Annotated in this window: 40 protein-coding genes and 1 pseudogene; 8 read left to right on the top strand and 33 right to left on the bottom strand. The window is 45.5% G+C overall.

The genetic code is table 11. The features are described 5' to 3' along the window. The coding region (locus tag VM802_RS07055) for a helix-turn-helix transcriptional regulator (protein ID WP_325529116.1) at window positions 1-689 on the top strand (689 nt) is incomplete at its 5' end. A 43-nt stretch (window positions 690-732) separates the two neighbouring features. On the opposite strand, the gene VM802_RS07050 is transcribed toward VM802_RS07055, so the two are convergent. The 5 genes from VM802_RS07050 to VM802_RS07030 all read right to left on the bottom strand — a co-directional run bounded on the left by VM802_RS07050 (window position 733) and on the right by VM802_RS07030 (window position 6628). Next, window positions 733-1671: a hypothetical protein gene (locus VM802_RS07050; RefSeq protein WP_325529115.1), complete on the bottom strand. Its 939-nt coding sequence runs from the start codon at window positions 1669-1671 to the stop codon at window positions 733-735. Window positions 1672-1779: 108 nt separating this feature from the next. After that, window positions 1780-2982 carry a RelA/SpoT domain-containing protein gene (locus tag VM802_RS07045; RefSeq protein WP_325529114.1) on the bottom strand — a complete coding sequence of 401 codons (1203 nt, stop codon included), beginning with the start codon at window positions 2980-2982 and terminating at the stop codon, window positions 1780-1782. A 1197-nt stretch (window positions 2983-4179) separates the two neighbouring features. After that, complete coding sequence (locus VM802_RS07040; protein WP_325529113.1) at window positions 4180-4641, bottom strand: hypothetical protein; 462 nt, start codon at window positions 4639-4641, stop codon at window positions 4180-4182. A gap of 95 nt (window positions 4642-4736) precedes the next feature. Continuing rightward, a complete protein-coding gene (locus VM802_RS07035) occupies window positions 4737-5228 on the bottom strand; it encodes a hypothetical protein (protein ID WP_325529112.1) in 492 nt (163 codons plus the stop codon). Window positions 5229-5275: 47 nt separating this feature from the next. Beyond that, the gene (locus VM802_RS07030) at window positions 5276-6628 is read right to left on the bottom strand and encodes a RagB/SusD family nutrient uptake outer membrane protein (RefSeq protein ID WP_325529111.1); all 1353 of its coding nucleotides are present in this window, start codon (window positions 6626-6628) and stop codon (window positions 5276-5278) included. Window positions 6629-6862: 234 nt separating this feature from the next. Between VM802_RS07030 and VM802_RS07025 the strand changes: the two genes are divergently transcribed. After that, window positions 6863-7180, top strand: coding sequence for a hypothetical protein (locus VM802_RS07025; protein WP_325529110.1), 318 nt, complete (start codon window positions 6863-6865; stop codon window positions 7178-7180). 172 nt (window positions 7181-7352) lie between these two features. Here the strand turns inward: VM802_RS07025 and VM802_RS07020 are convergent, their stop codons facing one another. The 6 genes from VM802_RS07020 to VM802_RS06995 form a co-directional block, all read right to left on the bottom strand. After that, window positions 7353-8711, bottom strand: a complete 1359-nt coding sequence (locus tag VM802_RS07020; protein WP_325529109.1) for a TlpA family protein disulfide reductase — start codon at window positions 8709-8711, stop codon at window positions 7353-7355. A 92-nt stretch (window positions 8712-8803) separates the two neighbouring features. Next, window positions 8804-9394 carry an RNA polymerase sigma-70 factor gene (locus tag VM802_RS07015; RefSeq protein ID WP_325529108.1) on the bottom strand — a complete coding sequence of 197 codons (591 nt, stop codon included), beginning with the start codon at window positions 9392-9394 and terminating at the stop codon, window positions 8804-8806. Window positions 9395-9610: 216 nt separating this feature from the next. Then, on the bottom strand, window positions 9611-9784 hold the full coding sequence (locus VM802_RS07010) for a hypothetical protein (protein WP_325529107.1): 174 nt from the start codon (window positions 9782-9784) through the stop codon (window positions 9611-9613). Window positions 9785-9912: 128 nt separating this feature from the next. Next, window positions 9913-10221 (bottom strand): hypothetical protein, encoded by a 309-nt coding sequence (locus VM802_RS07005; protein ID WP_325529106.1) that lies wholly within the window; start codon window positions 10219-10221, stop codon window positions 9913-9915. Between the two features lie 272 nt (window positions 10222-10493). Further along, window positions 10494-13475 carry an N-6 DNA methylase gene (locus tag VM802_RS07000; protein ID WP_325529105.1) on the bottom strand — a complete coding sequence of 994 codons (2982 nt, stop codon included), beginning with the start codon at window positions 13473-13475 and terminating at the stop codon, window positions 10494-10496. Between the two features lie 21 nt (window positions 13476-13496). Next, window positions 13497-14354: a hypothetical protein gene (locus VM802_RS06995; protein ID WP_325529104.1), complete on the bottom strand. Its 858-nt coding sequence runs from the start codon at window positions 14352-14354 to the stop codon at window positions 13497-13499. A 732-nt stretch (window positions 14355-15086) separates the two neighbouring features. Here VM802_RS06995 and tcmP point away from each other — a divergent pair. The 3 genes and pseudogenes from tcmP to VM802_RS06980 all read left to right on the top strand — a co-directional run bounded on the left by tcmP (window position 15087) and on the right by VM802_RS06980 (window position 18297). Next, complete coding sequence (tcmP, locus tag VM802_RS06990) at window positions 15087-16214, top strand: three-Cys-motif partner protein TcmP (RefSeq protein ID WP_325529103.1); 1128 nt, start codon at window positions 15087-15089, stop codon at window positions 16212-16214. A 5-nt stretch (window positions 16215-16219) separates the two neighbouring features. Continuing rightward, a complete protein-coding gene (locus VM802_RS06985) occupies window positions 16220-16945 on the top strand; it encodes a DUF5131 family protein (RefSeq protein WP_325529102.1) in 726 nt (241 codons plus the stop codon). Window positions 16946-17058: 113 nt separating this feature from the next. Continuing rightward, window positions 17059-18297, top strand: a pseudogene (locus VM802_RS06980) (IS256 family transposase). Between the two features lie 163 nt (window positions 18298-18460). On the opposite strand, the gene VM802_RS06975 reads toward VM802_RS06980, so the two are convergent. The 3 genes from VM802_RS06975 to VM802_RS06965 are packed head-to-tail and all read right to left on the bottom strand — an operon-like array spanning window position 18461 to window position 21214. Continuing rightward, window positions 18461-19381 (bottom strand): hypothetical protein, encoded by a 921-nt coding sequence (locus VM802_RS06975; protein WP_325529101.1) that lies wholly within the window; start codon window positions 19379-19381, stop codon window positions 18461-18463. A 54-nt stretch (window positions 19382-19435) separates the two neighbouring features. After that, window positions 19436-20704 carry a hypothetical protein gene (locus VM802_RS06970; protein ID WP_325529100.1) on the bottom strand — a complete coding sequence of 423 codons (1269 nt, stop codon included), beginning with the start codon at window positions 20702-20704 and terminating at the stop codon, window positions 19436-19438. A 36-nt stretch (window positions 20705-20740) separates the two neighbouring features. Further along, a complete protein-coding gene (locus VM802_RS06965; protein WP_325529099.1) occupies window positions 20741-21214 on the bottom strand; it encodes a hypothetical protein in 474 nt (157 codons plus the stop codon). Window positions 21215-21631: 417 nt separating this feature from the next. On the opposite strand from VM802_RS06965, the gene VM802_RS06960 reads away from it, so the two are divergent. Together VM802_RS06960 and VM802_RS06955 are read left to right on the top strand one after the other, a co-directional pair. Then, a complete protein-coding gene (locus VM802_RS06960; RefSeq protein WP_325529098.1) occupies window positions 21632-22162 on the top strand; it encodes a hypothetical protein in 531 nt (176 codons plus the stop codon). A gap of 6 nt (window positions 22163-22168) precedes the next feature. Then, the gene (locus VM802_RS06955) at window positions 22169-22405 is read left to right on the top strand and encodes a hypothetical protein (protein WP_325529097.1); all 237 of its coding nucleotides are present in this window, start codon (window positions 22169-22171) and stop codon (window positions 22403-22405) included. Between the two features lie 830 nt (window positions 22406-23235). Here the strand turns inward: VM802_RS06955 and VM802_RS06950 are convergent. The 11 genes from VM802_RS06950 to VM802_RS06900 form a co-directional block, all read right to left on the bottom strand. Then, complete coding sequence (locus VM802_RS06950) at window positions 23236-23736, bottom strand: hypothetical protein (protein WP_325529096.1); 501 nt, start codon at window positions 23734-23736, stop codon at window positions 23236-23238. A gap of 36 nt (window positions 23737-23772) precedes the next feature. After that, the gene (locus VM802_RS06945; protein WP_325529095.1) at window positions 23773-24120 is read right to left on the bottom strand and encodes a hypothetical protein; all 348 of its coding nucleotides are present in this window, start codon (window positions 24118-24120) and stop codon (window positions 23773-23775) included. Next, window positions 24121-24591, bottom strand: coding sequence for a hypothetical protein (locus VM802_RS06940; RefSeq protein WP_325529094.1), 471 nt, complete (start codon window positions 24589-24591; stop codon window positions 24121-24123). 148 nt (window positions 24592-24739) lie between these two features. Further along, a complete protein-coding gene (locus tag VM802_RS06935; RefSeq protein WP_325529093.1) occupies window positions 24740-26047 on the bottom strand; it encodes a type IV secretory system conjugative DNA transfer family protein in 1308 nt (435 codons plus the stop codon). Beyond that, entirely contained in the window at window positions 26014-26754 is a 741-nt protein-coding gene (locus VM802_RS06930) for a YWFCY domain-containing protein (protein ID WP_325529092.1), read from the bottom strand. The genes VM802_RS06935 and VM802_RS06930 overlap by 34 nt, the downstream gene beginning before the upstream one ends. A gap of 34 nt (window positions 26755-26788) precedes the next feature. After that, window positions 26789-28321 (bottom strand): relaxase/mobilization nuclease domain-containing protein, encoded by a 1533-nt coding sequence (locus VM802_RS06925; protein WP_325529091.1) that lies wholly within the window; start codon window positions 28319-28321, stop codon window positions 26789-26791. Then, window positions 28306-28713 carry a plasmid mobilization protein gene (locus VM802_RS06920; RefSeq protein ID WP_325529090.1) on the bottom strand — a complete coding sequence of 136 codons (408 nt, stop codon included), beginning with the start codon at window positions 28711-28713 and terminating at the stop codon, window positions 28306-28308. The genes VM802_RS06925 and VM802_RS06920 overlap by 16 nt, the downstream gene beginning before the upstream one ends. A gap of 272 nt (window positions 28714-28985) precedes the next feature. After that, a complete protein-coding gene (locus VM802_RS06915; protein WP_325529089.1) occupies window positions 28986-29282 on the bottom strand; it encodes a hypothetical protein in 297 nt (98 codons plus the stop codon). A 217-nt stretch (window positions 29283-29499) separates the two neighbouring features. After that, window positions 29500-29985, bottom strand: a complete 486-nt coding sequence (locus VM802_RS06910) for a hypothetical protein (RefSeq protein ID WP_325529088.1) — start codon at window positions 29983-29985, stop codon at window positions 29500-29502. Between the two features lie 435 nt (window positions 29986-30420). Beyond that, window positions 30421-30942 carry a hypothetical protein gene (locus tag VM802_RS06905; protein ID WP_325529087.1) on the bottom strand — a complete coding sequence of 174 codons (522 nt, stop codon included), beginning with the start codon at window positions 30940-30942 and terminating at the stop codon, window positions 30421-30423. 96 nt (window positions 30943-31038) lie between these two features. Beyond that, window positions 31039-31497: a JAB domain-containing protein gene (locus VM802_RS06900; RefSeq protein ID WP_325529086.1), complete on the bottom strand. Its 459-nt coding sequence runs from the start codon at window positions 31495-31497 to the stop codon at window positions 31039-31041. Between the two features lie 634 nt (window positions 31498-32131). Here VM802_RS06900 and VM802_RS06895 point away from each other — a divergent pair. Beyond that, window positions 32132-33856, top strand: coding sequence for an ATP-binding response regulator (locus VM802_RS06895; protein ID WP_325529085.1), 1725 nt, complete (start codon window positions 32132-32134; stop codon window positions 33854-33856). A 25-nt stretch (window positions 33857-33881) separates the two neighbouring features. On the opposite strand, the gene VM802_RS06890 is transcribed toward VM802_RS06895, so the two are convergent. The 8 genes from VM802_RS06890 to VM802_RS06855 all read right to left on the bottom strand — a co-directional run bounded on the left by VM802_RS06890 (window position 33882) and on the right by VM802_RS06855 (window position 40089). After that, complete coding sequence (locus tag VM802_RS06890; RefSeq protein WP_325529084.1) at window positions 33882-34985, bottom strand: terpene synthase family protein; 1104 nt, start codon at window positions 34983-34985, stop codon at window positions 33882-33884. Between the two features lie 558 nt (window positions 34986-35543). Beyond that, entirely contained in the window at window positions 35544-35717 is a 174-nt protein-coding gene (locus VM802_RS06885) for a hypothetical protein (RefSeq protein WP_325529083.1), read from the bottom strand. Between the two features lie 347 nt (window positions 35718-36064). After that, window positions 36065-37372 carry a hypothetical protein gene (locus VM802_RS06880; RefSeq protein ID WP_325529082.1) on the bottom strand — a complete coding sequence of 436 codons (1308 nt, stop codon included), beginning with the start codon at window positions 37370-37372 and terminating at the stop codon, window positions 36065-36067. Window positions 37373-37833: 461 nt separating this feature from the next. Then, window positions 37834-38085 carry a hypothetical protein gene (locus VM802_RS06875; RefSeq protein WP_325529081.1) on the bottom strand — a complete coding sequence of 84 codons (252 nt, stop codon included), beginning with the start codon at window positions 38083-38085 and terminating at the stop codon, window positions 37834-37836. A gap of 34 nt (window positions 38086-38119) precedes the next feature. Next, a complete protein-coding gene (locus tag VM802_RS06870) occupies window positions 38120-38821 on the bottom strand; it encodes a hypothetical protein (RefSeq protein WP_325529080.1) in 702 nt (233 codons plus the stop codon). Between the two features lie 8 nt (window positions 38822-38829). Continuing rightward, entirely contained in the window at window positions 38830-39480 is a 651-nt protein-coding gene (locus tag VM802_RS06865) for a hypothetical protein (RefSeq protein WP_325529079.1), read from the bottom strand. Beyond that, window positions 39477-39878, bottom strand: coding sequence for a DUF6915 family protein (locus tag VM802_RS06860; RefSeq protein ID WP_325529078.1), 402 nt, complete (start codon window positions 39876-39878; stop codon window positions 39477-39479). Before VM802_RS06860 ends, VM802_RS06865 begins: the two co-directional genes overlap by 4 nt. Window positions 39879-39888: 10 nt before the next feature. Then, complete coding sequence (locus tag VM802_RS06855; RefSeq protein WP_325529077.1) at window positions 39889-40089, bottom strand: hypothetical protein; 201 nt, start codon at window positions 40087-40089, stop codon at window positions 39889-39891. Window positions 40090-40553: the final 464 nt, after the last annotated feature.

Genomic DNA, 40553 nt, shown 5'->3' with positions numbered 1-40553 from the left:
AGATAATCCTGTTCAGCCAGCAGCAGGCCCAGCGCCAGCAGCAGCTGCAAATGACCTATGAGACAGAGTTGAAAGAAACCAGGATCGCGGAGCTGGAAAAAACAAAGCGCAGTCAAAGAATCATCCTCGTCCTGATTATTTTAATAGCGGCACTGGTAACGGCAGCCCTGATCCTGAGCGTGCTGTTTTCCCGTTTACGGCAACGCCTGAATCGGAGCGAAAGGCAAAAAATGGCCCTGGAAGCCAGTAGGCTGAAAACCGATCTGGCCTACCGGGACCGGGAGCTGGCCAGTATCACGCTTTTCCAAGAAGAAAAGAGTAAGGCGCTGACAGAGGTGAAAGAACAAGTCCGTAAAGCCAGCCTGTCAGCGGATGCGGCCGCCCTGAAAGGCATACTTCGCAGTATCGATAAATTGAGTACAGGGGAAGGGTTATGGGATACTTGGGTGCTGCATTTTAAAAATGTGCACCCTGGATTTTTTACGCAACTATTGAAAGCGGCGCCTAACCTGACCTTGTCGGAACAAAAGCATTGCGCTTACCTCAAGATGGGCCTGGGGCAAAAAGAGGTAGCGCAGCTGATGGGTATCGAGCCGGATAGCGTCAAGGTCGCCCGGTTCCGAATCAAAAAGAAGCTTGGGCTGGACTCTGAAGAGAAACTGACCCAGTTCATTAATGGTATTGGGTAAGTCCGGTATTTTCTCTTATTACGTGCCTTTCAATCGATTATTATCAACTGTGCTCCGTCAAAAATAAGAGTCGGATATTATATTCCACTTTTAGAAATCGGGCAAAAGCATAGATATCTGAGAACGCACGATTACTGTCATATTGTTCTTTCGCAGACAAATCTTCAAAAATGCCGGGGTCTATAAACGTCAGTTCCCGGATAAAGGCTGAGTACTGTCGCAGGGAAAAGCCATAGTCCGGATTAGCATAAAAATGCTCCAGTATCCGGGCAAACTGACTAGATAAGCGGAAATCGTCATTTAACGTTTGTCCGCCATGCCAAGCCACATCACCTCCACTTTTTGAAAAAGAGTAATGATGCTCATGAGTGTCGACATTGACATGGGGAGGAATAGAAATATGGCACCTTAGGAAAGGATTCATGCCCAATTGGATTTTTTGCTGTTGAATAGTGTCATCAATTACGACCATTTTTTGAGGAGGAAAGTTCCAATAGAAAAACCGATAAAACCACTTAGGATTAAAGGCCCGCTCATATTCGGCCAAATCCAATGTCAGCGGGGCAACATACATGGCAAACTGTTTAGGTGGTCGATGTAATTTTCGTAACAAATTATGTTGGAACTCCTTTGCATTTTTGGCTTTCTCTCTCAATTCAAAATAGAGAATGGGATCTCCGGTTAGCCCGTTTTGTTTTCTGTAATTTATAATCTTGGTAAGTGGCTTATTTTGAAAATGTGTCCAAATGTTATTTTTCGGGTTCAATCCTTGTGATACCTTGAATTGCATATAAATCGGGGAGAATCGGTCGAATAATTTATCGGCACCAGTTTGCTGTTCATCAACGGATATCAGCCGGTATCTATTGGACAACAGCGGCGTTATAAAACCCAAGTAATTAGCGACATCTGCCTCTACCTGGTTTTCACTAATCTGGCTTTTTAACTTATACTTATTAGACATCTTATTAATTGAATTCATTCATATTAAATATTCGTTGCCGCCTTGTCTATATCAAGTTACAAGGCCCTTCCGGCTTGTAATATCATTAACTACAGCTAATGGTTGGATCCAATTAATTACAGTTAATTATTCTGTAGAAGGCGTATCCTCAGTATTATTACGAGCGTTCCCAGCTTGTTCAGGCAAGGAATCAGCATTACGGATATTTTTGCGAAGCATTACCCCCCATGGGTCCAGGATCCTGTCAAACCCGCGGAGCTGAATATCGGGAGGTAGGGATAGAACACTGCCTGATGATAGCTTATTCAGGATTTCCTGGCGGCGTGCTAGCGCCTCACTTTGATCATTAATCCGACTTATACTATTCTGGTACGTATGTAATCTCTGCTCAGCATCTCGCGTCAAAATTTCTTGCGCTCGCCTGTCCATAATTTCATTTAACCTGATAACAGGCGAACCCCTCGAAATTCGTTGGTGGGAAGCTTCCAGGTCAGAAATATTTTGTTTAATCCGATGGATTGCCGCTTGCTGATCCGCTTGCACTGTCAACTTTTCCACTTGTTGCTGCAGCTCTCTTACAATCCCTTTCTGCTTGTTGATTTCGCGATTACGCTGGTCGAATGCTTCGTTCATGGCAGAAATAAAAGAGGCCATTTCATCGGCAATTCCGGTTACCCGATTAAACAACTTCAGGTAATTTTCCAGGATCGGGTTATCCGTATTATAAGGATAGCGTACATTATGGTCGATCTCCGCCCAGCCTTCTTCAAAGATAGTCCGGACCTGCACTTCCGCATAAACAGGATCTTTACCCGGCTTTAGTTTTATAGTATAATGTACGGACCGGTACCCAGCCTTATGTATTTTGGTGTCGCATCCATTATTTTTATACTCTATGAGGATCGACTCATCATCACCTGCCCTATGATTGGCTACCGGTGTCCCTTTAAGATCATATTCTTTTAATATATACTTATGAACCGGCAACCAATCCTCCTTCATCATATGCAGCACCCGGAACCCCAATAGGTCGTCCATTTCCTCCTTATAATTATCAAGCCCTATTATCCGGTCCGGGGCCTCCAGTCTTTTACGAATAACCTTCTCGATCAAATGCTCGCTATCTTTTACCCGGTACCGGACAGAATGAATATGCTCGCACATCATGAGTATACCGAAGATTGAATTAGAATGCTGCTGGAGTTTATGCCGGTACTGCTCAAAATCCCGGTAGATTTCTTCCAGGTCTTCCCAAGGTAAGCCGGACTGCCCGAACGCTGCATAATCAAGATGATGGTAGCGTTTAAAAAATGCTTCTTTACTGATCATGGTGATTTTTTTTATCAGGAAACCTCATTTATATTATTATACACAAAGAGATATACTAGAGTACCACGCGCATTTAAATTGACAGTAACCTAAACGCCTACACGAAGATCAAAAGCAACAAAGTAAAAAAGAAATATCTGACTATTTGCGTCCAAACGTTTCCGGTAAATAAAGAACCTGTTTACATTTATCCTCCTCTCCTACAGGTCGTCAAAGCACTCATATTATCTATCCGTAGGGCCCGCCCCTGGTAGTTGTCAGTATCGGCTGTGTTTTATCATCCGTCAAATATGCTGGACGGCCATATCCTGGCGAAACTGGAAGCATTAGGGGAGGTCGATTTCAACGCAAGTATGTTCAGGTTATTTTACTTGCCTGCTGCAACGATCAATAGTGGCGCTTTTGAGCCGGGCGCCTATCGTTCCCTATATATCGATTTTGACAAATCGCCGGTAACGAGCTTAATGAAGACGTATCCACACCTGCAGGAGGCAGTGCACAGGCTGCAGCAAAATCGGGGAGTGAGCCTGGAAGGATGGTGGAGAACATCCAGAAGAAATTGTATCCTAACCTCATGTTTCTCCATCGACTATTACATGGAAGTGACCGGGCAGGAATACCCAGCCTATATTTCGATATCCAAATATCAATTCATGCACACATTTTTAAAAGAAATCCTCTTCAACGCTTTACCAGGTAAGCATACCTACCGGTACCTGCAACCGCCAATAGTTTCAGGTAGCATCTTGCCAAAGGCCCACTGCCCACCAGGTCTTCGCCGCCATCCGGATTGGCGCGAACGATGCAATCCTGATCCGGGCAACGCTCGTCCTGGTAGAAATAGCATGCCCCCCTTGCAAAAGCAGCTGAAATATGTTGCTCCAGTTAATATTCGGTCAGGATTTCCATATCGCGGACCGTCATCCCCCATTGAGGTAACATATAGGACTTATAGGCCTGGACCTCCGGTGATTCGACCACCGCGATCATTAGGTTATACAATAGTGTATAGGGACGAATAGTATACAATAAAGCCTTGCAATCTGCCGCGGGAATATAGATCCCCATTACCTTTTCATCCGTTTTTCTCCTTTTAATTTTTAAAGCCATAGTATGCATTCTTCAAGAGTTGAATAATTATGACAGCCGGGCAGGATTACCCGGTCTTTATGTTAACTGGCACACAACCGGATAAACTTACAAAGGTGTTTTGTTATCCCGGAACCTGGGATCAGCCAACAAATATGCGTAGCGGCCCGCTCCTGCCGGTGCCACATGTGCCAGGACTACTTCCCTGACCGCTTCATCGCTGTAATCGAAATGGACAAGGTCTTCGCTGCCGTCCGGGTTTTCGCGCATAAAATGATCTTTCGTGACGCAGTTATCATCCTGGTAGTACCTGGGCTTTCCCTCCCTGAATGCAGAAAGGTACTGCTGCTCCACTTTTTCTTGCAGCTCGAGCAGGTTCAGGTCCAGGCCTGCCTGTCTTTCTCGGTCCAGGATACCTTTCAGAATCGGATCCACCGGCGCGTAACGCTCCGCTAACTCATAAATCGCCGTATAAGCTTTCACGTTATGATGCACCTTTACCCAGTCTCTCAAAGGGAGGTAAATTCCTAAGGCACGCCCTCCTTTGCCTCTTTTTATTTCAATGGACATCCTGGAATCGACTTCTTGTTATTGAATGCTTTTTGGACTGCATCATGTTGAATCATGGTGCATAATGAAGTTATACCTAGATAAGGAACCAGCATTCATGTGGAGCTGGCTTCGCCATCTTTGGTATGTTGATCCTTATGACGGGCTTTGATCCGCTCATATCTGGGGTCTTTTAACAGGAAGGCATACACCCCCTGCCCAGCCGGTGTAAGCTGGCGGACTAATACATCTGTTTCCTTTTCCCAATCCCGGGAAATGAGGTCTTCGCTGCCGTCCGGATTATGACGGACAAAATGGGGTTTACTGGGGCAGCGTTCATCTTCCACATAAATAGCCTCCCCGCGAGCAAATTTCTGGATAAACGCAAGTTCAGACTTCATCTGCATCTCCAGGTAATTGACTGGGCCATGCTGCTTTTCTACAAACTCCCAGATTTTCGGGCGCCCGTACCTGTCCATCAAATCGAAGATCGGAGTATAGGCCCTGACGGTATGGCGCAACACCCCCCAGTACCGGAAAGGAATAAATACACCCACCGGTGTTCCATGCTCATCATGTTTCAATTCAATAAGTTCGATAGACATCATACAATTTGTTGTTTATTTGATCAATTACTTATTGCAGCCCAATTGCCCTACCTGCGGGTATTCTGTTGGATACCGCTTAAAATGATTTCCTGCTGCGGGATCGGCAGGATGTAATTGAGGTCGCCGGGAATTAACGTGACCTGCTTCCCGCTGGTAGCTCTGTTGATTGTGTGGGCGTACCTGGGTTCCAGGTTGAGCCGACGCAGATCCGACCAACGAAGCCCGCGGAAGTAGTATTCTTTACGGCGTTCCGCGATCACCAGGTCCAGTACGGCTTGCGGATCCGTCGCCTGGAGTGGCTCAAACATCTCGGGCTCCCAACGGCTGCGGCGCAGGGTATTGAGATCCTTGAGAGCCGTTGCGCTATTACCCAAGCGGGCATTGCATTCTGCACGCAGCAGATACAGCTCGTCTAATGCAATACCGCAAAAGGGTGCATCCGTGCCGCTGTAGCTACCCCGGAAAATAGTACCCTGTGCTACGGGTTTAAAATATATGGCTCGTCGCAAATCACCTGGCTCATAACTTCGTAGCAGATCCGTATCCACCCGGCTGGTTGCCGGATCGAATGCCGGCCCCTCGCTGAACGCGTCGTAAAAAAGGATTTCTGAATTGTTCAACCCGAATGGATGGATAGCGACACTGTCCTGGTCCTTAAAACGCATCAACTCCCCGCTTTCCATAATCGCTGTATGCACGCAATACAAAGCCTCGTTATATGCCCCCATTTGTACCAGCACCCGTGCCAACAACCCGCTGGCAGCTGCACGGCAAGGCCTGTTGGACGTTGCCTGGGTAGGTGGTAACAGCCGGCAGGCTTTGCGTAGATCCGCTGTGATACAAGCATAGGTCTGCCCGATTGTTCCACGGGTAACAATGCTGTCATGGGCGGCTCGTTTTAGGGGAATACCAAGATCGGTGTCTGTTGTGGCCTTCTGGTAAGAACCAGCAAAAAGCTGAGCCAGCAGAAAATGATTATAGGCACGATGGAAAAAAGCCATGCCTTCCAGGTTTTTAGAGCGTGGACTGTTGCTGTCTGTATCCGACACTCCTTCCAATACCCGGTTTGCATAAAAGATACGCCTGTAAGGAACCGCCCAATCAGCAGGCATGTAAACAGGATCCCAAACATCTTTTTGCCATTGATACAGGTTACGGATCACCGGGGATATTGTATCCAGGACAGGGTCTGGTAGATAGTACCCGTCCGCTGAAATTTCAGCGGCGCCTATAAGCTGCCCGTTCATTATAGCTGTATCATCCAATAGCTCCAGCAGTTCCTGCTCCGAATGGGGCACTACCAGGGTACGGTCCCGCTTTGCAGGCAAAGGATTTTTAGAGCAAGCGGTCAAACCGTAGATAATGAGTGCCGGTATAAAAGGTAATACGAATCGCATCATAGACATTGGATAAAAATTTTTAAAATCGTTTTGGTTGCGGATGTTTTTTCAATACAAGGCAAGGGCTGTCACGAATCGAGGCAGCGCTGCGCGCAAAGCACCAGGGAAAAGAAGGTAGCGAGGATAGTTACCAACTTGGTGACGATTATAGGGAATGGCCCTTTTGAGGATTGGATAGCCCGTTTCCTCTACCTGGCGGAAGGAGCGGATGCTTGAAATCAGGGGTCCGGGCTGATGATTAGGGGGCAGGGGCTCACGATTAGCGGACAGGACAGGACCGAATCCCTGGAAACCTGGAAACAGGCGCCATACCAACTGCTAGGCCTGAGCATTCCCCTGCTCAAGGGCGACCTCTTAAAAATTGCTGGTTGCCGGCAATCATGGACACTACAGGCGGCAAAGTGCAGGGCGGCGATCGTCCCTCCGGTATCTGCACGCAGTATCGGCGGTGTATCCTGCTGCCCATACAGCATTACCTTTTTCCCTCCTATTTGCGATATGGCCTTTGTGTTCATTAAAGATTCTCTTTCGTCCATATGCCCCAGCCAGTAAGCGATGGCCAGCGGTTGAACCCCGAACAACAAAAAGGTAGTTATGCGACGCCAACTCCTGCGCAGGTGTACTTGTCGTTGAAGTTTGATTCTTTGATTTACCCTATCTGGTGCCTTTTCGGTCGGGCAGGCCTGCACATACCGATAATAGGCCCGTTTGGACGCTGTGCGATTCATGGTACTATTGATTTAACGCTTTCATCCCGGCGGATGACCAGCATATTTATTCGTCGCAGCTCCGTTACGATCTCCAACCCGCTGCCAGCCAGGGCCAGCGCAACAGCGGCCGGATCGCTTAAGCGTGCATGCAGCTCCAGGTCTATATGTCGTGTGCCGCCCGTTTCATCGATGAAGGGCATGGTATCCTGCTGCCACCAGTATTTTAACAGCCGTTCATACAGTTCGCTGCTTTCTGAATTGCTTAGCTGTAACCAATCGGGATTATCCTCGCAATAAGCAGGACCAACTTTGCTGTAAAGCTTATATGCATCGTTTGTCCATTTCAGTACCCGGCAACGCATCATTCGTTCCTGCATACAGGACTGCAGACCGAACAGATGATCCAGTTCCCGGGCCATGGTCGCGTGCAACGACAGTTCCCCAGGGTCTGCTATATCCAAGTCATAGCAATAGCTGTTTTTTCCCATCCAGGCATTCAGCGTCAGCGTATCTTTGGGGTTTCCCGTATAGCGAAAGCCGGATGCCTGGGGTAATTCAAGCAGCACCCGGTTGCCAGGCACCTGGAGCAGTGCTTCAAATTCCCCATATCCATACGCTTCCTGGTACAGCGAAAAGATGCTTTGGTTGACACAATACATTCCCTTCCAATGGCCGGTACTGTCGCTTCGGCGGATCGTTCCGGTGCCGGCCCCGTGCTGGTAGCCTCGCAACTTGCTCCTAAAAAGTACTGCCTCGTCAAAATCCCCTTTACCATTACCCGTTGTGGCCTCAATAGCAGCAGGAAGGAGCATTTGTTCCGGTGCTGGATCCACTTTAGGGTTCAGGCGCACTTTTTTACCGGCCAGGATAGCCTCTATTTGCACACTGTTGACCATATCGCTGCCGGTAGCTCCCATCAAGTACCCCTGCGGGGATATCCATACGTAATGCGGCAGGAACTGGTGTGGAAATGCAGCAGAGAGCGCCGAATCGTCCGTCACCATAGGCAGTGAAAAACGATCTTCCACATGATTGTATTTTTCCAGCCAGCGGCTGACGACCACCTGGGAATCCCGGGTAACGAGGATTATCTGAACGCACGCCCCGAACTTTTTTTGTAAGGATGCCAAACGACACATCTGACCTATAAAAGGCCCGCACCAGGTGGCCCCGAAATCCAGTATCACCAGCTTTCCGCGAAGCTGTGATATTTTCAGCTGCTTTTCATTTCCGTTGCTATGCACCCGAAAAGAAAGATCGGCCACTTTACAGCCTATACAGACAACAGGTTTAATGGGCCTTCCGGCGCCGTAAGTATACGACAACCGGAACAGGCACCAGAAAAATATCGTGCAATACAATAATCTAAGCATACATACACAAAAAGTAGATCCTAAAAATGAGTGCTTCCGATAATTGAAACACCGCTGTTATACAAATCCGCTAAAGACCTGCAAAAAAAATTTTATACGCCCGGCAACATCTCCAAAAGCAGGCGAAGCGCTTTGCTGCCCAGCGCCGCACGCAGCAATTTGAGGCCCCGCTGCCGCTGGCTGTCGACAGTGCTAACGCTGACGGATAAACGCTCGGCAATTTCCCGGGTCGAAAGCCCTTCGATAAAATAAAACTGGATGACACTGCCGCAACGCGGCGGTAGAGTCCGGATTACCTGGTCCAGCTCCCGCATCATTTCGATTTCGATCATAAGCGCCACGGGTGCAGGTACCGGCTCCGATGGGAAAGCCCTTTCAAAAGCCGCGCGACGGTGCTGCCTGCGCGCATTACTGCGCAGATAATTAAGGCTGGCGTGTTTGGCGGCAGTATATAAAAATGATTTGATCGATAATAAATGGTTAAAGCCTGCCCGCTTTTGCCAAAGTTTCAAAAAGACATCCGAAACTATTTCCAGGGCAACTTCCCGGTCCCCGGTCAACCGCTCCGTGAAATAGCACAGCGGTGCATAAAATTGTAGAAACAAGGCATGGAAAGCTGCCTGGTCACCACGTCTGAGTGCAGGCACGGAAAAGCCTGCTGGCTCCGATATCGGTCGGACCATAATAATTGCTTTACGGATGAATGAAATTGGTCCCGCAGGTTCTTACGCAGCGGGGATTACAGGAAGCTTTCCAGAAGTACGAAAATGGTGATGGTATGTATTATCTGCTTGCGCAGCAAGCGCAAAATAACAGATCGGGAAACTACTAAAAAAAATAAAGATGTTAATTATGTTAATACGTCCATTAGTTTTTAGCAATAGGCTATAAGCTATAAGTCATAGATGGTTAATCAGGCACCAGCTTTGCCAGGTTGTTTCAGGGGATATTTCTTCTGTGTAGATAACCGATAATGCCGGAATGATCTTAAGAAAGGGTACAATACCAATAATGGCAATGGCTAGAGGGATCAGCAGGGATCCATCCGGGGTTAATACGGAGAAAATTTTCATGGGGCAGGGGTATTTTACGGGATAAAATTACAATTTATCCGGCTGTATAGAGATAGTACCGGTAACAATGCCGGGCAAAGTTTTTCCCAACCTTGCCCGGATGCTAACGGTTCCGACTATACGCTTTTTTACAATTTTGGTTCCTTTAGTTCGATGTGATTGCCGTTCAGCCCCGAAAGACGCCCTGGGCTCTCTCCTGCCCTGGGTTCCTTCCTGAATTGACGAAAACCTAAATACTGCTCCCGGTAATAACCGATCAACCGCTCATCCAAGGTTTGTGAATCCGGGTTATCAGCCAGCAGCCTGTGCAGGGCGGTCACTACCTGCAAGCCAAGTGCATCATAGGGATTTGCAGGATTTTGAGCACTCGCTGCATTTGAACACTGTTCATTGCCGGGGGAAAACCGGGCTTTACTGCCGGATACATGATGTGCCACAGGCTAGGCTCCCTTGTTTTGAGCAGGAAAATGGGGCGCTGGTAAGCGGTAGCAAAAGCAGGAATAGGCTTTTAGGACCTTAAAATAGATCTTTCTCATGGTGATGGATGATTTGTGCAGGGCTCTCCAGAAGCATAGACTTATAACAGCAACGGCTATACGCTGAAAAAGCCCGCGGATTAAGGATAACATTGTTTGACCCATAATCCCGGAAATCATCTGGCGGTAACCTGAGCGCCTGAAGCATATTTTTTCAGGATAAACAGGCCCAATTACCGGGAAACGGATTGCCTGCCCCAGCTCAGCGACATGCGGCCTTCGGCGTCATATTCTTTCTGCACCAGCATATCCAGAATGCCCATATCGATATCATAAGCCTCGTAGATATCGGCCCGGTCCTGCTCGGCAAGGGTCTTGACAAAGCTGTTCAATTTCTCTTTGGCCATCAGCAAGGCCAACAAATTCAATTCTATGGTATTTTCATAGTTTACGAAATGCACCTGCGTGGGAAAGGGACTATCGAATCGAATGAAGCGAAAATAGAACTGGCTGATTTTCGGGATATTCCATTGCAGGGATTCGATGATGCACTTGTTGCAAAATGGAATATTGACCGATGATTTAAGCGACTGCTGCGTGCATACCAGGATACCGTTTCCGCTGCTTTTGAAGGATTCCAGCACTTTTATCCGGCGCTGAATGGAAATTTCGCCATCGATGTAAAATAGCTGCCGCTCCGGTAAACGCTGTTGTAACCGTGAAAAATAATCCTGTGCGGCTTCTTTGAGGGTGCAACCGATCGTTACCAGTTCTGAAGGCCATCCATCGAGCATGGAAAAGATTTTTTGGTACTTGCCAGGGAGCTCGTATCCCCGAAAATTGGGCATCAGGTGCGGCATGCTGGTTGCCTTGATCAGAGACATTATCTGGCGGACAATCCACAGGGCCGCATCCTTTCGGCTATTACCTGTACTTGTATAATAGTCATATATGATGCGGCAAAAGTCCTTCATTAGCATTTCGTAAAGTGCCCGTTCTGCTTCGTTTTGAATGACCGCATGTGTCTTGATCTCGTACTTCTGCTCACCGACGATTTGCTCTAAGCTGCGGGTAATAACAGTTTTGGCAAGTAAGGTCGCCAGGTGCCCCGCATTGAATACGTCCTGGTTTTCTTTTTTTATGCCCAGTACGCTGGTCTTCTGCGGGGAAAAACAGTACCTGAACAGACTATTGCCATGATAGGCCGGGAACGGAAAACCCAGCTGTTCGTTGGGTAGTGGTTCCAGGCACCCCTCTTTATCCGTTTTGTAGACCAGCGGAGCCTGGCATAGAAAATTACTGCTGTTATTGTACAATAATTCCAACTGCGTATATAACTCATTGATATTATTACGTGTAGTCGTCCCTGTAGTCAGTAGTTTATACTTAGCTTTTCGAAAACACGAAAGCGTTGCCTTACTACGTTTACTGTTGGCGTTGGTAAGTTCATCAGATTCGTCAACTAACAGGGCGATCTTATAGCTGTAGCGTTTTACCAGAGCCTTTACCTGCCGTTTCAATTGCGTGAGCATATCGAAGCTGACCAGGATGATCTGCCCGGGCTGGACCCGGTCACAGTCCGATATACGGCTAATGCGGATAAAACTAAATCCGTATGCAGTAAGCCGCTCGGTCCAGGTAGTAGCAATGGCCAGGGCAGGTGCCAGGATGAAACGCGCCTGTACCCTGTTTTCGATAAAGCGCATCCAGCACATACCGGCAACCGACTTACCACCTCCCTGTTGCCAGCTGAGCAGACCATACCTTTTTTGAAAGATAAGCCCCAGGTCTTTTTTCTGTTGGCCGTTCAGCCGGATCTGCGGGAAGTTGCTATCGGTAAAGAGTTCCCCGGGCCTGGGAACCGCCTGCAGGGTAAAATTGTCCAGGAAACAATCCACCTCCTGGTTGCGCGATAGCTGGTCAAAGGGCGTATCCTGCAATTGTCTCGTTTTTCGCTTGCAGGCATACAGGCGGCGGAACTGCCGGAGGTCTTTTCCTTCCTGGTCCAGCAACTTATGCACGGATTCGGACCACTCTTGGCTGCGCAATTCCCGGTGATAGGCTTTGTAACGTAACCCGTAATTTGTTTTGACCAACTTTATGATCTTCTTGGGCGCCGGATCGTTTTGCCGGGACAGGATCTTTTTCAGCCAACCCAGCACTTCTTCCGGCTTGGCCCTGTGTAGAACCCAGGTCTCGTAATCCATATCCAGGGGCCTGGGATCGGATAATTTGAGGATCCGGGCCAATGCACGCTCATAGTACATTTTGCGTAAGGGAGGATTGGCCTTGATATGATACAGGCATTTTTCGATCCGGTAACGAGTATCCGTATCCGTGATACCTGACTGCACCGCTTGTAAATGCAAAGCAGGTGCTTCTCGCCGGTTTGTCTGGTAAATGGGACGTACCAGATTTTGGTGGATAATTGGTGGTTCGAATGGCAGCAGCAAATCCGGATTGTAAGGAGTATACGCCTTTGGAAGGCCTTTCTTTTGCAGGACCAGCAGCTTCGTTTCAATTACCGCATCGAAGGAGTCGGCGGGTAACGGGAACTGGCCTACGAAATGGAAATGCTCATCCAACCACCGGATCTGCCGACCATCGGCAAAGGTATCACCCAGGAATTTCAACGGTACGATCACCACCAGCAATCCGCCCAGCTTTAGTAGCTTTTCGGACTGATGTATATATCCCAGTTGGCTGCTGCCCAGGGCATTGTATAGGTTGAAGGGCGGATTTCCCAGCACCAGGTCGAAGCGTATACCTGGGTCGTAATTCATAAAATCCCCAGTCTGGATATGTGCGTCCGGGTACAATAGCCGGCATACACTGGCGGCGATAGGATCCAGCTCATTGCCATAAACGATACAGGACTTGGGGAGATGATTGAAAAAATTACCGGTACCGCATGCCAGGTCCGCTACCCGGAAATGATCTTCCGGTTGCAGGGCGGCTACGATCTGCCTGCATAAGTCATGAGGCGTATAAAACTGACCTTGTTCGAAGTCCCGCTTTGCTTCACCGTACTGGTAGTAATTATCATAATCCTTACGTTGCTTGCCGGAAAGGCCCCCTTTGCCACTGTATAAGTTATAGATCTCTTCCGCTGTGATTCCCCGGAGATCACCGGACCCGATCAGTCCGGCGATCTTCAGGTTGATCATCGCCCTTTGCTGCTGTGGTATTTCAATACCGTAATGATTGTAGCGCATTGCAGATTGTTTAGGGCGTGATCAGTATTTATTATTCCATACTTCCCGGTTACGCTGGCAAATACCATCCAGGCTGAAGAAATTCCAGAAACGCAAGGCCTTGTCCACATCCGTAAAAGCCAGGTCTAAACGGCCATTCTTGAAAAAGGAAAGGGACAGATCATCACCGACCTTGTAAGACTCTCCGTGGGTCAGCGATTCTTTGAGGCTTTGCAGTAAACTTTGCGATGACCGGTCCGGGATAGGCTGATCCCGGAAACAAAGCGCTACAGCGCCTAGCAGGTGGGACACTACTTTTTCGCCATAATCCAGGGATGGATCCTCTTTGAAATTATAGTAGTAATGCGCATAATGGGGCAGGCTGATCTTTTTACCCTTCAGTATAGGCTGTCGATCCTTCCAGTTAAAAATATCCTGGAACAGTTTTTTCACACGCTCTTTACCGCAGCGGCTCAGATCACCTCCTGTTATGGCGATCATATGCGCTACGATGGGTTGTAGGCTGTTCAGGATTATATCATCCTTCCTGTTAAGCGTATCAGCATAGGAATCGAATGCGAGGCTGTACTTGTCCTTGAAATAATCTTCTACTTTGTGGATAAATGCCCGACCCAGCATGGAGATCGCGGATCGTAACTTATCTATACCATCATTGAATTCCGAAAAACGATAATGCGCGTCCTCGTTAAGTGCACCATGGCTGACGCTGTGCGTGTCGCAGCTTTCGGATACATACAGGTAAGTAGCCTGTAAAAAATCTCTGCGTACTGTGTAATGCGCTAACGCTTCGTGGCACCAAGTGGCATCTTCTGCACATAGGTAGCTTAGCGGATCGATGGTAATGGCGGAGATCTTCTCTAAAAGGGAAATTGCTTGCATTGCTAATGATTTTTTTCGTGAAAATTTTTTTTTCACGGCCGGCCTGTGAGCGGCTGACCGAATGGCAGCGCAATGCAGCGTTGGCCCGGCAATAACAAGGCTGGCGGAAAAAAAATACGACCCGCGGGTGAGCGCGGGCCGTAGCATGGGCGGGGTGGAGATTTTTTTTCCGTCACCTGCGAGGCGCAGCGCAGCGGAGACGAAGGCCTTGTTTTGCCGCGGGGGCATATTTTTGCCATCGGTCAGCCGTACACGGGACGGAACATGAAAAATTCCTCAACTCATTTCTTCATAGTGGAAAAAAAGTTTGGTATCCAACCAAAACATTTAATTGGGAGTATCGATTACCTAGTAGTATGGAGCTTCATTCCGCATCATCATCATCGCTCATCGGAATGAGGTGGCGCAATTGATGGGGGTAAACCTCGAAAGCGTCAAGGTGGCCCGCATCCGGAACAAGAAAAACTGGGAGTGGATAGTGATGATACCCTGATCTGGGATATTCAGCAGAGCGGGTGATTGCCTTAGACTTTCCTTATTAATCAAAAGGCAACCAATTATATTAATCAATTATTGGCTTAAACGGGGGAATTTCCCAGTTCTTTCATTATGTAAAATTATATATATTCGTATAGTGTACTTGGTCCACATGGAAGGCAATTGAAATTACCAATCGCGTTAACCAACCATTAATTGGATAATCCTTTCGAACTGACAATGCAATTTATACATATGAATAAACGTGACGTTAAAACAAATTTGCTTGATCATTCACAGGCAAAGGTTAGGTTATTAGGTGAGTATGTAAAAAGGTACTTGAACATAATTAGTAATGACGGGTTTACCGATGCAATCCATATGTACGACTTGTTTTGTGGACAAGGAATATATGAAAATGACGGGCATGGCAGCCCTTTGGTAATTTTAGAACATGTTAAGGAAACACATTATAGTCTAATTGATAAAAAACCACGAAAACTTCCAAAGATAAATTGCTATTTGAACGATATTGAAAAATCCAAGACTGACATATTAAATCAGTATATCACTGATAATTCCCTTCATTATTCAGTCATTGGAAACCTCCAAATATCCAACGCAGATTATAAGCAAGCAGTTGTTGCGCTGAAAGCCTGTTTCGAAAAATTCAAAAATGAAAAGGCCTTTGTATTTATTGATCCTTACGGCTACAAAGAATTAGTTGCTGGTGATATTCAAGGATTACTGGGTAAACATAAAAAAAGTGAGGTGTTACTTTGGCTCCCGATTCAATTTATGTACAGATTTGCTGATGAAGGAACACCCGCCATTCTAAAAAATTTCATGTCTGATCTTGAAATCGTTGAAGAAGCGAAGAAAGCAAAAAACGTTTGGGAATTTATATCCGTATTAAACAAGGGATTTCAGCATTTTTTAGGAAATTCTTTCTTTGTAGATCACTTTTCCTTGCAAAAGGAAGAAAACACTGTTTTCTGTTTATTCTTTTTCACTCCTCATATAAAGGGTTTTGAAAAAATGCTTGAATCGAAATGGGAAATTGACACGCAAGAAGGTCGCGGATGGCGGTATTGTGGCAACGTTCCCAATTTATTCTCCCAACAATTTACCGATGAGTTAGAAGAAGGTTTGAAGTCTTTTTTCAAAAGCGGACGTAAGTATAATTCTGATGTTTTCGAGTTTGTTTTACGTCAAGGGTATTTACCTAAGCATGCAACCGAAGTTTTAACAAACCTTCAAAAAACAGGACAGCTAAAGGTCTTACTCGCAGATGGAACGACAGCAAGGAAAAAATCATTTTACATAAAATACTGCAAACCGACGGATGTTGAACATAAAAAGGTTTATTTTGTATTAAATTAATTATTATGGCTCAATCAAGCATAGAGTGGACTGAAATGACGTGGAATCCTACAACTGGTTGTGATAAAATTTCAGCTGGTTGTAAATATTGCTATGCCGAGATAATGTCAAAACGTCTTCAGGCAATGGGGGTGGAAAAATACAAGGACAATTTCGAAGTAAGAACCCATGAAGATGCACTAAGCCTTCCTTATTCATGGAAACATCCAAAAGTTGTATTTGTCAATTCAATGAGTGACTTATTTCACAAGGATATACCATTAGATTTTATAAAAAAGGTTTTCCAAGTCATGAATGATAACCCACAACATGTTTTCCAGGTATTAACAAAGCGTGCGGAAAGATTATTTGAGCTTCACAATAAACTAAAATGGACACATAATATATGGATGGGCGTATCAGTAGAAAACGATAAAGTTAGAAGCAGAATTGCCTTTTTAAGGCAGACAAACGCAAGGGTTAAATTTTTATCGTTAGAGCCCCTTATCGGCCCATTGAACAATCTGAATCTGGAAGGCATAGACTGGGTAATTGTCGGCGGAGAAAGCGGACATAAACCACGACCAATGAAAGCCGATTGGGTACTCAATATACAGGAACAATGTGAAAGTAAGAACGTCGCATTCTTTTTTAAACAATGGGGTGGGAAAAATAAGAAAGCCGCAGGAAGATTTCTAAACGGAAGAACATACGATGAAATGCCGGAAATAGATCTACAGCAAAGCGTCTAGCGAACTTTGCCTACGTAGATCCGATCTGCAGGCTGATCTTCATGACCAATGCTATCGAGGGCTATCATCACCAGATCCGGAGACTGTACACTAAACTGTGTCAAGGTTAATAAATGATAAATTTGTTAATTCTTAAAAACAATTTTAGGGGAACACCCAAACAGAAGTTCGACTACGAACAAATCAAGCAGAAGGCATTGCATCAATTTCGCAGTGGCAAGTCGCTGTATGGCAAAGACGGCGTCTTTGGACCAATGCTCAAAGAGTTCCTGAAAGAAGCGCTGAAAGGAGAGCTGGATGGTCATTTGGAAGAAGAAGGGTTGGTGAAAAAGAATAGGAAGAATGGTACTGGAAGCAAGCATGTAAAGACCCGTGAAGGCACCATGGAGATTAGCACCCCACGCGACCGGTTAAGCACCTTTGAACCTGAGATTATTAAGAAACGGGAAGTGTCCTGGCTGACAGCCTGGAAGGCAAGATACTGGGCCTATACGGCCTGGGGATGAGCCTTTGCGATATTGCAGGTCACATCAAAGAACTGTACGACACGGATATATCAGCGGCCACGCTGAGTGCCATAACGGATAGGGTTATCCCTCTTGTAAAGGAATGGCAAAGCCGTCCACTGGAGGAAACCTACTGGATTGTATGCCTGGATGCCATGTTCTACAAAGTAAAGGATGAGGGCAAGACCGGCACCCGCTGCCTGTGCAATATTTTAGGTATCAATACGGAAGGCAAAAAAGAAGTGCTCGGTATGTATGTCTCGGAAAGCGAGGGTGTTAGCTTCTGGCTGAGCGTATTGACCGATCTGTATAACCGGGGCGTAAAGGATATACTGATCGCTTGTATCGACAACATGCGCGGCTTTGCGGAAGCCATTGCCAGTATATACCCTAAAACGGAGGTTCAAAGCTGCGTGGTGCACCAAATCCATACCTTCAAATACCTGGCATCGAAGGATCAGAAGCTATTTATGGCTGATTTAAAGACGGTCTATCAGGCGCTCGCAGAAGAGAATCTGTCGGCCCTTGAACAGAAATGGGGCCAGAAATATCCCCTGGTGCTGAACTCCTGGCTCAATAACTGGACAAGCTCTCTACCTATTTTGCCTATATAGATCCTATCCGCAAGCTGATCTACACGACTAATGCTATTGAAGGTTACCATCGCCAGATCCGCAAAGTAACCAAAACAAAGGCGCAATCCCTAATGATATGGCATTGCTGAAATTGGTATACCTGGCCACCCTCAATATCGAGAAAAAATGGACCCAACCGCTGTGGAACTGGAACCTTACACTATCTCAGCTATCCATTATCTTTGGGAATCGACTAAAGCTCCATCTATAACTGAAAATGTAGCCTGACACAGTTTAGTTTACACTCCCCAGATCCGCAAAGTAACTAAAAACAAAGTGTCTTCCCTAATGATATGGCAGCTAATATTTAATCTGACAATGGTTCAAAAATTAGCTGGCACATATCGCACACTTGGTCTGTAGCGATTTTCTTTTTACTCCTCCTTTAGGCGTGAGAGCAGGAATTCATACTCCTGCCGTTGCTGTTCCTGGCTAAAATGCTCGATCTCATCCAATATAGGTAAACGATATAGCAAGGAAAGCTGCTTGGTAAGCATAAACGAAAACTCTTTAATGCGCTCACATATCAAGGAGGCCTGGGAAATAGAGGGTTGCAGAAGTATATATTTACCTTCTTCCCGGTAATTCATAAAGCCGGAAAGTAATTTTAAATTCACTTTTGAGACATTTTTGATAATCCCCTGTGCGTGTACTTCTGCATGTCGGATGATTTCGCACATTTCCAGGAATGATACATAATTCAAATTCCAGCAATTTGCATCGTTAATTTGTCGATTTAATTCAGGATAGCGCCGGCAAAGAAAATCCACAATACCATGAATATTGAAATGGTGGTAATCCTTTCGTTCATCGTAACCAGTAATTTTTTTGAAGGAAATATTCCTTTTACGAACGATTGATTGGAAATACTCCCAGGTAACTACAGATGGCGATGTTTGTTCTGCAACCCGTAATCCATCATCGATCAATAATATGGCAGCCAGGCTATTTTTCAGGAATGCGTCCAATAGCTCCCAAGATTTATGAATGGCTGTCAGCGCCTGGAAACTACTATTCTCATTAAGTACGCTTTCATACTGTTTAACGTTGACATTATAATCATGAGCCGGACGAACAAAGGTGGCATCTTGATCCGCAGTTATATCACGGACAAATGAAATACTGCCAAATAATTCATAATTAAGACCAACCGGGTCTGAAAAATTTTTCATTGCATGACGAATGGCATTGTCATGGATAGACTGCTCAATTGAAAGCCGGTTCTGTTGTGCAAATACAGACTTTTCAAATGACCGGAAAGCATCCAGGAAATAATTATGTCCAAGTAATGTCATTCAAAACTAAATTTGATCAAGAAAACATGTAATAGTATAATAGCATAGTCCAGCCTATCTCCAGCGCTTATCGTCGCTGAATGGAGCGAATAGCGTACATGGATCGAATTTTGCCGGAACAATCAGTAATGGATTTTCCGTGATCAGGTCCTTTATCTGAAGATGAAACCCACTGTTCATCCATTTCCCTTCGGGTTGCATTGCCTTGAATTTTTCCAGTTTATAGAAAAAACCGCTAATTGCGATTGCCCGAACCGAAAAGTAAAGATCGGTGTCCGATAATTCCTTTTCCTGCAATGTGGATGATAGTATCAGCTCCTTCAGTGAACTATTAAAAGTTCTTACGGGAATTAGCTGAACATACTTATCCTTAGCGCTCCAGTTATAGCCCTCCCTGATACCTTTATTATTGCAATTTAATATGCCCCGTTCAAAAAGCTGGACTTGGGATAACATAACGTTTATAGAAATGGATCTGCTATCAGAGACCTGAATAATGTATTTATAAATAGCCTTACTTTGTCCAAGCGATGGTCCATGGAATTTCTGCTCACGCAGTAAATAACTTTTGTATCCCTCGGTAAGCAAATCCCCGGCATAATCAGAAATAGTCATTAACTGACTATTTAATGCTTTATTGAATATATCTCTGAGTTTTTCCTCCAATTTCGTCTCCGGCTTGGTGGTAATTGGATATAATTGGAAAATCTTATCAATGGTATTATTATCATTACTGACGATTAACGCCTCTTGGATTGCATTGAGAAACCTCCGCTCCTCTTTAGCCAGCAATTTAATGTTAGTTGTATCGCGCTCTTCACCATGCAAGATTTCATTGAAATATTCCAGTGCGTCTTTGCGATAAGCGCTGCCGGTAGCACTTTTCAGTGAGTCTAACTGATCATTAAAATACTGAATTTTGACTTGCTCATACACTACCCTTGCAGAATCGGTAACATTCATTTTCAGCCTGACGAACAGATACCCGGTAATTTCATTCCATAGATCGGAAATCACAGATTTATTGTTATAGTACTGGTTGGGATTTTTCAGGCTCTGATCGCAGAGCTCAAATAAGCGGGTACATTTGTTACGGATAGAATCCGGCAGGGCTTTATCTGACGCTTTCTCTGCTATACGGATACCGGAAAGCAGCATAAATCGATCTTGTTCCTCGCGGATTACCTTAACAACTGTCTTATAACTATTAGTAATATTCTGGATATTGTCTCCATAAACATTATTCTGAATTAAAACCGCTTTTTCCTGCGCATACAAAGAGTAGGAAGCAATAGTAAAAAATAAAACAATAACTGTTTTCATAATAATGAGGTTAAGGGGAATGAGGGAAATAATTGATTAATGTCGCTTTATCATTTTGGAATGTTTGGATGTATCCGTTTGCGATCCATTATTAAATGTAACATTCTGTACTTGCGTGCCAGAATCACTTTTTTGAACGAAGGCGGGGCCACCTTCGGTATGTATATCTATACCATCATTATGGGTCTTGTCCTTCACAGCAGCTGGTGTAGCAGTGGGGGCATTTAGGCTATCATTATCTTTCTGCTGAACTACCTGTTTTACCTCCGGGAATATCCGGTAATAGAAATCAGGTTGTTTTATAAAAATGAATGCACCTAATCCTAGAATAAATGCAATAATCACAATGCCGATACTTGCGATTATAGCCCGTAGTACACACATTGTAAAATAATCATTGGGATTAATCATATAAGAAAAAACAAATCCCAGGAAACTGATCAGGATCACCCCTATCGCGTAAAAAAAGACGGAAGCTGTTTCCAACCTAAACAAAGCTATCAGTGCCAAGATGCTGATAGTAGCTATAACGATCCAGGCATATTTAAGCAGAGGAACTTTCCGGACTGATTCCCGGAATATCCTCATAAGCGTATTAGGATACTGCAATGTAGTTTGATCTTGGGGTAGCATTATAGTAATTTGGTTTATAGGGAAATACAATGACAATATAACCATTTATTAATCAATAAAGAAAAATTGAGCTTCTAAAAATTTAGATTGCCATATTGCGAACTGTTTTGCCTTACAAATTGTAATAATCAAACAGTGATGAGTTCAATGCAAGGGTCTCCATACTGTGGCAAGGTTATTAAGTTGCCCGGCGTCTCTATCCAGATTGTGAAATTTGCAATCTCCTATATACCCCGACAGCTTTTGTATATAATTTATATTCGATAAATTTAATACCCCCAAAAATGGTTTTTTATGCCTAACAAAATCACTATTGAAAGTACAGGTAAACAACCTGTCACACTGATCGCTGAAAGCGATAGCTCACTTACCATCGATATTCTGAAAAGCCTGGCACGTGAAGGTATCAAGGCTCGCTATCCCAAGACGGGCGAGGCCATTGCGTTCCTATTATTTGGCGGCTTCGGCGTTCCAGGAATTATCGACGATGCCCAATTAGTTAACAAAGCGCTGGAGAAAAATAAAGATGCCGGTAATGAATTCACCCAGGATATGATGGCGGGTCTTGCAGCGGACCTCGCGGAACTTGCTATTACGGAAGCCTTGAAGAAAGCCGGCGTAGCAACTGTAAAAATAGGTAATGCACTTACATTCATAGGAATAATGTTCACCAGCTCAGATATCGGTATTGACACGCTACCTCCTGAGCCGAAGCCCATAGTTGTGCCACCACAAACTCCGGAAGGTAACAAAGGTGAAGGCAGCGCGAAAGGCCATCACAGCGTGGGAGGTAATGATCCGAAAATGGGCGGTGGGAATTATTAAGGTGGTATGGCTGGTGCCGGCGTGGGTAGTGGTAATGGTGGCAGTGGAGGTGGCGGCGGTCATGCAGGTGTGCCGGATGTGCCCGCAGGAAGTGGTCATGGAGGTGGTGGTGGCCCTATTATTTTCGGAGAAGGTGAAGCAGGAATGATCTATGGTAAAGCACCAGTAGAAAACGGTGGCGCGGGGGGCGGCGGCGCTGTAAAATCTAAAAAAGACAAGCAAGTTAAGGAAGATCCTCATTGACAACTAATTGGAGAAGAAGACTGGCCGGTGTCCAGCCAGCTTGTAATATTTAATTTAATGGCCGTGGATATATTCCAAATTTTATGTTTATGTAATTTCCGTTTACCAAGGTACCTTATTTCGTGGTATCAATTTAGCTGCAATAGCTTAAATTCAATATCCATAATTCAAATTTACTACCACGGCAACCAATGTTCTGCTTGCAATTTTCTCAAACAAAGAAGGAGGCTCAATGCCTTCTTCTCTTTCTTTTCCTGGTGGTATTCTTCTTTAAAATTTCGGACTCTGATTTCAACTCTTATGCATTCAATTTTTCTTAAGGTCTTAGTCATTGAATCAAAGAGCACCGAAATTGAAATTCATGATTGGTATTTAAAAATTGTGGCAACTTACCAGATTGAAACAAAATTAATCAGTGCTTTTTCGTTGCCTTCTCACCTTCGGTTTTGACTTAGTGAGAGTAGGCTGTGCAATGATTTCGTCATTTGAATGAAGTTTAATAGAATGATCAATATCATTTAGGTAATATTCAAAGAATAAAATCTAGTTCAATTTTCTCAACGTCGAGCGATCCATTAACAAGATCATTGAAATCCGAAACCCTTTCAAGAAAGCAATTCTTCATATATCGAACAAATTCATAAGAATATTGCAATTCAATAGCTGTAGAGTAGGTCAAATCTACCATATAATATATGGTTTTATGACTGCCAATTTAGGTTTGAAGGAAATTATCGATTACTGTATAATAGTCTCATCATGCTGCTGTATAGATCAGCCAACTTAAAGATTGACATAAAAACTATTTTCCCTTATAAATATCAGTTCTGTTAAATATGGAAAATGACATTGGGGAATACCTGGTAATGAAATTGTTCAAAGCTGATCGATTGCCCCTCTTCATACCCGGACAGGGTGTTTCGTATGCGCATACTTGTTAGCACAAGCTGCTGCTTCTCCATCTCATTTAATTCATGCGATACCCGAACCTGTTGATCGATCAAGTCTAGGTCCCGCTTTATCGTGCCCACCAAACGCTGTAGATTTCTTGGATGCACCGCAAAATCAAGCCAGAATATCCTTTCCACAAACTCCTTCCCTGCCCAGTTTCCCAAGTATGGGCCCAGCGTTTTTCCAGTAGTTTCATTTATTAACACCAAGTCCATCACCATATCCATTTGCCGGATAAGCGAAACAACTTCGCGAATTATTTTTTGCTGTGCATCGCTACTACTTATAGCACTTGGATTCATCATTTCCACAGCTTGATGCTTTGTGCAATGACAAAACAGCACCATCATTGTCAACATAAAATAGTTTTTGATCATCATAACAAATAATTTAAGTCCGGGTAAACAATAATCGTATTAAAATTCAGGCACTAAGTAAAACTGATCCTTGGTCCAGCCACTACAGTCCGCTGCGCCTTCTACTGCGCCTTTGATCTGGTCCTCCGTTTCGTACGCCCCGGGAAAATTAAACCCCAACCATGCCCCGATGCTGTCGTGCAATCCCATTGCCAAGAACTTCAAGCCTCTTTTATTGGGCCGCCCTTCGGCGCCTGGCTCTTCCTCCGGGTAGCGGGTAGCCCACCAGCTGGTGGAGTATCGGACAATAGATGCCGTGATGAGTAAGCACTCCTTTTCCAGGGGCGATAAGTTTTTGTTTTTAAGGATATCCGCTTCGTAAGCGGTGATTAAATCGCAGCTTTCCATCTAGCGGTAACATGCCGGGAACTTACTGAGCATAATACCAAATAGTTTGTTGGCAGCTTCTGTTGCCGCAAAAGAGCCCGTGGTCACGCCTATCATCTTCCGGTAATCTTTCATAGGATAAGAAAAGATCCACCCATGCATTTTCCGGATCACACCTGCCTGCTGGGGCACGCTGAATGCTTGTTGCGAAAACGCGGCAACAGCAATGTAACTCGCTTCTTCCGTATTGTCTTCCCGGTTTACAATGAAATCCATTGCCTGGTTATGCAGCAGGCCTACATAGTCATAAGGATTATCCGGGTTAGCCGTCTCGCCCCACAGGCTTTCTACCTGCGGCCGCACTCCGGGCAAAGTGTTATTACCCGAAGTGTCACGTACATCTGCTTTCCTGCAAGAAATCATTGCGAACTGGAAGAAAATAAATACGCTAAGGACCATACGGAAGCAAAAAGCTTTTTCAAAAGAATTCATACATCTTGGTTTATAGGTTTGAAAAATAAAATGGCGGGTGTGTAAATGGGTGGGACGGCAGGAAAAATTTTCTATTGCAAAATTGCAGTTATAAAAATGCATTTTCCAAACCCAGGCCCCTCCTATTTTGCAACCCAGTACTATTTTTTTATCCCCCGTTTTGATTTACCAGCAGGTATGATAATTCAGGGGTATTACGGATCATCTCCATGACATCGACCGCAATCTGCTGCACTTCCGACTTTATGCGTTCATAATTGTCCGTTACCATTTCGGGAGTGACGGTACAAACCTTGGGGATCGGCTTATAGCCCGCTTCTTCTGCCTTAATAGCTGCATGATCATTTATGATCTCCGCATGGAAATTCTTGAGCTCGATCTTCTGATCCGGGTTGTCGGCCACGGTTCCGACAAACACACCGGATGACAAAGAGGCAATGGTCGATGCAGGTATCGCATAGTCCAATTGCGTGGACCTACTTATACTGGTATCATTTCGATTAATCGAAAGGGAGGTCTTCTCTTGGAGGATCTTCCCAAAACGTTCGGAAAGGATCTTGGCCGTATCGGGGCCAACCTGCCCGCTGATCACATTGCCGGCAATATTCAATATAACATCCGCCTGTTCCTTACCATAGTCCTTTCGAATCTGCGCCGCATCCTGGACGGCCAGTGTAGTAGCAACCAAATTCGACCGGGCGGTCGCCAAAAGTGTATCTATGCCTGTGGAGCCACCGACATAGATCGTCGGGAACTCGTCGAAGATCAGGCTCGATGGCAGCTTGCCTTTCTGATTGACGACCTTGATGAGCCGGCTGACATATAAGGAAAGTACGGCACCATAGACCTGGATCTTCTGCGGATTATTTCCAAGGCATAATACCTTTGGATCATCAGGATTATTGATGTCCAGGCTAAAGTCGGCGCCGTTCATCACCCAATACAGCTGTGGTGAGGAAAGACGTGCCATACCGATCTTAGTGGAGGCAATCTGTCCTTCCAATTGCTCATAAGCACCATTGAGGTACGCGGAACGGAATGGATTGACAAAAACCGTGATCTCCGGTTCTGTCAAAAGGATCGGGAACAGCAGATCATACTCCAGCATCATCAGCTCGATGACATGGGGCAGGGTGCAATAAGCGCCGTCCTTGTAGCGGCGCAGAAACCAAATGATCGCTGTCAGGAAGTTGATTGGACTCTCTACAAAAAAATCCCCAGCCTTAGAAATCCAGGACCGGTTCAATCCCAGCAATATGGTGCGGGCGGATTCGATGGCATCAGTGATATCGACCATCGCTGATGGATCGAGCGGATTGCAACGGTGGCTGCGCGACAGATCATCGAAATTGATCAGGCAGAATTTCGGGACTTTTTTGTAAACCGATTTATGTTTTAACAGCGCGTTATAGGCAATAATGCTCAGATCCGGCATCTTGAAATCATACACCAGCATGGTAAAACCTTTACTGATGTGCTGCGTGATAAAATGACGGATGAGGAAATAACTCTTACCGGATCGCTTCCTAAGGATCCGGGGCTGCCTAACACGAGCACGCCCCGGAAAGCATTGATCAGGTTTATTATGGAGTTCCTTATTTTCCCTTTCAGGTTATATCGCGCCGGAAGATTGATGCTATAAGGAGTTTGCAGCAACCGTTCCTCCTGTGGGAAGGTCTCGTTAAGTGTATTAAAGGTTTCTCCACTCAGTTTATCCTTCAGCAAGCGTGAAAGCAGACTTCCGCCACCCAGGATCAATAAAAACCCCATAGCCGTTACCGTTATATAGGCCATTGCTTTCGCTGTGAGCGGTATCGGAAGGTAAAGGATCAATGCGCTGCCGAAATAAAACAGCACGCCTGTAGATAACAACTGTGCGATCAAACCCTTACTGATCTTTGGATCGATCTTTCCCTTGCTGCCAATCAGGCTGATCGCCAGCAGTCCCAGGGCAAACAATTTGGAAGTATGAAAATGTTTGGTAAGCCCTGTGCTATATAGGTTAAGGAGCACCTTCTTTAGAAGTGGGATCGTTAAACCCCAATATTCCAACGCCGGGTACAGGTGCGCATAGAAATGAATAATCAGAACAAAGATGCTGCTGAACCGGATAAAGTCGATAGTCCGGCGCAAGGCTTCTGCGTTTTCGCCACTGGAAGACATACTGCACGTTTTTGTTGTTCACAATCGGGCGCTGTTACAATTTCTTTTTCCGCTTTCGCTGTTGCATCAGGAACGGGGAGATCGTTGTAGTACCGGAAGACTCCAGCAATACAGAAATAATATCGGCCATGGAAGAAAAGACAAAGCGTCCCAACTTTTCCATAGCTTCCAGGATCGGGTTCGCCGCTTCCCGGTCCAGGGTGATCGCTTGCTTAGGATTGCGGTTCAGAAATTCCTGGTAAAAAAGGTTGCTTGCAGGTTCCAGGTAATGGTTCGCCTGCAGGTAGGAGGATATTTTTTTATCTGCCGGCCACCAATTGCCGGGATCCACCTGGACATGGCCAATGTTAAATTTCAATTGGCCGTTTTTATCCCGCCAGCATTTAACTAATACGCCCTGCATCGCCCAGCTATTGAGCACAGCAGCAAACCCCTTTTTATAATCCGTTTCGGAAAGGACCTGGTCAATATAGCAATGGTTCCATTCCCGCTCCCTGGGATCGACGCGCTGACTGTAGGCAATACGGCCCCGCAGCCGATCGGCAAAATAGTTTGCTCCCAATTGTTCGCTGCGATACAAGCTGCCGGTCCGGGTGTCGACAAAGGCCCAGGAGCCGGCGACAGCAAGTGCATGCCCTGGAGAAGTCACCACATAAATCCCTTGGTCGCGCAACAGTTCCTTAAAATGCTGCTCACCGGCTATCTTATTTGCGAAAAGGACCTGGTCGATGCGACGTTTAACCAGGCCGCTGAAATCAATGGCAGCTGCACTGGAATTGCGGAATTTTCCTTCCAGGAATTTTAAAGTGGGTCTGCCGGACAGTAGGCTTGCTTTTATGGGCACGCTTACCTTAGAGCCTGATGAATTCACAATAAAATATTGAAGCCCGCCTCTGTTATTAAGCTGCGTACCTGGCAGGCCAGCATCTGCAAAAACATTAAAATTGGAAAGAATGGTATTGAATTCTTCCAGACTCTCGAACCGGAACCTGCGGATAACAGTGCTGACTATATGATCCATAGATGCCTTCGTTGCGACCTGGCCATAAACCACCGGGCTAAGCTCGTCTCCCTTATCGGTAGTCATAGTCCGTCCCCGGCCCTCCGCTTTGATCAGGTCGAAGTCCGTTTCGATACGCCTGCGTACATCCGCCCCGATACCTTTGCCGATATTATCCAATTGAATGCGCTTACCGTCAAACCCGATATTGGTGGTCACCAGGTGCGTATGCGGGTGGCGGGTATCCCAGTGCTGGTAGACCAGGCAGGGCTGATCACCCAAGCCGATGCCTTCCAGGTATTGCGTTGCGATCTCCCGCATCTTCGCGCTGTCGATGACATCCTCCGGGTGGAAGTTCAGCGAAATATGGATACAATTGGTCTTAGCCCGGCGATTGAGCTCTGTGATTTTTTTGAAGAACTGCATCTTCTCGTACAAACTGAGCTTATCGGCATTGCGGTGAAAGCCATATGCCCCGATCAACTGGGCCTGCCCGGCAGCAACCTTCAGCTCATTGTAGATTATCGCTCCAGGAATATGCTTACCGAACTTTATTTTTGCAACCATCGCTCCGTTACTTTACCGATCTGCACTTCTATCTTTTCCATCTGTGCCAGGAATTCCCGCTGCTGCTTGCCCACTTCCATAACCCATACTTTCAGTTGCAAACCAGTAGAAGCAGCATTGACTTTTTTCACCACCTGGTTGAAATTGGCTGCCATTTTTTCCAGGTCTTTATGCAACGCAGATAGTTCCGGGACCACCGCTTCGAGGGTACCATCCCTATGGACTACCCGGTAGCTACCCCGCAATAGCAGGTCCCGCAGGTACGCCGACATATACTTATTGTCCGAGCGGCGATAACGATTTTCCACCAGCTCATACTCTGTAGCGGTAAGCCGGACATGCAGCCACCTGTCCCTGTTACCCATACCTTTCTGCTGTACTACACGATCCATATGCACATCATTTTATTAGGCTGTCGCCTGAAAAAACCGCAGCAAAACCCGCTCACTTGTGAAACAAGTGGTCATCTCGCTCTTCTCACAGGAGAAGAGATTTATCCGTCACATTTTCATGTTTTTCGAAATTGTTCCTTCAAAAAATCCTGCGGAAAAGTTTCTATTAAAAAATACTTGTTAAAACAAATGACAGTAATCCATCCTGACTAAACACAAAACCATTTTCGAAAAACTTGGAAAACGGAACGCACTTTTAATAAATAACACCCCTAGTGCAGTAGCAGAATGACCAGGATCAGCGGACGGATCGGTAGTGTTTCCGTCGGCTTATGTTGGGACTTTAGGGAAGCCTGGTGACCTGGACGCACCAGTTGCGGGTACTGCCGCTGGATACTTCTGACCCAGGCAGCGGCAGCAAGCTTCCAATTGGACAACTTCTGGCAACGGGCATTTGTCCAGCCCCGCAACTCGTAGAAATTAAAGAACTGTTCGGATTCCACCGTTGAAAGCCCACGCTCATTAAAGTAGGCTTCAATATCTTTCAGCATCGGACCACTTCTTTTCATACGCCTCGATTTGGCACAAAGATGCGGTCGGGTACAAAAGTTTTTTCAACAGGCTATCATCATACGCAGCAATTATTTGCGTTAAAGAAATCATAATCCCCTAATGGGGCGAATAAAATAATTAGCATTGCACAGATTCATCAGCTGAATCATTCATAGGTCATACTGAAAAACAATAGGCTAATGATATAAAATTTGTCAATAGGAAGCAGGTATTTTATACCATAATAATTTTATCCTCATCATCTTTATGCTGCTTATGGATGTCCATGCACTCCGGATGATCGAAGATATAGTCAAAGATTTCCTGCAACTCTTCCGTCGATAGCTTCCGGGCAAAGTCTGCGCGGCTGTAAGGTCCGGAGGGACAAACCGGGCGCTCCGATGCAAAGGCCATAGCGACAGGAATACCTGATACCCCGGTATCGACAAACATAGTTAGCCAGGTATCGTTTGAATAAATTTCACCGATGACCAGTATATCATGTCCGGTCAGGTATTTTTCCTCATCCCCTTCGTATACCTGGAAAATTTTTTCATCATCGAAACGGATCCGCACGAGCCGGTTATACTCGAACTGTAAATGATTGGCCATTTCCTGGGCGAATAATACAGGGCTCATCGGTCCTGTAATCCGTCCGTTGGCCTGAAGATACAGCAGGGATTGAATCGTAAATTGAAACTTGCTTTGTTTTTGTTCCATAACTTCCGGTTTAAAACGTGAACAGATATTGTTATGGAGCGGGGTCAGCCGGCCGGCCGGCACGCGCTGGGGGAACGGCAGTAAATGCCAGGCGACGCAGTAGCCGCCCGCGCATGCGGGCACCACTATTTACTGCGACGCCCCCGAAGCGCACTCCCGCAGCCGGACGGCTATCTTTGTGGCATAACAATATCTGTTCGTTATCCCAAATTTTTTTCAGGCCATTTTACCGTAACAATTATCAATTGTCAACGACAGGATGGGGAGCCCAAAACATGCACATGAATTAGCGGCGCTTTGGGTAAGTAGGAATAATATTCAAGCACACAGGCAAGTCGGAATTCATATGGAGGTGGAGCATGAACCGTAAGTAAAGCGCCAATCCGCTCGTCAGGGACCATGCATCAGGGATTTCAGAAGTGTCCTAGGTTTGATCTATTTTTTCCAGGAGCGATAGGTTAATCTATAATGGAACAGGGCGTCCATATCTTTTAAAAAATGGAAAGAAATAAATTCAGGTCCGTAATAATCGATATTGAATACCCTATGGTAGGCTACCTGGACCGATTTGTCTGCAGTAACGTAAAAGTAAAAGGTGTAGTTGGTGGTCCCCTGCAGGTTACCCATGCCTCCAGCAGTGGTGGAAGGTATTCCGTATATACCGCGCAATCCTTCGGCAATGTCCATACCGATCACCGGGGTATTAGGATGAATCCAGATATGGTTTGCAATACAATTTTTATTTACGCTCAGGTAAATGGACTGCGCCGGGAAACTGAAAAATTTCCCATCCCCAAGGCCGGAGCACTCACCCGTGTACTTGTACCAAGATTCAGAGTCCGGGCTCGGAAGAAATAATTTCCGGTCAGCATCATTGAATGGCTGAAGAAAAGGAATCTGTTCAATCGTCTTTCCGAGCTGAAGCTCGCCAAGGCCTGTATTGTTAAATACCAGCATCTCATTAGGATTAATCATTAAAATTGTACCTGATAAAAACAGGATCAGGTTCCGGATTATTTTAAAATAAACAATTTGAAGGTTATGAGCAATTCCTCATAGCAATCCTTTATCGGCGAAGGAATAATAAGCGTCCCGGGTAATTACCAGGTTATCTGCCAGCTCCAGGTCCAGTAATGCAAAGGCCTCCCTGATCTTGCGGCATAGGACCAGGTCCTGGCTGCTGGGATTTGCGTTTTGCCCCGGGTGATTGTGCGCGATGATCACTTTGACCGCATTCGCTTTCAAGGCAGCAGCGGCGAGTACTCGGATGTCGACTACGCAACGGTTTACCGAACCGGTGGTATGATGGATCAAGCCCAACACCTGGTTAGCGTTGTTCAGGAGCAGCATCTTGAAGGATTCCTGCAAGCAGATCGTGCCCGGGTCCCAATTACATTTAAAGACTGCATAGGCATCGGCTGACTTATGGATTGTTAAGCAGGGACTGTCGCCCGGCAGGTAGGATAACTGAATTTCCGTAACGGACCAATCGATTTTCCAATTCTTTTCCATAATCACTTTTTTTCAGCGTGAACGATTTTGATTATGGTGCCCTCGCGGTCCGCGGCGAGCAAGGCCAAAAGTTTTCGGAATAAATGCCGCGCGACGCACGCGCACGCGCCCCCGCTGGGCGCGGCCCTGATTTATTCCGAAAACTTTTGGCTGCCCCGATGCCGCGGGCCTAGCTTCGTGCCATAAGCATGATCGGTACGCGCTCCCCTTCCTTGCCGGGTAACATTTTAGGGTAGCTACAGGTACAATCTGTAAAATTGATCCTTATTACGAACCAGAATCAGGCTCCACATTACTTTTTAAAATAAAGAATCTGAAGGGCAGGAGCAACTTTCCCTGAAGGAAATCTAAACTTTCAAATTACTATTAAAGGAAAGTGACTTAGTAGTCGCTTGGGTAGGATGGCAAGAAAATTTAGGACGGGTAAAACCGCATGGATGAAATACTTTCTGACAATACCTACAGATTGTAAATAGTAATGACGATCAGGTACCGAAAGAAAATTGTATTTAAAAAATGTGTATATTGAAAAACAATTCGGATTGCTACAACTGTTAAATTTATAACCGATAAGCATAAGGATAAAGCTCAAAATAACAATCGCCCGATTTTTTACGTATCCTCAATCAATACTATGAACCTTTCCCTTCCAAAGCAAGGCTCCTTACTATTTAAATTACAACGGATCGGAACATTCCTCCTGGACGATGAAGACCAGGTCAAAAGGACTATGCTCGTTAACCGCGTTAGCCTGGGAATCAGTGCCTGTATCCTGCTTATAGCCCCGGTCGTCTTGTACTTCACGGGCAGTGGCAACATATTTATGACCGTGGTGATTGAATTCTTTATCAATAATCTGGTGCTCATCTTAAATCATTACCGTAAATATAAGGCCGCTGCTCTGGTCCTATTCTTCCTTCAATATGCAGCAGTTACCTACTTTGCATTCATGCTGGGGTCCTTACTGCAGTTACATTTTATGGTGCTATTTTTAATTGCAATCATCTACCTGATCTTTCGCGAAAAGCTATTGCGCCAAATTTGTATGGCCGGAGCTATCGTCACCATGATCCTGTTACAGATCAGTTATTTCTATTCCGACATCATCGAAGTAAGCAATACTGCCGCTTGCGTGCTGCAAAGCCTGGCCATTACTGGTGTGATGTTTTTGATCTTATTCATCGCTAAGCCTACCTATAAGCACGCATGGGATGATAATAAGGAACTGAACGAAACCAATCATTTCAAAACCATGTTCTACAGCTCGGTGGTGCATGAGTTGCGCAATGAACTGCTCAAATCAGAACAGATTGTTGAGCTCATCAATCGGGAAATCCACTTGGAGCGAAGTATCAGAAGCATCAATCCACTAATCAAAATGATGCGGCGCGCTACACGGAATGCCAGTGTAATCATAAATGCGGTCCTGAACATGGCCAGCAAGGAGGCGGGAAAATCCCTGGAAAAAATGGAAGTACCGGTGAATCTGAAACATCTAGTAAATAGTTTGATTGCGACAGACCAGGTACTTGCTAAAGCCAGTAAGCTGAAATTCAGGGTGAATATTCAGGAGAACTTGCCTAAAACGGTCAAGCTTGATGTGTTCCGGTTCCGTGAGATCATCGACAACCTGATCAGCAATGCTCTCAAATATTCCTTTCCAGATTCCATCATAACCGTTGATGTTGGCGTTATCGTCAAACAAGTTTATATCCGCATCACTAATTTCGGAGATACTATTCCCGAGTCTTTGTTGCAAAGGATATTCGATCCATTTACCAATAAACAGAAGGAAGGCAAGGATAGTACAGGTTTGGGGATGTTTATCTGCGCAAATGCCGTCCATAGCATGGGTGGGAGTATTTCCGTAACCAGTAAAAATTTTATCACCTGCTTTTCTGTGCTCTTACCCCTGAATGAATGCGCGGACAGGGAGGTTGATATCCCAAATAGCAATTGGCAAATCGAGACGATCCCAAATTACAAAATACTGATTGCCGATGACGATCGGCTGAACCTCGCCTTGCTGGAGCGGATGTTACAGGAAGCCGGATGTGCAGTGATCTGTGCAGCCAGCGGTATAGAGGTATTGGCAACCGTTGATAAAGAAAAGCCGGATGTTATTGTTATGGATTATATAATGCCGAACATGGACGGAATAGAAACAACGCGCAGGCTCAAGGGGCATCCCTCATTTAGTAATATCCCGGTGATCGTTGCCACCGGCATGGGTTACGCCGAGACCCGGGAACAGATCTTAAATGCCGGGGCGGATGGTGTGCTCACAAAGCCTTATTCACTCGAACAGTTAAGGGAATTGCTCCATAAGCTGATACCTGCCCCGGCGTCGGAAGGATAAGCCGGTATTATTCGTTACCGGCGGATCAGGCTAATACCGTTTCTTCGAATAAGGAAACCGGTCGTTTGTATCGCTTGGTATATACCTGCCATATCCAACTTGCCTGCACGCATTGGGCCACCCCATCCAGGTATTTATGCATATGCTCTTGTCGATCCAGATCTCGTGCCGGCAGTGCATCCACTATAGCCAATACTTTGTCCAGGCTTGCAAAATAACCCGCCAGATGTCCCTGCACGATGCCAGCCACTTGCTCGATGGATTCCAGTAGCGTAAGAGCCGGATGGTTGAGCGCATACACTGCGACCAGATTTGTATCGCTCAATTGATCGATGACTTCCTTTTCAAACGAGAATAAATCGTTGCTCAAAGCGCCGAATAGGGACACATCCAACTGCATGGAGCGTATCTCCTTATCCAGGCCTGCGGATGCCAGCCAGTCCCAATCCAGAAATTGTCCCCCTGCATACTCGATGAGCAACAGTATATGCGGCATACCGCTGGTATGCAGCCGCAGTTCGATATATTCCGATACGGAGGGTACCCTATGAAGACCCAGGGAGCTGGTATCCTGGTGGGTAATACCTATATGCAGGCTGTACATCTGTAAAAACTCCTGGAACCATTGTGCCGGGGAAGTAGACTCAATATCACGCAGCATGTGATAATTGGCAACTTCTATAGGAGCGGCATCCTTGTCCAGGGCAAACTGTCCCGGCAAATTTGCCATGCGTTGGATGATGCACTCAATGTCCCGCTGCTGCTGCGGTGGTAGATTTTTAAAGACATCGCGGCCAACGGTCTCATTCAGGTAGTAATCGACGGCACAATTTTCCACAGCAAAAATGCCACGCTGGTAATCGGCTTCGGGGAACAGGTAAGTCGCACAGGTCAGATAATGCTCTCCATTTGGAAGCCAGATCTTGTGCCTGGTCGCCCACCGCTTAACCTTATCGATCAGGAGCGAATTATTGATATTAGGCCGGTACCTGCTGCTGTAGTCCGCGATATCCGGGTAGGCGCCTTTAAATAAGGCATGCAGGGATAGTTTCTCACCTGAGTTAAGCATTGATAAATACTTACGGCGCAACCTGGTTACACCAGGTGCGGCAACATTGCGGATAATCATAATAAATGGGTTTATTGGTTAAGAAAAAAAGTGCGGCTATCGTTTTTACAAGGCATTCATACAGCAATTACCAACGTAGCATCTGAACAGTACATTAATGGCTTCACATGGGACAGTCGGATGAAAGGAAGGCCAGCCGCCCGGGTTCTGGATGACGGCTATTTATATTAATATACGATGGACGCCTGCAGCGGCAAGGAATCTGCAGCCAGCGTAGCAATGCAATACATCTTTTCCAGGCTTATCGCCCACTAAAGTGGTATCAGTAAAAATAGCTAAAATGGACAAATCTTAGGAAATCAATATATGAAATCAGGCTGCGGGTAAAATGCAGATTTTTAATTTGGCAGATTTAATGTATAATTAGGTGAACACTATGATTGTAACTACAGGTAGCTGGTAGCTTGTCTTCTTTTATCAAGTCATCTTGATAATTTGGTAAGAAAGTTAATTTATAGGGAGATTTACAGGGATATATTTCTTGTTCATTGCCATATAAAAAAGACCATGATCTATGATCACGGTCTTTTTCGAATTTTATGCAAAGTCCAATCTTAATTATGACTTAAGCCTGAATTTCTGCGGCTCACTGAATTCATACACGATGGGTGATAAAATAAAATAACCACTGCTCATATCGATACCGTCGAACGCCTTATTAAGGGCTGAACCAAATTGACTTACATGTGATTGCTGCGACCAACTGATCGGGTAGTAATATAAGGGTAGCATAATGGAGGCGTTTTTTTGCCCGACGATCCTGGGAAAAACCTTTTCCCACCTGGTACCAGCAAATATCGGATAAAGCGCTTGGATCCTGCTTTTTATAGTCCCTGGCGTATTAGCGGAAAAGGATAGTGTATCTGCTATTTTCCCATCCTCTATTTTAATCAGGATAAAGAAAAAATTGGCTTCCCCGCTATGTGAGATCTCCCTTGGAATAGATAACCCTTTCCAAAAGCTTTTGCGGAAATGCTGGATTTCCGTTTCCTCCTGTGCATGAACAGCCTGGGAAAGAAATAAAGAGAGCATTGTAAGAATAAACATATGCTTATACATGGTCATGGTGTTCGTTTTTATTATTTACAGAGGGTTCCTTTACCTCCGCCTCCTCTGTACTTGTAAAGATCATTTATATCAAGGATATTTTTTGCCGCATCAGGTGCATTTTTTAGAATATCGATCCAGGAATAGGACTTATGGACCCCTCCCCATGCGAGTGCATAGCTATCTTCAGGACTTATATTCGGAAACGCCTCCTTAATGGCCATGGACATCCTGTTAATATAGGTAAATCCCATTTCATTATGTTGGGATAAATTTCTATCGAAATCAATAGCGTGCAAATAGGCATGTATCGCTTCATGATAGATAGTAGCCACTATATATTCCAGGGTGGCATTTTGTAAGGCGGTTGTGTTCAGGGTAACCGTTAAGTTCTTAAATTCTCCGTTGGGGGAACCACTGCCCTGTGTATCCCCATCTGTCTCATAATCCGGTTTACCGTCTTTATCAAGGAGTGCTGCTTCCGTAAATTGTATACTTACCTTATCATTGCGGCTAAACATACTGCAGATCATATCCTGGAGCCGGTCTTTAAGATCGTTATTAAGGGCCATATGAAGACCAGATATCAAACAGGGGCTTTTCAGCTGGTTCGAAATTTCCTGAACCGTTACTGTACCACGGGTACCACCTTTCGGACTATTGGTACCACCGTCTCCCCCTCCACCGCCATCACCAGGCGGAAGCGGCACAGTATTCGGATCTTTTCCCGGTATAATGCAATTGAATTTCTGGGTATAATTTAACAGCCATACGAAAGATCGATCATTATCGCATGCAATATTCCTGGGCTCGGTGCATGGTTCTTTGGGTGCCGAAATGGTCGTTACTACATTCCATACACCAATGCCACAAGTGGAGAACCATACACATCGTGTAAAACATTCACTAGCCAATGGATCAGCGGGTAAAATCCCCGGATTAGGATTGAGTGCGCCTAAGTCCACGGTATCAAACCCGGGACCGGCTTTTGCCTGCGGTGTAATAAATGATTTATGGATATCAACAGGATTGTTGATGCGACGTCCGCCATCAAATACCAGGTTTCCAATTCTAAAGTAGCTTATCCTATGGTATCCGCCAGCGTCTTCCGCTACCGAATAACCGGTGAAGCGGTCATAGTCGAAGGTTAGATCTTTACCGGTAATCCGACTCCTCAAGCGATACTGAGGGTAATAGCTTATCCGTTGAAAGGTATAATTATTCGATTTATTGGTAACCACCAAATATTGCTGGAAACTAATCTGGTTAATCTGGTCATGCTGACCTGGGTTGCGCTTATTGCGGAGGATTGACTGAAGTGGAACAAAGAAAACCGTCATTCCATCCGCTGATTTCTTTTGGGAATAAGCATCCCAATCGGGTGACCAAACCAGGGATAGGGTATCATTGAAAGGATCGGATAACCGCTGCTGCCAATTCGTTTGCCGGTAAGCTTTTTTAATCTCGGAAATAGGATCTACCTGATTATCCTGGTAGGCATTTTTTCTACAGGCAAAAAAAAGCAATAAACAGATAGAAAACAAGAACAGCGAATTTCTGAAAATGGATGGGGAATTGTAGGGCATAAAATGCTTGTTTCAAAGGGATGAAGAAATAAGGGTTAACCAATTGTACTTGAAATACTACGGGCATCACTAATATAAGTAAATGCATTTATAAAAAGGGGTGAATAGGATAAATAAACTGACAGGACAATTATAGTTTCATATTGCGAAGGTTTAAAAACAATAAAAATCAAAAAGCGGGAAAGGATCGTTCCTCTCCCGCCCGAATAATCCCGCTAGTCGAACACACGGGTAACCCTACCATCCATCGGGTTAAATTCAACCTGGTTATAACGATAAAATCTACCTGCTGAAAAGACCATCCGGTCATGCTCATCATGCGTAAGAATGCCCATTGCTGCAAGCAGGAACATGATACTGTTTTCTTCCCGGTCAAATTCAAAGTCTGACACAGCTTCAAGTACATGTTTATGACTGGATGCGACTGCATCACCCAATACTAGGTGCTTTGTTTTATTTGCTTTCATATGATTAGATTTCAGGTTTCAGAATAAATGAGTGTCAGGTACTGATTTTTGGAAAGATGGTAAGGTGCAACCGGTAAGGATGTTTCGGAGGCTTCGACGATAATGATATCTCCCTGCCGGTAGATGCGTTTGGGAAAACTGATCCCAATCCGGATCGTCCAGGCAATCGCCTGGATAGCATCCGCAGTAGCGGGATCCGTATTCCAGCGATTTGGGAAGACCGCCTCCGGGGGAACATAGATCCAGTATTCCCGGTACACCAGCAACGGACGGCATAGACATCTTCCATCCTCATGGAATTGTCCCGGATTCTGTCGGGGAACAAATGCTCCCTATCGATCACGTAGAGCTCGTAGACATCTTCGTAACTGTACGGGTAAGGATTATTGTCTTTATCCCAGCGGGTTTGATCTTTTTGCAGCACCTGCCGGTCCAGTAACCTGGGATTAAGTTTTTGGAATAAGCGGGTAACCCCGATACAATCGAACATCACGCGACGCTTTTCCAGGTTCGATTCCATGAGCGCCTCCTGGACAGATATCGGCTGGGTATCATCCCAATGCCGGGCTATATAAATACCCAATGGTTCCAATAATGGGTGTTTGATCACCTCGCGCCGAAAAGCATCGGGGCTTTCGAACCTGGTTTTCCAATGCCGCATGGCTTCCTCAATACCATAGCCGGAAAGCCTGGAAACCGCATATGTCGATGTAGCAATATCAAATGCTTGTTTCATAACCTGTTTCATTGGTCAAGTGAAATAATTATTTCCTGGATATCGAGCTTATGCCGATGGTACGTCAGCTCCTTCAATAAAAAAGCATGGCCTCCATCTTCTGGTCTAAATTGATCATAATTAAGGATGCAACCCGTATCCAGCCCCTCGTAGTCTTCCAACTCGGATATGGCCTTATTAAACGCGTCTTTCAAAAGCGATTCCAGCACCTGCTCCATCACAGAGACCTGTTCCGTTACCGGACCATTATCGATGCATATTTTCACGGAGACATCAATTTGATCCTCACCGTATTGCTCCGCAGAAATTTCTACCCGGTCGAACCAGGTCTCTCCCGGGATCCGGATAGGGATACTACATGGTGCGGTTTCGAGATCACTATCTTCGTACTGATCGGTACCTTCAAAACATTTAGTTTGCGTGTTATAGTCCAGGCTGCCTGTCGTGCTGTACGAACCAGCAAAACTGCCGTAACCCAATTGCCTTTCCACATAAGAAATCAGTGCTTCTTCAACCGGGTCCAATTGGTTTTTGACCTCATCGCCCAACATCAGCTCAAACCAGCCACTGTCATTGCCTCCTGTCCATGTAATCCGAAGGCCTGCGCCTTCTTTGGTCAGCTCGTCGCAGCGAGCGATCAACGATTCATTCGTACTCATAAAAGATTGATTTTAGTTTGTTCACGAATTTGCTGCAACAGTACCTTATCGCTGCTGCGTGGGCTATTGAACCATTTACGGTGCTGCTCCGGGACCTCGAAACGCAGGCATTGCAGCCAGTCCGCCGGCGTAGGTACATGACCGTTATGATCTTCCCGGCAATGCTCATAGAGAATATCACGTACCGACATAAATTCCCGTTTGAGGCTATTTTCCACTACATCCCCTACCAGTTCTGTGAGCACCTGGATAAACCAGCAATTGTGCGAGAACATCCGGTGCTGGCTGGCCGGGAAAAAGAATTTGGAAGAATCCATCAGCCGGTGAAGCCGAAGCGTATCATCGACGGTACAACCGTATTTGTACGAACTAAGAAGTGCATGATCGTAATAATGCATAATAGAATATTTAGATATCCAGAGATATTTCTTCACTATCCGATGGGGCCTGCGGATGCTCGGATATTTCCAGGACAAGGTCCGTATGTTCCGGTGGAAGGCTCTGCATGAGGCGCGCATAGGCGGCAGGGATAATTTCTGCTATCGATGCGGACTTCGGGACAATTACCCGCATTGTGAAAGTGGCTGTTACTAACATTGCTTTTTTCATAACTAATCATTTTACGTTTCGACCTGCTGGGTCTCTTCAGTGCCAGCAGCTTACTGGCAGACGCTGGTTACCTGTTTAAACTTTTGGCGGCCGGCCCCGCAACCAGGGCCGAATGGCAGATCGCTTTGAAAAAAAATACGACCGCGGCGACGCAGGCGCCCTCCGAAGGAGGCCCGCGGCGGTGGAGATTTTTTTTCAAACCCGCGGCAAGCCGCAGCAGCAGGCTGCGGCGCAGGGGATCTGCTTTCGGAACGGGTGCGTAGGTTTGCTAAAAGTTTAAACAGGTAACCAGCGGATGGATTTTTGGAATAATTATTTTGCCGGGATCCGCAGCAGGTATGTAGGTAACTATTAACGGGAAAGCCGTAACGAAAAAAGGGGGAACCAAGTTTTTTCAGGATTAGTCCTGATTGCCGGAATTTGTATCTATTATATCAGGCATGGAGACACCGGCACTCATGCCT

It is taken from the genome of Chitinophaga sp., assembly GCF_035538455.1.
In the GTDB taxonomy this organism is placed as follows: domain Bacteria; phylum Bacteroidota; class Bacteroidia; order Chitinophagales; family Chitinophagaceae; genus Chitinophaga.
The sequence above is the reverse complement of the archived record's forward strand: the minus strand, read 5'-3'. Positions and strand labels throughout refer to the sequence as shown.

Coding starts and splice junctions, on each gene's coding strand:
- VM802_RS07050 (WP_325529115.1), bottom strand. CDS start 1,671: ATGAATTCAATTAATAAGATGTCTAATAAGTATAAGTTAAAAAGCCAG.
- VM802_RS07045 (WP_325529114.1), bottom strand. CDS start 2,982: ATGATCAGTAAAGAAGCATTTTTTAAACGCTACCATCATCTTGATTAT.
- VM802_RS07040 (WP_325529113.1), bottom strand. CDS start 4,641: ATGTCCATTGAAATAAAAAGAGGCAAAGGAGGGCGTGCCTTAGGAATT.
- VM802_RS07035 (WP_325529112.1), bottom strand. CDS start 5,228: ATGATGTCTATCGAACTTATTGAATTGAAACATGATGAGCATGGAACA.
- VM802_RS07030 (WP_325529111.1), bottom strand. CDS start 6,628: ATGATGCGATTCGTATTACCTTTTATACCGGCACTCATTATCTACGGT.
- VM802_RS07025 (WP_325529110.1), top strand. CDS start 6,863: ATGATTAGGGGGCAGGGGCTCACGATTAGCGGACAGGACAGGACCGAA.
- VM802_RS07020 (WP_325529109.1), bottom strand. CDS start 8,711: ATGCTTAGATTATTGTATTGCACGATATTTTTCTGGTGCCTGTTCCGG.
- VM802_RS07015 (WP_325529108.1), bottom strand. CDS start 9,394: ATGGTCCGACCGATATCGGAGCCAGCAGGCTTTTCCGTGCCTGCACTC.
- VM802_RS07010 (WP_325529107.1), bottom strand. CDS start 9,784: ATGAAAATTTTCTCCGTATTAACCCCGGATGGATCCCTGCTGATCCCT.
- VM802_RS07000 (WP_325529105.1), bottom strand. CDS start 13,475: ATGCGCTACAATCATTACGGTATTGAAATACCACAGCAGCAAAGGGCG.
- VM802_RS06995 (WP_325529104.1), bottom strand. CDS start 14,354: ATGCAAGCAATTTCCCTTTTAGAGAAGATCTCCGCCATTACCATCGAT.
- tcmP (WP_325529103.1), top strand. CDS start 15,087: ATGAATAAACGTGACGTTAAAACAAATTTGCTTGATCATTCACAGGCA.
- VM802_RS06985 (WP_325529102.1), top strand. CDS start 16,220: ATGGCTCAATCAAGCATAGAGTGGACTGAAATGACGTGGAATCCTACA.
- VM802_RS06975 (WP_325529101.1), bottom strand. CDS start 19,381: ATGACATTACTTGGACATAATTATTTCCTGGATGCTTTCCGGTCATTT.
- VM802_RS06970 (WP_325529100.1), bottom strand. CDS start 20,704: ATGAAAACAGTTATTGTTTTATTTTTTACTATTGCTTCCTACTCTTTG.
- VM802_RS06960 (WP_325529098.1), top strand. CDS start 21,632: ATGCCTAACAAAATCACTATTGAAAGTACAGGTAAACAACCTGTCACA.
- VM802_RS06955 (WP_325529097.1), top strand. CDS start 22,169: ATGGCTGGTGCCGGCGTGGGTAGTGGTAATGGTGGCAGTGGAGGTGGC.
- VM802_RS06950 (WP_325529096.1), bottom strand. CDS start 23,736: ATGATGATCAAAAACTATTTTATGTTGACAATGATGGTGCTGTTTTGT.
- VM802_RS06945 (WP_325529095.1), bottom strand. CDS start 24,120: ATGGAAAGCTGCGATTTAATCACCGCTTACGAAGCGGATATCCTTAAA.
- VM802_RS06940 (WP_325529094.1), bottom strand. CDS start 24,591: ATGAATTCTTTTGAAAAAGCTTTTTGCTTCCGTATGGTCCTTAGCGTA.
- VM802_RS06935 (WP_325529093.1), bottom strand. CDS start 26,047: ATGCTGGTGTATGATTTCAAGATGCCGGATCTGAGCATTATTGCCTAT.
- VM802_RS06930 (WP_325529092.1), bottom strand. CDS start 26,754: ATGTCTTCCAGTGGCGAAAACGCAGAAGCCTTGCGCCGGACTATCGAC.
- VM802_RS06925 (WP_325529091.1), bottom strand. CDS start 28,321: ATGGTTGCAAAAATAAAGTTCGGTAAGCATATTCCTGGAGCGATAATC.
- VM802_RS06920 (WP_325529090.1), bottom strand. CDS start 28,713: ATGGATCGTGTAGTACAGCAGAAAGGTATGGGTAACAGGGACAGGTGG.
- VM802_RS06915 (WP_325529089.1), bottom strand. CDS start 29,282: ATGAAAAGAAGTGGTCCGATGCTGAAAGATATTGAAGCCTACTTTAAT.
- VM802_RS06910 (WP_325529088.1), bottom strand. CDS start 29,985: ATGGAACAAAAACAAAGCAAGTTTCAATTTACGATTCAATCCCTGCTG.
- VM802_RS06905 (WP_325529087.1), bottom strand. CDS start 30,942: ATGCTGGTATTTAACAATACAGGCCTTGGCGAGCTTCAGCTCGGAAAG.
- VM802_RS06900 (WP_325529086.1), bottom strand. CDS start 31,497: ATGGAAAAGAATTGGAAAATCGATTGGTCCGTTACGGAAATTCAGTTA.
- VM802_RS06895 (WP_325529085.1), top strand. CDS start 32,132: ATGAACCTTTCCCTTCCAAAGCAAGGCTCCTTACTATTTAAATTACAA.
- VM802_RS06890 (WP_325529084.1), bottom strand. CDS start 34,985: ATGATTATCCGCAATGTTGCCGCACCTGGTGTAACCAGGTTGCGCCGT.
- VM802_RS06885 (WP_325529083.1), bottom strand. CDS start 35,717: ATGCTACCCTTATATTACTACCCGATCAGTTGGTCGCAGCAATCACAT.
- VM802_RS06880 (WP_325529082.1), bottom strand. CDS start 37,372: ATGACGGTTTTCTTTGTTCCACTTCAGTCAATCCTCCGCAATAAGCGC.
- VM802_RS06875 (WP_325529081.1), bottom strand. CDS start 38,085: ATGAAAGCAAATAAAACAAAGCACCTAGTATTGGGTGATGCAGTCGCA.
- VM802_RS06870 (WP_325529080.1), bottom strand. CDS start 38,821: ATGAAACAAGCATTTGATATTGCTACATCGACATATGCGGTTTCCAGG.
- VM802_RS06865 (WP_325529079.1), bottom strand. CDS start 39,480: ATGAGTACGAATGAATCGTTGATCGCTCGCTGCGACGAGCTGACCAAA.
- VM802_RS06860 (WP_325529078.1), bottom strand. CDS start 39,878: ATGCATTATTACGATCATGCACTTCTTAGTTCGTACAAATACGGTTGT.
- VM802_RS06855 (WP_325529077.1), bottom strand. CDS start 40,089: ATGAAAAAAGCAATGTTAGTAACAGCCACTTTCACAATGCGGGTAATT.